The sequence below is a fragment of the Microcoleus sp. B3-D7 genome, assembly GCF_036705305.1.
Lineage (GTDB): Bacteria > Cyanobacteriota > Cyanobacteriia > Cyanobacteriales > Microcoleaceae > Microcoleus.
Genome location: NZ_JAUBUE010000003.1, coordinates 57672 through 115342 on the forward strand (window position 1 = coordinate 57672; position 57671 = coordinate 115342).

The following is a 57671-nucleotide window of genomic DNA, read 5'->3' on the forward strand; positions in this document are numbered from 1 at the left end:
TAGTCATTAGCGCACAGACCGGCTGCTGCTACAACTCCCAGTGTTAGGGTGCGCTTAGCAAGCACAGGCTGATTTTTTGTAGTGTTGGAAAAGATTTTGTGCTGAGTTTTAAATGCCCAATAATTCGGCTAGGCACTTCGGCTGCGCTCAGCACAAGCTCTGTACAAGTTCCCCATTACCAATTACCGATCGCCCATTACCCATCCAGTTATTTTATAATGCCGGAGCGGTCGCGGTCGTTCGATCGCCCAAATCCTCCAACCACACGTTAGGCAGTTGGCTCGGGCGGTTCGGTAACTGCATCAAACCCATTTCTGCCAGCCTGACGACATTGCTGAGAGTTTCCACCAAAGCCGGATCGAAGCGAGTGCCAGACAGTTCGCGGCACTGTTCCAAAGCTTCGCTCAAACTCAAAGCCGGACGATCGCCACGCGGTTGAGTCAATTCTTGAAAATCAGCGACCAACCCCAAAATCCGCGAAGCAACGGGTATTGTTTCGCCTCGCAAACCCTCTGGCCTGCCGCTGCCGTCCCAATATTCGAGTTGGTGCTTGACAATTTCCGCCACAGGTGCTAGTTCCGGCATTGCTTGCAGCAGTTGGGAACCAATGAAACTGCGATCGCGCCAAAAAGAGAAAGTTGCTGGGTCGAATTGATCGGGGGTGCGATCGAACACCTCATTCGGGGCCGAAATTAAGCCGACTCGAAATAGCAATCCAGCCAGCCGCAGCCTCCGCAACTGCAAAGCCGGCAAATCCAGCAGTTGACCCAAAGTTTCCGACAAAGCCGCCACCTGCAAAGACGCTGTAGGATTTGAGGTATCGCGTTCGTCCACGCGCTGGGCCATCCGCAGAAAAGCTTGAAGTTTGTTAGCGTTCAAATTGCGGCTGACGCGCAAAGCTTGACCTTCCAATTCCCACAACTCGCGGGTTTGGCGGTTAATTGCCACCATTTGCTGCTGAGAACTTTGCAGGTAAGTGACGATCCGCGATACTACGCCGCTAATGTCGGCCAAGGGCGGACCTTTAGTTGCCAGGATTTCGTGGTGCATTTCCCGCAAACTGTCTGCCAGAGGAGAGTTGTAATGTCGCGTCTGTTCTATAAAAATTTCCGCAGCAGCCGACACCAAAGACTGGTCGAACGACCACAAACCGTAGAACTTTCGTTCTGTATCTACTTCAGGCTTGCCCTCGGGCAAGTATTCCTGGTCTGAAAGTTCGCGACAAAGCACCATTGCTTTGTATGTCGGGGCGAGGATGATTAAATTCCATTCTTGGATTATTGGGTCGTTCTCATCGAGATTTATTAAAGATACATTTTCTAATTGCCCGGTTTTGTGGGTAGCGAAACCGCTGTCGGCTACTGCACCGATGACAACGCGCCGAGAGGCATTAGCAATATCTAGGTAGCGATCGGCTTCCTGTAAATACCATTTACCCTGCTGAAACGTCACCAAAACTAAGGGTTGGAGTTCGCTCTTGTCCCCGCCACTGGTTTGCAAAATGTGGTCTTCTAGGGCGTGACATAGGGCTACTAGGGTGTTTTTGAAGTATACCCCGTAGCTAGAAGGCAGTTTTCCGTCGGGAAGTGTAGCTTGTAGTCTAGCGAGAGTTGATTCTGAATTCATTGCAAAAAGCGGTGCCGGCTCTTACTTATTGTAGCGGGCGATCGAACTTCTCGAAAAGACTTTTGGCAAAAATCCGAGTTTTTGATTTTTCACCGCTTCGCAACCGAGTCAATGTAGAGTGCGCCGAAGAGTACCTGATTAATTTTAGTAATTTTCTGAAAACCCTCTGTCTTTGGCTGAGTTTTTTTTCAGACGATAAACCTGCCGGGAGGAAGACGGTAAATGACTTAGGTATTAACTACTATTTTTTAAACAAGATTATTAGGAATTCTGAGCGTGCTTCAACAAAATAGAAGTTTAGGGGAACAGGCGATCGACAAAGTGGCCGAGATTGCTATTGCTAGCAAATTAGACGAATCCGAAACTTTGTCTGTGACAGTTAACACCGATCCGATTCAGCTCGCGCAGGGTTCAGTAGAGGCCGTTGCCGTTGAGGGCAAAGGATTGGTAATGCAACAAGATTTGCGCGTGGAAGAATTGCAAATCCACGTCAAGGATATTGCTGTCAATCCCCTCACCGCTATGTTTGGCAAAATTGAACTGAACGGGCCTGCCTTCGGTGGGGCGCGCGCAGTTTTAACAGAAAGCGATATCAACCGCGCTTTTAATTCCGAATACATCAGCAGGAAACTGAAAAACTTAAAAGTTACTGTTGAGGGGCAACAGCAGACAATAGACGTTAACACTATTGAGTGCCAATTGCTAGCCGGAAAAATAGCTTTAAATGCTGAGGTATTGGTGCGGGAAACTGCCTCAACTGAAAAAATTTATTTTACAGCAAAACCTCAGATCGCAGCGGACGGTTGGGCAATTTCTCTTCAGGATGTCGAGTATCCTGAAAACAAGGAATTTTCGCCGGAGTTAACTGAAGCTTTGGCGGACAAAGCTGGTGAAGTTTTAAACTTGCGAAATTTTGAAATTGAGGGAATGTCCCTGCGGGTTCAGCAGCTAAATGTGGAAGCTGGTTTGCTGACTTTGCAAGCTGAAGCGAAAGTAGAACAATTCCCTAATTAGGAGGTTCTAGGGTGTGTCAGAAACAAAAAAGCTCTTCAATTCCAGCAACTATTGGAACTGAGGCACCCTACCATTATGCTTTGCTTTGGAAAAAACTCCGCCGTTTATGAAATCCCTCTAAAGTTATAAAAGAGTCGATAGCAAACCGCACCAAAATATCACCGCCGTTAGAGGCAGGCATGGGGAGTTTACTTTTACTCTTAACAAGTGGTAGTAAAAAATCGGAAAAATTTTGTGAACACTGTAACTGCTTTTTTTAAAAGACTGCGTATCGGTCAATTTTTGACTGTATTTATGGCAGGTGTGCTGCTGTTTACCAGCACCGCTTGCAATTCGGGCGATGTTCGAGGTGCTCGGCCTGACAATCCTCCCGTTCAAGCTGGAGGAATGAATAATCCTCACAAGGGTGGCGGTGATGGATACACGAATTATAAAACATCCACCGATCCTAAAGTAAATCAGTCGCCTGCTCAAGCAGAAAAGAATCGGGCTGATTTGTCGCTCGTGGGCGATCGTCTCCTGGCCTCGACTACTGCTGAATCTAATTCCTCAAAACTGCTTTATCCTGGTTCTGCACCGATGGAAACTGACAAGTTCGACCTCGAACTCGGCGGAGATAAAACTCTGTTAGACGCGCCAGACGGACAGCCGGCCAAGGCTCAACCCGTATTCGACCGCAGCGATCCCGATGCCAATATTTTAGAGAGAGTAGGCGCAGCGTTTAAGGATGCTTCTGGTTTCCTCAAAGATAGCGCTGAAGATGCCAAGGAAAGTTCCGTTACGAAACTCAATCCGCTGCAAAAATAAGCTAGCAGAACCAAAAATTATGTAGGGGCTGTATGAAACTAGCCCCTCCATAAATAATATAATTTATTGAAACCAGATAAACGCTTGTAGAGCGGCTACCTGCTCTACAAAATTTACGCTTTGTATGCTTTTTTGATATGATGCAGAGCAATATATTTTACATTTTCGGGGATTTCGGCGGCGAATTCCCAACAGTATTTCTGGTAAATTTCAATCAGGTTGAATAAATCTCAAACATATTGAGCAACATGAACTATTTTATGATAAATTAAACTGACTGGGTTGTTAATTTCGTGAGCGACTGCAGCGACTAACTGTGCCAAACTCGACATTTGTTCGGAGTGAATTAGCTGACGATGCCAACGAAAGTTCCGTTACAAAACTTAAATTTTAAAATTATTTTACAGTTCCATAAAAAACCCCAAACACTTTTAGGCGTAAAGAAGGATTGTAATCATGGATAAAATACCCGATAGCTCCCACATGATTGGAAAGCTTTTTATAAAATGACCTAGTTTTTATTACAATAGCGAGAGTTCATTGGCATCAGGGTGGTATTGAATCTTTCTATATCAGAAGTTTTGCCCTGATCTCTCCCGACAGATTGGTGTCGCTTGCGAGGGAAAACTTTTTCCTATCGCCCTCCATGATGAGATTGCTGAGTTCATCAGCCACATTTCAATTGAGCTACAGCTAGGAGATTGTATCGTACTATATACCGATGGTATTTCCGAAGCAAAAGACATTCACAAAAAACAATATGGCGTTGAGCCGATGTGTGAAGTCCTGAGCAAAAACTGGCATTTATCGGCACAAGTAATCAAGCAAGCGGTGATTGACGATGTGCGGCGACATATCGGCCATCAAAAAGTGTTTGATGACATCACATTTTTGGTTTTGAAGCGGAGGGAATTAGGTCTAGAAAAAAAGTAAAGTCACAGCCTCCAGTCACCGCATTGCTTTAGAGCCATCGCCAATACCTCGAAAAAATAAAATTAAAATTATGACATGAAACGGGAAAATGGTCGGCGGGGCGATCGCCTTAGCAATCAAATTTACGTACGAAAAAGTGGTGAAATATCTCAAACGCCGCCCCCCAAAAGAGGCTGAATCTTAAGAGAAATTCTAAGCGATAGTCACCGTCTTAATTTTTAGGAGACTAATCTATTAATGGTAGTTAAATACGAGTTGTTCTCGTCATTTTTTTCATCATTATTGCCCTTCTTGCCTCCTATACTACCTTATAATCAATCGAGATAATGACTCGATTAAATGGTAAAATATTCGCTTAGATTGGTTAATTTGTGGTTCTTTGACAATGGGAACGGGCATCTGGGCAATGCACTTGATAGGAAAGGTGGCTTATCACCTGGCAGTAGCGATCGCCTACGATTTACCCATTGTTATTTTCTCGCAGTCATTGCATCTGGTATCGCCTTCTATAGCTTGCATCCAAATTTTGCACACAGATTCTCATTGTTAATCCCCGGTATTTTCATCGGTTCTGGCATTGGAAGTATGCTTTATATTGGCATGGCGACGATGCGAGTACCTGCCGAAATGCACCATAATTACTGGATTGTGGCACTGTCTTTCTTAGTTGCCGTTATTTCCAAATCTATAAGGAAGTCCGATGTACGACTTGACGAGATTCACTTTAAGGGACATGGCCGAATGCGGGTGGGCTCTACGCCAGTTCGGCTTGGGGGTGGAAAGTATGGAAGAGGCGAGTAACAGAATTGTTAGGTATCTTTACGAAAATTTCTGTACTAAGTCAACTGGTGAGAAATCCTGCGCCCTCGTCCGTTTGTTCAAAACTCACCCTTATGAAGACTTAGAAGTTGAACTTGCCGAGTATGCCCGTAGTATGTTGAACCACTCTCCCGCTTTGCCTGCGATGAAGTGCATGACTCTACTGGCAACGGTAGGAGAACAAACGGAATGGAACTCAAGACACACATCCGTTGGACACAAAGCTATTCCACTGGCAAGCGAATCTGTAGTCGCTCAGATGCCGATGATCTCACAACTCATCAGACAGCTCGGCTTAGATATAAAAACAGTTATCAACCCTGACCCGAATCTTTTAGTAGAAATCGAGCAGAGGAAATACAACGTCTTCTATGTACCTGAAGCGATTGGCAGCCCATATATTCCCGCTCAAGACTCCTTTGTGATTCCCTTCGGAATCAAATCTGTGTTGGGGTTTGGTGGTCTATTACCTTCAGGCAATATGTTTGCAATTATCATGTTCTTGAAAGTCCAGATTCCCCATAGCACGGCTCAGATGTTCAGCACTCTGGCGCTGAACGTCAAGACAGCACTGCTGCCCTTCTATCGAGGAGCTGTCTTCGCTCAAAAAGATGAATCTGCTACAGCCTCTAGGCAAATATTCACAAGAAACACTGAGCAGGAGCTAGCGCACCTTAAATCCAAAGTAGCGACTTTGACGCAGTTGCTTGATGTTTTTGACCAATCGATCTTTGTACAATCCGATAGACTCGAACAAGCCATAGAGCAACTGGCGGACTCCGCGCAAAAGTTAGATACCCTCAACGAGAGACTCAAGGAAGAAAATCTCCGCATGGGTGCTGAATTGGATATCGTGCGTCAGATGCAGCAGATGATTCTGCCCAATGCTGAGGAACTGGAAATTGAAGGACTCGATATTGCTGCATATATGGAGGCTGCCGATGAAGTCGGCGGCGACTACTATGATGTTTTAAACACCGATGGCGTTGTCACTCTGGGCATCGGCGATGTCACTGGACATGGACTCGAAAGTGGCATCTTGATGCTGATGGCGCAAACCGCCGTTCGCACCCTCAAGGAAATCCCCGAAGTAGACCCGGTTCGGTTCCTAGATGCGCTCAACCGCACCCTCTACAAAAACGTGCAGCGCATGAAGTCCGAAAAAAGTCTCACCCTAGCAATTTTAAATTACTCCGAAGGACGGGTCAGCATAAGTGGTCAGCATGAAGAAACCATTATTGTGCGCCTTGGTGGACAGGTAGAACGTATCGACACGATGGATTTGGGCTTTCCTATTGCTCTTGACGATGACATTGTTAAGTTCATCAGTCATATTTCAATGGAGCTACACCCAGGAGATGGTATCGTGCTATATACCGATGGTATTCCCGAAGCAAAAGACATTAAGAAAAAACAATATGGCATGGAGGCGATGTGTGAAGTCATTAGCCAAAATTGGCATTTGTCGGCACAAGAAATTAAGCAAGCGGTGATTGACGATTTACGGCGACATATCGGCAATCAAAAAGTATTTGATGATATTACGCTGCTGGTTTTGAAGCGGACGGAATTAGGCGTAGCAACAGAGTCACAGCCTCAAGCAGCCCCATTGGTTTAGAGCGATCGCAAATACGTCAAAACAATAAACTGATGACAGGAAACGGGAAAATGGTTGGCGGGGCGATCGCCTTAGCAGTCAAATTTACGAAGAGGTGGTGAGATATCTCAAACGCAGCCCCCCAAAAGAGGTTTAATTTCAAGAGAACTCCAAAGCTGTAGTCAACTTCTAAATTTTTATGATTAAATATATCTAATGATATATTGCATCCATGTAAAGAAAGCGATCGATCGTGGGATGAGCGCTCCCTTTATTGACATTAGTGCTTTCGGTCAATTAAAACTATTCACTCAAAGCCTTTCTACATAGCGTAAGGCGCGCCAAGGCGCACCCTACCGGATCGATTTGCCAGGGTAATTCCTATTCCTATCAAAGCTTTTTCCGAGCTAAAACAGCTTTATTCTATTTTTTCTTTGACTCAGAAACATCAGCAATCAAATCGTCTTTATCAACTTTGGGTACAAAATCAGGGCGTTCTTTGGATTCCCAACCGGGGGGGCGCTTGGAGTTATACCAGGCGATCGAGCCGATCGTAGCTGCGGCAATAAAGCCCGCAACAAGAACTAATATTGGAGTGCTCAAGCTGACACTTGATTCCGGCACTGGCTGCTGCATGAGCAGCTCAATCATTACTCGCTTGATGGGTGCAACAACAACTGCTATGGGAGTGGTCAAGCTGATATCTATCATTAGGCTAAATCCTTATCTACTCTACTTTTACATTATTTTAAGTGCTAAGGACGTTTGGTTGATATATCTGAAGGCTGAAAAATTGGCAGAATTGCGGTCATAATGTTTAGAGCTTGAAAATAGGAGAGCTGATTTTATGCCGTTGGGGACAATAGCATTGCTGTTGGCTGCTAGTTTCAGCCTGGGTGCTTTACCGCTAACGGGATGGGCGGTGCGAGTGTTTAGCCGCCGAGATTTGAGGGCCCTGGGTACGGGAAATGTGGGCGTGTCTGCTGCTTTCATTCACGGGGGGAAATTAGCGGGAATTGCTGCGGTGTTGGCGGAAATAGCCAGGGGTATTTTGCCGGTTTTGGCGGGGCGATTTTGCTTCCCGGATGCACCTGCGATCGCGATCGCCCTGTTAATTCCTCTAGTTGCGGGCAGATATGCGATCGCCCGAGGTGGAGGCGTGACCAACGCTGTTTGGGGTCTTTTGGTATTTTCGCCGCCGATGGCTGTATCATCGGGCCTTTGGGGGCTGCTGGTGTGGGGTTTGGCACAGCGGTGGTGGGGTGAGGGCGATCGGGCGAGACTATTTGCTTCCCGTTGCGGGTGTCTGTGTACCCCAATCTGGGTTTGGGTGTGGCGACAATCAATGCCCGAATTTTTAGCAGCAGCAGGATTAGCTTTGTTGTTAGCAGCAATTAATTTCAGTCAGGGTGATGATATGGCTTTATCTAAATCTGATCAATTGTTTTCTCTTGATGACTCGTTAGATGCTGCAATCTGCGGCGATAAAGCCGCTAAATTGTCTCAACTGAAACGAGCCGGGTTTAATGTACCCTCTGGTTGGATATTATCACAAGAAGCGCGCATCGGGCATCGGGCATCGGGCATCGGGCATCGAGGAAATAGTGATGAATTGTCAATTCCGAATGCTTTCATTCACAATCTAAAATCCCACATCCCAAATCGAATGATTGTGCGTTCTTCTGCCGCGGGAGAAGATGGCGATACGAGTTCTGCCGCCGGACAATATCAAACTATTGGCCCTGTTTTCACTGAAGCAGAATTGCTCGATGCAATTAATCGCTGTCGCCAGTCTTATTGGACTTCCGAAGCTGTGGCTTACCGCCGACAGCGACAATTGCCCGACACCCAAATTGCTGTATTAATTCAGCCTTATATTGACAGCGAATTTGCGGGAGTCATGTTCAGTCGCAATCCTTTAGATGGTGGTTCCCAGGTAATTATAGAAGCTTTACCGGGAGGAGCAGAAGCGGTTGTCGGCGGACAATATACTCCGGTTCACTTAGAAATTGATTTTAGTAAACCGGAATTATTAGAAAAACAATTAAATGAACTTCAAAGTAATTCAATTATTGCTCAATCGATTATAGTAGAATTGGCGAAACAAGCGCAAGCAATTGAAGCATTTTTTCACGGAATTCCGCAGGATATTGAGTGGAGTTGGGACGGGGAAAAAGTTTGGATTTTGCAAAGCCGCCCGATTACTAATTTGCAGCCTTTTTGGACGCGCACTATTGCAGCGGAAGTGATTCCCGGTGCAATTCGCCCGCTAACTTGGTCGATTAACCGGCCCCTGACTTGCGGGGTTTGGGGAGAGATTTTTCAGGTGGTTTTGGGCGATCGCGCGAGCGGCTTAAACTTTAATGAAACGGCAACTTTGCTGGGTTCTCACGCCTATTTTAATGCGACTTTGTTGGGCGAAATTTTTCGGATGATGGGATTGCCGGAGCAGGGTTTGGAATTTTTGCTCAGAGGGCAAAAGATGGGCAAGCCGCCTTTGGGGAAGATTTTGCCGAATTTGCCTGGTTTGTGGCGTCTGGTGCAGCGAGAGAGGGCGCTCAATGCAGAATTTAAGGGCGATCGTACTTCTATTTTCCTCCCCGCACTCCAAAGTCTGGAGAAAAAAGAGGGAAGTTCGGCAACGGATTTAACGGAATTGTTGGAGAGAGCGGAGCAAATTCAGGAGTGGCTGAAACCGATTACTTACTACAATATATTAGGGCCGATCGGGCTTGCTATTCGCAAGGCAATTTTTCGCGTTTCAGATGAATGGCTCGACAATGACAGCGCTCCTGAAATTGCTTCTGTGCGAGCTTTGCAGCAGTTGGCTCATAAATTGCGGCAAGCTGCTGTTTCGCAGCATGACGAAACTGTTTCAGTTGCAAATTTAGCACAGACATTTGCGGAAAATCCGGCTTTACAAGCAGACTTTGAAAAGTGGCTTGATGTTTACGGATATTTGAGCGAGGTGGGAACGGATATTGCTGTTCCTACTTGGCGAGAACAGCCGGAAATTTACCAAAAACTGCTAATAACTATGGCTCAAAAAGCGGAAACTAATTTAGTCGAAAAGCGGAAATTAGGCTTGACTTTTGGGCAGAAGTGGCGACTAGATAAATGTCAGGCAAGAGCGATCGTCAAAAACGAAATTAGCGAAATTTACGCGCGGTTGTTGGCTCACCTGCGCTGGACTTTTTTGGAGATTGAAGCTTGCGGATTGGCAATGCAGGTGTTTCAGGAAAGCGGGGATATTTTTTATCTGGAATTTGGCGAAATTCAGCAGTGGATTCGCAGCGGCGCGAGTCTTTCTTTTCAGGAGACAATTAGGGAAAGGCGCGATCGCCTGGTAGCCGATCGCGATCGCCAGATTCCCCCTGTTGTCTACGGCAATTTGCTGCCAAATTCTCAGACAAGGGCGATCGAACTGGCAACATCGGAAGAAACTAATATCATCCAGGGAATTCCAGCAAGTATTGGTCGTGTCGAAGGCTTTGTCAAGATTTGCCGCACCGCCAGCACGGATTTAGGAGAAAATGCGATCGCAGTAGTTCCTTACACCGATGCAGGTTGGGCACCGCTGCTATTAGGAGCAACAGCAATTATCGCCGAAGTTGGCGGTCAACTATCTCACGGAGCAATAATCGCTCGCGAGTACAAAATTCCCGCAGTTATGAATATTTCTGAAGCTACAACACGCTTGCGAGACGGTCAAAAAGTCCGAGTAGATGGGTATCTCGGCACTGTAGAACTGCTCGAATAAACGGAAAGAAAAAGGTAAAAACTTGTTTGTAGGTAGGGAGACGGCACTGCCGTCTCCCTACAGCTTTATAAACGTGGAATCTGCTGTATCTCCAAGTCCTAGTTTCTTAGACTAAGAAATTCTCGACAACATAGTTCCCCACATTTCTACCCACACTTAAACCATTGACGTTAGCACTCATGAAATGAATGCCTCCGTAAAGGCGACTCATGCCCGATTCGTCGGCCGCTTCGCTGAAGTTTTGAAAGGTTCGCAAAGTGTTCACAGTCCTGTCTCCCCTATCTGCAAAGCCAAAATCTGAACCCAATACAGAGGTCATAACTGCATCTGCTGCACCGCTAAAGGTACTGTGGCCCGACGTGTACTCAGGGAACGGCGGAGTAGTGATCAGCGGAGTCCATAGGGGGTCGGCTGTCGTGTTCGGATTGTTGTCTGTGTCTGCTTGGCGAATAGCTGTCACCGGCCGCCACAAGTTGTACTCATACTTGGCATCCCAGCAGCTAATAGCTGCATCGGCGAGGGCAAAATTTAGCAGGGCGAACAAGCGGGCGCTATCTTCTAAGGATTGGCCGGTGAGAGTCGCTGTTTCTTCGGCGATTTGGTTCCAGTGGCCCGGAGGCGTAAACGTCCCAGCGCCGTTGGCCCAGAATTTGGCGATGGCTGTTTGGTCTGGGGTGCGCGTGAGGCTGTCACTTTTGCCGATTTCTTTGACGTAGTTAACTTCCTCTGCGTACTTGGCGCTGTCAAGGGCGGGCGGGCCGGGCGGGCGGAACTGAGAACCGCTAGTCATCGCAAAGGGAGTAACTTTGGCCCAGTGTGGTGCCAGCGCCGGGGCAAGGGCGGGGGGAGTCGGCGCCCAACTGCCAAGGTTAGTTGAGGGGATGTACTCCACTACTTTGGTGATGCCGTCTGTACTCCGCGAACTGATAATTTGGTCGGCAACTTGCTGTCCGAGGGCAATCCCGTCTTGTTTGGCTTTGCCATCGGTAATTTTAGCTAAAGACGATGCGTATACTTCGTTGAATGTGGCTGCTTGCGCTGGGTAGAGGCTGACTAGGGTGCGGTGGGCAGCAGCAGCGGTGGCAGCTTCTGCTGATGTGCCTGCTGGTGCATCTATGTTGACCCGGTAAGGGCTGTATTTTTTGCTGATCGAGTTAACAGCATCGTAAATGGCTGCGTGAACCATTGCCATGTTGCGGGAGGCGAGGGGAGGCGCAGTGTTGCCTGTCCGCACTGCATTCAGCATGACTCCGTTCCACTCGATGACAGGGTTTGCCGATAGCTGATTTGTGAATTGGTCACGGTTGATTGTGTTGCTGTTGACTCCCGGCAAGACTGCTAAATACTCGCCCGTGAGTTTGTCTTGAATTACGGTGCTGTTGCTGTTGACTCCGGTGCCTTGCTGGATGTTTAAAGCTTCAAAGGTGAGGCCGTCTAGCAATCGAATTTTGTCATTGCCGTTGCCGAAGTCGGCGATGTAGTCGGCGGCAGCTACAGTTGGGCCGCCGCTGCCTTTAGCAATGGCAAAGATATCATCGCCTGTGCCGCCGCTCACGGTATCGCTACCTACGCCCGCATAGATGAGATCGTTGCCGGAATCGCCACTAATTAGATCGCTGCCTTTGCCCCCCCAGAGGATGTCGTCGTCTGCACCACCAACAATCGTATCGTTGCCTTGGTCGCCGCAGATTTTGTCTTTGCCTACATCGCCTTCGAGATAGTCGTCTCCGCTGTTGGCATAAATTATGTCGTTGCCCTCCAAGGCGTTAAATCTGTCTGGTTGGGTGGTTCCTTCAAGATAGTCAAATTTAGGACTAGGGGTGAGGGATGCCATGTTTATTTATTGGATATTTTGATTAAAGCGCAAAGGTTCGTACCATCTGTAGATGCTTAGGTGTGTTTACCCCTTATTTAATAATATTAAACTTTCTGGTTGAGACGTAAACGCCACAACCAAGCTTTATTTAATATTTAACGGGCTTTTTATGAATTTTTGGGCTGTGAATATGCGTAAATATACAGACCTTAAAACTGACTAAGATACTGCAAGGTTGCTAATTTTTCACAAAAAAACAGTTTTTTTTTATATTTAGAGCAAGATACTTTTTACCAGCATAAAAGGCGCGGATTGTGTAACGGAGTAAGTATATATTTATTAAGCACTCCTCAAAGCTGCGATCGGGTCGAGTTTGGCGGCTTGGCGGGCGGGGACAACGCCGAAGAACAGGCCGACTGCACCGGATACGCTGACAGCAAGGGCGATCGCCACGGGTGATATTCCAGCTTGCAAGGGCGTGAAATTACCTACAAGCAAGATACCACCTACACCTACGCAAGTACCGACTATCCCTCCGGCAGCGGATAAAATCACAGCTTCGACAATAAATTGAAATAAGATATCTTGTTGAGATGCGCCGATCGCCTTTCTGAGTCCAATTTCCTGAGTGCGTTCGCTAACGGATACCAGCATAATGTTCATAATGCCAATGCCACCGACTAATAGGGAAATGCTGGCAACAGCAGTTAACATCAGAGTCAAAGCGCCGGAAATGGCCCCCATTCTTGCCATTAAATCCTTCTGATTTCTGACAGTAAAATCATCTTCGGTAGTAATTTTGTGCCGCAGTCTCAGCAGGTTTTCCACCTGAAATTGCGCCGCATCCATTTGCGATTCATCTTTAATCGAAATAAATATTGACGTGACAGTCAAACCGTAGGGAGATTTGCGCCCGACTATGCGATTGGCCATTGTGGCGATCGGCACAGCGGCGGAATTATCAAAATTCGTACCAAAAGATGTGCCTTTGGGCGCCAATACTCCAATTACTTTGAGGCTGACATTTTGGATTCGCACCTGTTCGCCCAAGGGATTTGTATTGCCAAAAAGTTTCTCCGCTAATTCTGAACCGAGAACTACAACTTGATTACTTTGCTTAACATCGAGTTCGGTCAAAAACCGCCCTTTTGCCATTTCAAAGCTTCTGACTTCTAGAAATTCTGGAATCGTGCCGAAAATTAGGGCCGAAACATTTTTGTTGCTGTAGCGAACAATCTCTGAACTGTTAAGTTCTGCTGACACGCCTTGAACGGATGGGACTTGAGTTGCGATCGCCTTTGCGTCTGGCAGTACGAGAGTTTGAGGCGCACTTGAGATGGTACTTCGCCTAGCGTTCGGTACTCCCGGCCTCACGATTAATACGTTTGTACCCAGGGATTGAACTTGTCCTGCTACAAATTTTTGAGCTCCTTCTCCAATTCCAATCATGGCAATTACTGAGGCGTTGCCGACAATCATGCCAATCATTGTTAAACTGCTGCGAGTTTTGTTTGCTAGCAGTGTTTGACCTGCCATTTTGACGCTTTCAATAAAATTCATATTTTCTTTAAATGAACAAGAAGGAAGAAGAAAAACAGGCCAATGTCATGGTTTACTGTGCGTCGCAATCCCAATCCCCTGGGATTTGGACGCACAGCAAACCATGACACACTTAATAATGAATTACTACAGTCAACAGTCAACAGTCAACAAACTGATTAAGCACTTCTCAAAGCCACAATCGGGTCTAATTTAGCAGCTTGTTTTGCAGGTACGATGCCGAAAAATAAGCCGATGCTGCCGGAAACACCGACTGCAAGTGCGATCGCCACTGGGGAAACGCTAGCTTGCAGGGGAGTAAAAGCAGCTACTAAAAGCACGCCGCCGATACCAAATCCAGTGCCGATCGCCCCGCCTGCCGCTGATAAAATCACAGACTCGATCATAAACTGAATTAGGATATCCTGCTGAGAAGCTCCGATCGCCTTTCTCAATCCAATTTCCTTCGTGCGTTCCGTAACAGAAACCAGCATGATATTCATAATCCCGATGCCGCCGACAAACAGCGAAATTGCCGCCACGAAAGCCAACATCAACGTCAAAGCACCAGTAATACTGCCCAAAGTATTCATCAAATCTTTCTGATTTCGGACTGTAAAATCATCTTCCTTAGTAATTTTATGCCGCAATCTCAGCAAATTTTCTATTTGAAATTGGGCTGCTTGCATCATAGTTTCATCCTTGATAGCAACCGAAATAAATGTTACTTTTGTACCGTAGGGAGACGAGCGACCCACGATTCGATTTGCCATTGTTGTCAGCGGCAAATAAACGTTCATATCTTGATTGTCGCCAAAGCTGGAACCTTTTGCCTGCATGACTCCAATCACTTGAAAGCTCGAATTTTTGATGCGAATGTATTGGCCAACTGGTTGTGTATTGCCAAACAATTGTTCTGCTGCTTCCGATCCTAAAGCAACCACATTTTCTTGTCTTTCTAAATCTAATTTGCTTAAAAATCGACCTTGACCGACATCAAAGCTTCTAACTGTCAGAAATTCTGGGGTAGTTCCGACAATGGAAGATGAAACGTTTTTATTGCGGTAAGTAACGAGTTGACTGTCATTGAGAGTTGGTGCGACTTCTTGGACAGAAGGAACTTGAGATGCGATCGCCTCTGCATCTTCCACTACTAAAGTCTGTGGCGGTATCACCGGCCGGCTTTGCGCTTCAGGACTTCCGGGAATAATAAATAGCAAGTTTGAACCCAGAGAGTTAACTTGTCCCTCGATAAATGTTTGAGCTCCTTCCCCGATACCGATCATAGAAATTACCGAAGCATTGCCGATGATAATTCCTAACATCGTCAAGGTGCTGCGAAGCTTGTTTGCCATCAAAGTTGTGACAGCCATTTTGACGCTTTCAACAATATCCATAATTCGATTTAGAATTTTAGATTTTAGATTAAGGAATTGGTAATTGGGTAAGGTGCGCATTGCGCACCCTACTAATGACTCGCGCGCGAGAGGATAGCACTCAAATGACTACTTTTGATTCTTGATGATATCCTCTAGCTTTTTACCTTGAGGAAGTTCGGTAAAAACGCGATCGCCCGCAGCAGCACCCTCTAAAATCTGAATCTTGTTGCCAATAGTCGATCCAACAGTAACAGGCTTAAACTTCGGCTGCTGTTTCTCATCGGGAACTAGGACACCCGTTTGACCTTTATTAGTCACAATTGCCACCGTCGGCACAACTAAAGCATTGCTCAGCTTTTGACCGACAAATCTCAAATCTACATTCATCCCCGATTGCAGCGACTCTTTGCCCGTATCAATGGCAACTCGCACTTGAAATAGCGTCACATCCCGTTCCTTAACAGCTTCCGGCGCAATTAATTTAACGCGGCCTTTAAACACTTTGTCTGGATAAGCATCGGCGACTATTTCAACTTCTTGACCCGGTTTAATTTGACTGATATCAGCCTCCGGGACTTTCGCCAAAACTTCCACATCTCTAGCTAAAGCGACAATCGATGTCGAAGTTGCCGAAGTAGCTTCCGAGGCAGAAGTTGCCGGAGTTACAAAAGCTCCTTGGATGGCGTATCTTTGGGTAATAATTCCAGCAAAAGGAGCGCGAACTTTCGTATCTTCTAACTGCACTTCTTGAAAGCGGACTTGAGCTTGAGCTTCGGCTAATTCAGCTTGAGCTTGAGCTATTTCTTCCGGGCGAGAACCATTTTCTTGTGCTGCCAATTGGCTTTTTGCTTCAGCAACTGCTGCTTCGGCTTTGGCGATTTCTTCTGGACGGTTGCCGTTTTCTACTTGCGCTAATTTGCTTTTAGCTTCGGCAACTTCTGCTTCGGCTTTGGCAATTTCTTCGGATCGCGTGCCGTTTTGCAATTGGTTCAATGCTTGCTGCTCGACTTGCACAGCAGCTTGCAGTTGCTGAATTTGCGACAGCCGATTTTCTTGCAGTTGTTGCAGGCGTCTTTGAGATTCTATTAATTTAGCTTGGGCTGTACGATTTTCTTTAATTAACTCATCCAGTTTATCTTTAGCCAGAGCACCTTCTTCCACTAGCGGCCGATTGCGTTCCACCCGTTGAGCGGTTAGTTCGGCTTGGGCTTTACTCGAGTCAATTTGCGTTTGTGCTTGGGCAATTTCTTGTTTGACACTGCCGGTTTGAGCGTCTGCTAAACGAGCTTGAGCTTGGGCTAAACGAGCTCGCGCTTGGCTGACTTCTTCAACGCGGCTGCCGGCTCGCAGTCGCTGCAAGCCAGCTTGAGTTTGCTGCAAGCGGGCTCTGGCTCCTGCAACTTCTTCAACGCGGCTGCCGGCTTGGGCTTGCGCGAGACTGGCCTGGGCTTGATCTAAGCGCGCTCGGGCGCTGGCGATGTCTTCCGATCGATTCCCGGCTTCGATTTTGGCGAGTTTGGCTCGCACGCTGGCTTCGCGGGCTTTAGCTTGAGCTAGTTGAGCTTCTACATCGCGGCTTTCCATGCGGGCAACGATTTGTCCTGCTTCGACTTTATCGCCCTGTTCTACAAACAATTCTGCTATGCGCCCCGAGCCTTTGGGGCTGAGATTCACGCGCTGTACCGGCTGCACCGTCCCGCTGGACGTGATCCGCACCGTGAGGTTTTGCGCTTCCACCGGCACTGTCATAGTGGCGATCGCATCTACTTTGGGCTGCGATCGACTTTTTGCTACATATATAGTGGTCGGTACAGCTAGCAACCCGGCTGCAACCAACCCAATCGCCCACCGCTGCGGTTTGCGCGCGGGTTTCTTCGGAGACTGCTTTTGGGCGGTTTTATTATCTGCAATTTTGGTCTCTGCGGCCTTGGTGTCTAGAGTCTGAGAATCTTCCACTTTGACCTGAGCAGTTTCCTTTTTAGGGCTAACGATCATACCGACTCACCTAATTTAATCTCAGGATTACCTTAAAGGTAAAATTTTTGCTGATGCTTGGCATCGTCTTTCAGACTCATCCGATCGGGTGAATTTAAAAAAGTTCCCCAACCAGCACCTGTAAACAATTATAGCTAATCTTTGCAAGTTATTAAAAAATGTTAAGTTTTTTCAGCCTAAAGAGGTGGGCTCAAACAGAATCGCTTCCGGTTGCTGCAAAAAAAAAATATATTTTAGCAAAAAATATGATTTTTGGGATCTAGGAGCGCGCTCCTCACCACCAAGAAAAGCCGATCTGGCAGCGGGCGATCGACTACAGTAGGTTATTGCGGACTCGTGATAGCGATCGCAGCGGGATCTGCCAGTGCTAAGCTCGTAACGATACAGTATGGACACACTTAATTCTCATAAACCCAGTTTCACGGGTAGCGGTGCGTAAGTCCTGAATACATATCCGCCCTGTGTCCACAACAGGTTAAAATATTTTTCAAATTCGTTAAAAATGGACAAAAAAAACAATGAATCGTCCTCAAAGCGTTACTGTTTTGGCAATATTGCAGCTAATTAGCGGCGTCTTCAGCCTCCTTGACGGCTTGTTCATCTTACTTTTTGCTGGCATTTTTGGCGGTCTTGGTGCGGCTTTCGGCGGGGCAAAAGTTGGCACGGTAATCGGTGGTTTCATTGCAATTTTTGCTGCGATAAGTTTTATTTTAGGCCTCCTCTCCTTACTCTTAACTTGGGGCTTGTTTCAACTCAAAAATTGGGCTTGGACGGGAACGTTAATTGTCCATATCCTTGCCACCCTCACGCAAATTACCAAAATGTTGGGCAGCGGCGGTACAGCAGTCAATTTTTTAACTCTGGGTTTTGCAGTGGCTAGCATTTACTACCTGCTGCGACCGGATGTTAAACAAGCATTTCGGGTCTGATTTCCTTTTCATTAACGGTACTGAATTCTCGGATCGAAAAAAGCATAGGAAATATCAACCACCAGATTAATCAGTACAAAAGTTACAGCCACAAAAATTACTCCTCCTTGGACAATTGGGTAATCCCGCGTCAGAATACCCGTATAAATCCAAGAACCAATTCCCGGCCACGAGAAAATCGTTTCAGTCAGAATAGCGCCACCTAAAAGAGTGCCGAACTGCAAACCGATAGTTGTGACGATCGGTAAAAACGCATTTTTCAAAGCGTGTTTCAAAATCACCCAATATTCCGGCAATCCCTTAGCCCTTGCAGTGCGAATGTAATCTTGAGAAAGCACTTCCAGCATCGCAGAACGAGTGATACGAGCTATAATAGCCAGAGGAATAGTTCCTAAAGTCAAAGCTGGAAGGATTAAATGGGCGATCGCATCCCGCAAAGCCGCTAAATTCCACCTCAGCAAAGAATCCAAAATATAAATACCCGTAATCGACTTAAAACCAAACCCCAAATCTACACTAATCCGCCCGCTAGGAGGCAGCCATTTCAGATAAACAGCAAACAAATAAATCAATATCAATCCCAACCAATACACTGGCAAAGATACGCCAATTAACGAACCACTCATCGCGAGATTGTCCAGCCAGCTATTTTTCCGAACAGCAGCCAAAATTCCCGCCGGAATTCCGATAACAAGTGCCACCAACATCGCCACCACAGACAGTTCAAAAGTAGCAGGCCAGCGAATTATAATTTCATCAATTATCGGAATACCGCTAATAATGCTATTTCCCAAATCAAAGCGGATCAAACTCCATAAAAAAGCAAAATATTGCAAAGGCAAAGGCTGATTCAAACCTAATCTAGCTCTCAATATTTCCACCTGTTCGGGAGTTCCCCGTTCTCCCAAAAGCACTGTAGCTGGATCTCCCGGTATCAAATGCAAAAATATAAATACTAGCAGAGTGATTCCGAAAAGGACTGGCAATAGTCCCAGCAAACGTTTAACAATATATTGAAACATCAGTTGATCTCATTCACTTTGCAAATTTGCCAAAATCCGATCGACCGTTTCTTCTACCGTTAGATTGGTTGAATCCAGCCAGTAGCCAAGGCGAGGAGTTTCGGTACGGAGAATGCGATCGAAGGCATAAACCATTGTTTCGTTGGCATATCCGGTTTTCGTTCTTGCTACATCCCGTGCCGCTACAACTTCTGCATTGGGACACAGAACGATCGCGGACAACGGCACATCGTGGAAAGTGGCAAGTACCTCAGCCAGTGCCGAACCAATGATGATGTCTTGATAAACGACCGTAAAACCAGCGTGGAGATAGTGTCGCGCTGCCATTGCTGCCAGGTGATACCGCAGTTGAAGCTGCTGATATGCCTCGGCTGACAAATTTAACGCCATTTGGGCCTGTCCATTCACAATCATGCGACGAAAGATATCGCCGCGAAGGTGGACACTTTTGGGCAAGCGTTCGGCAAGTGATTGGGCCACACTTGATTTCCCGGCAGCCATGTTCCCGGTAATCAAAATAATTTGTGGCTGATGATTTGCAGGTTGCGGATTGCTGTCCATACTGTTTGTTAAGGTAAATTCAAGTTAAGTATGAGAACCGAGGAGAGGTGTCTCGATCTAAACTATCAATTTTTGCTCACTTCCTCAAAAGACTCAGACCCCAAAGGACTCGGAATCCAACATTGAATATTCTTGCGTTTGCCTAAAAGCGGCTGCGAATGTACGATGGGCAAACGCACAGCTTCCATGCAAAATCTCGCTAACTTCCTCATTAGATGTGAGATTTGAGATGTGAGAAGAAGAATAAAAATTTAAAAGTAAATTTATGTAAAGTATGAGGAACCAAAGAGAAGATATTTTGAGCGACAGTGACATACTTACGCACATACTTACGCAGACATAGGCTGTTGTAAAATAGATTTTATTTGAGCTGAATCTTGCAGGCGATCGCACTAGCACTAGATAAAAACGAGCGATCGCACTTTTAACCGGAATATACGCATTTTGTGACATAAATGAATTTGTGAGGTGTATTATGCCTTCCTCAACAATATCAGCAAGCGCGATCGCAGATGCCGTTGCAGGTACAATCCCTGAAACCACACTGGCTATTGGAAAACTAGCGCCTAGCTTTGAATGGCTCAAGCAATTCGGCACACCCAATGACGATCGCTTCCAGAGCGCAGCACTTGACAGTGCAGGCAATGTCTATCTGACAGGAAGCACCTTTGACCCTTTGAGTGGCACCAATCCAAGTACAAATGCCTGGGTAGCCAAATATGACAGCAGTGGCAGTCAGTTGTGGCTCAAGCAGTTAGGGGGCAGTAATAACTATCCCAGTGAAGTGACTGTTAATAGTGGTGGCAATATCTACCTGACAGGAAGCACTGCTGCCGCTTCACCACTGGGATATTTTGACAAATACGACGCTTGGGTAGCTAAGTATGACGGCACAGGCAGCCAGTTATGGCTCAAGCAGTTCGCTTTAGGAAACTTTGATGACTTTCCCTCAGATCTAGCTGTGGATACTGCTGGCAATGTCTACCTGACAGGAACAAGTGGCTATACAACTTCAGGTGCAGGTGGAGGCCCCAAAAGCGCCTGGGTAGCCAAGTATGACGACAGTGGCAACCAGTTGTGGTTGAAGAATGTCAATTCTGACACCCACGACATCTCCGATGGCATAAAAGTGGACAGCAGTGGCAATGTCTATCTGACGGGCACAAACTATAACTTTTCAAAAGGCTATCCACCGGATGTTGACACCTGGGCAGCCAAGTATGACAGCAATGGCAATCAGTTGTGGTTGAAGGAATTCGGGACTGCTGACTCTGACTACGGAGAAATCACAGCCCCCTCAGATTTAGCAGTGGATAGCGCTGGCAATCTCTACCTGACTGGAGAAACCAACGGCTCTTTGGGAGGTCCCAATGCAGGCAGTGAAGATATTTGGGCAACTAAGTACGACAGCAATGGCAATCAGTTGTGGCTCAAGCAATTCGGGAGTCCTGAAGATGATTTCCGCCCAAACTTAGCACTTGATAGCGCTGGCAATCTCTACCTGACGGGAGAAACCAACGGCTCTTTGGGAGGCCCCAATGCAGGCAGTGAAAATATTTGGGCAACTAAATACGACAGCAATGGCAATCAGTTGTGGCTCAAGCAATTTGGGACTGCAAAATCTGACTCCCCCTCAGACTTAGCAGTCGATACCGCTGGCAATGTCTACCTCACAGGAGAAACCGACGGCGCTTTGGGAGGCACCAATGCAGGCGGTCAAGATATTTGGGCAACTAAGTACGACAGCAATGGCAACCAGTTGTGGCTGAAGCAATTCGGGACTGCTGAATCTGACTCCTCCTCAGAATTAGCACTCGATAGCGCTGGCCATCTCTATCTCACGGGACAAACTAACGGCGCTTTGGGAGGCCCAAATGCAGGCGGTCAAGATATTTGGATTGCTAAACTCGGCACAATCACAGAGGTAGTCACACCAACACCAGTACCAACACCGATACTAATATCGACGCCTACTCCCACAACAACGCCGACGCCTACTTTCACACCAACTCCTACGGCAACACCAACGCCCTCAATCACTCCAACGCCCAGTCCCACATCAACACCAACGCCCTCAATCACGCCAACGCCCAGTCCGACATCAACACCAACGCCATCTGTCACACCGGCACCAACGCAGAACTCTTCTCCAATTATGGGTACTGATGGCGACGATATCCTTCTAGGCGATCGCAGCAACGATACCATTAGCGGTAAACAGGGAAACGATACCCTCAGCGGTATTGATGGCAATGATTGGATGCAGGGTCATCAAGGAAATGATTTTCTCGAAGGTAGCAACGGGGATGATACGCTTTACTGTGGCAAGGGCAATGATACTTTGCTTGCGGGGAACGGTGAGAATGTTTTATTTGGCGATGGCGCTTCTGACAGTCTCATTGGCGGTGAAGGGAATGATACTCTCTACGGCGGTCAGGGAAATGATACCCTATTTGGCAGCTTGGGAAATGATTGTTTAATTGGAGGTTTGGGGAGCGATCTATTCCTCTTAGGACTTGATGTCGGAACGGATACCATTTTAGATTTTGAAGACGAGAAAGATTTGCTCACACTTGCTAGCGGTATCACCTTCTCTCAATTAGCAATCACTCAAAGTAACAGTGCAACTTTAATCCGGTTTGTGCCAACAGGACAAATCTTGGGATCTCTGATCACGATATCGGCGAGTCAAATTAATGCTGCCGACTTCACTTTCCTCTAAAACATCACTTACGCATAAACTCTATCTGTAGGGTACATCTCGCTCTAACTTCTCAATTTTTGCTCACTTCCTCAAAAGACTCAGAACCCAAAGGACTCGGAATCCAACCTTGAATATTCTTGCGTTTCCCTAAAAGCGGCTGCGAATGTACGATCGGCAAACGCACAGCTTCCTCGTGCAAAATCTCGCTAACTTGCGCATAAATTTTCGCCCTAGCTGCTTTATCGCCACTCGCCCTCCCCTGTTCCAAAAGTTCCAGAACTTTAGGATTTTTCCAATTTCCCAAATCCCCCGTGGAACCAGGCCCGAAGTGAGGATAATAAAAATTGTCTGGATCGCCGTAATCTCCAGTCCAACCCATCATAAAAGCTTGAAATCCGGGAGGTTTGAGGCGATCGGCTAAATAAGCAGACCAATCCTTTGTTAGCAATTTTACCCGAATCCCGATCGCGCTCAAATCCGCCGCCAAAGCCTCAGCAATCGGCTTCGGCGTGGGAAAATAGGGACGGCTGACGGGCATATACCACAAATCCAAATCAAAACCGTTCGGATAACCGGCTTTCGCCAGCATTGCTTTAGCTTGCTGCGGGTTAAATTCATAATCTTTAACTTTATCAGACGCAGCCCAATTCAGCGCAGGCGGGATAAATTGCGAGTCGTATTTTCCCAGTTCTCCCCAGAAAGCTTTGACTATTGCTGGCTTGTTAATTGTTTGGGCGATCGCCCGCCTGACTTCCGGTTTTGACAAAGGTTCGTAACTCGGATTTAAGGCTAAATAACCGACATTAAAAGAAGGTCGCACAACAGCTTCTAAATTAGCATCTCCCTGAACTTCTTTCAATTGATCTGGCGTTAAATCCACAGTAAAATCAAGTTGTCCTGCTCGCAACTGAGCCAGTCTCGCCGCCGGATCGTCAACAAAACGAACTACCAATTGATTGACTTTTGGTGTACCCGTTTTCCAATAATTAGGATTTTTTTCTACAACAATGCGATCGCCCGATCGCCATTCCTGAAACACAAAAGGCCCCGTACCCACCGCCAGCGACCCCGGAGTGCCGTATTTAGCACCCGCTTTTTTCACCGCCGCCGGACTCGCCATCCCGAAATAACCAGACCCTATCGCCGAGGGGAAAGCAGCAAAAGGTTGATTTAAAACAAACTTAATTGTAAACTTATCAACAACTGCCACATCTTTTACCAGGGAATTTTTATCTCCCTTAAAACCACCAAAAAAATTCTTCCAAATTGGATAAGTTTTGCCAGATTCTCGATAACCGTTAGGATTGTTGGCATCCCACCAGCGATCCACATTAAACTTTACAGCTTGCGCATCAAAATCCGTACCGTCGTGAAACTTTACCCGCGAACGCAACTTAAAAGTCCAAGTTTTACCATCTTTAGAACTTGACCATTCAGTAGCCAGACTCGGTTCAAGTTCCACAGTTCCCGGTTTGAAATCAGTCAAGCGATTGTAAATTTGGTCGATAACAATCACCGAATTGCCATCAGTAATATTTCCCGGTTCCAGATTGACCGGCGGCCCGCCCGCACCGTAAACTAAAGCCCCCGCCGGAACCGCAGCAGGAGTTGTTGGAGTTGGAGAATTATTGCTAACCGTGTTTGAGGGCGTGCCGCAATTGGATAAAATTACAGCCATCCCAAAAACTAGACTTAATAAAACTAAACGCCAGGGTTTTAACAATCTCATTTCAATCGCTCCGGTTTAATAGAAAATTGTACTCATATCAATAAATTTCTAATTTGCTCTTTCTCTCACCTCTGTAGTTTCTGCCTTATCGGCACTTCATTTAGTAAATTCTCTATTAAAATCTAATCTCAACTAACAAACCAAATATAGCAGCCTGATGATATCATGCCGGAGGGGAAAATCTCAACCCACACCTTTACATTAGGCGACGCAACCAGCATGAAAGCTAACGTTGGCGCCCCAGCTAGAAGGGTCATTCGATTTGAGGTTTTAGATTTTAGATTTTAGATTTTAGATTTACTCCATGAATCTGGGGGGAACATCTCATATTTGTAAAAACACTTCTTATGGCTCCTTTCTTCTTCCTCTTTCCTTCTGCCTCCTGCCTCAAAAGTCCAATTTCTAGCTTAGCTGCTTTCCTTTAGATGCTTCCGATCTGGGAGCTTGAACTAATAAATCGCAGAGTGCGTAAGCACCCTGCGATTCACTCAAAACTACTCGTCAATTACTGCGGTTTTTGACCGTTTTGCATCCGGTTTTTAGCATTTTGCCGGCGCTGCTGCATCATTTGAGCTAATTGGCTGCGCTGTTCGGCAGTGAGCACTTCTCGCATTGCGAGTGTAATTTCAAATTGGACCTCTTCAAACTGCTGTCTCAATCCCATTATTTGACGGTGTTTTTCACGGATTTCGCTGGCATTTGCCGTGCCGGACATCATCGTGTCCAATTCTTGTCTGGCTTGGCGGACTGCTTGCATCCGCTGGGAAACTTGGTCTTTGTAGCGATCGCGAACTGCCTGCATTTGCTGCTTTTGGTCTGCGCTTAAATTAAGTTTCTCGAACATCCCACCTTCCCTGCCACCTGGTCGATTGGGACGCTGGTTTTGTGCAATTGTTTCCGGTTCTATGGGATTGGGAACTGCTATTGCTGCGGCTGTGCTGCCGAGAGTCAGCATTAAAACGGCTAGGGCAGAAATACGACGAATTGACATGAAAATTGCCTCTTTGATATTACTTATTTGTTGGCGGTTCACTGTCAGCACCCTGGCTGAAAGTCAACCAGTCTGTTTGTGAGCGATCGGTCATATTTTCTTGGGGAGAATCATGCAGTACGCCCTCCCAGTTAGTAACTAAAAATGCTTCTAACTGAGCTGTTTCCTTATCTGGCAATTGTGCAGTCTCAAACGGACGGTAGCCCGACCAAAAAACTAGCAGGCTAGCAGCAATCGCAGACGAGAAAGCCCACTTAGAAACAGAGGATATTTTTAACCGGTCATCAGACTTAGCTGAGGCACTGGCTCGCGTTTTTTGGGGGTGGGTTTCATGGAACACACTCGCCTGATTACTTTCGATGGCTGCTAGAATTTTTTGCTCTAAATCTGGTACAGCTTCAGGAATATTGGGGCGATGTCGCTTCAAGAAATTAACTAACTCTTGGTCGCTGCTTGGGTTATTCATAGCTCGCTGACACCTTCTTTTTGCAAAAATTGCCGCACAGCATTTCGGGCATAAAACACGCGAGATTTGACAGTTCCTGCTGGCAGTCCCAAAATTTGGGCTACTTCTTTTTGCGGGATGTCTTCTAGGTCGTGCAGCACCAAAACGCTGCGGTGTTCAAAGCTCAGTTGATCCAGTCCCCGCTGCACTAAATCTTCATAGTGCAACTGCATCAAGTCGGATGTATTATCTTTGAGAATAACCCCATCCATTACTTCTTGATTTTTAAGTTGGGAGTCAAAAGAATGCTGTTTAGCAAATGCTTGTCTTTGGTCGGAAGCCACATTCCAAGTGATTCGATAAAGCCAAGTAGAAAAGTTTTCCTGGTGCTTGAGTTTGGGCAATCCTTTCCACACTCGCAGAAATACTTCTTGTGCTAAATCGTCAAGAAGTGACGGGCCGCAGAGTTGGTACAGGGTTGACCTGACTTTGTGTTGGTAGCGTTTGTAAAGGTAGCGAAAGCAAGTGCGATCGCCCTTTAAACATTGAGCAACTAAGTCCGAGTCGGAACAGTCATCGGTTAAAACATTGGCTGACACAGCTAACACCTGTGAAGTCTCCCCCACCAGTTCGTTATCTGAAGTGTTTAGACAGGGCGATCGCAAAAAAGGTTCAAAGGATTTAAAATTTTTTTTCGACGAGGCGGCAGGTAGGGAAACGCCACTGCCGTGTCCTGATTTTTCCTGTAATTAACGGGTTCCGAGGTGTAAACCTGGGAACCCAGATCCAGAGTCCCAGCCTTGGTTGAGAAAATGGACGCTCTGACTCGCCCCAGAAGCGTTACTTTTACAAGTGATTTAGAAAAGCTATGTATAGCGGTTATCAATTAAGGGAGGTACAAGTTTAGATTAAATAATTGAATAATTGGGGAATTTACGAATCAATTAAAAACTCCTCAATCCCCCTATTTAAAATCTCAATCTGTACATCATCTACCTGAGAAAAGCTATAGTAGACTTACCGCTTTTATTAATCTGAGAGTTTGAGGCGATCGCCTGTCTGCGATATTGCTCGATCCAGGATTGAATTGCCAATTTAAATTCAGCTTTTTGTGCGTCTTGAATTCCTTCTGGATCGAAGCGAGCGCAATAATGAATCTCTATCAACAATGCTAACTCTTCGAGACCATATAATTCCGGTTTTTCTTTTTTTAACCTCTCGATCCAATTTTTTAAAGACTCGGAAGGAGGGCGAATCAATCCCGACTCATTTAATGCCTGTTCGATTAAATAAAATTCCGATTTCGGACTCAAAGAATCTTTGTTATAAATAGCTTTTAGCCATCTTTGCTTGTTAGATAAAAGGCGTACATTTTTCTTAAAATTAGGATTACACCTCCAAAAAAATATTAATGCCAGCAGGATGACTCCCCCATACTTCAATCCATTGCTACCTGATAAATACCGCAACCCCAGCAAAAATTTGTAACTCAATAGCGACCATAAATCAGAGATAAATGCCCATCGGGGAGCAGCAGCATCCTCCATGCTTTCCCAATCAGAAGGCGTAGGATCGAAAGCTTGCCATTTTCCCGCGATATAAGCCAAAGTCCAAGCATGAGCATGGCGACTTCTTACAATATATTGGTTCTCCAAAGAACTAAATTCGTGAACAGAATATCCAACAGCATAACGGGCTGGAATACCGAGTTTTCTCAGGAGAAGTGTCGCAGCGGTAGCAAAATATTCACAATGTCCAGAGCGAGTGTCCAGTAAAAATGTTGATAGAGGCGTAGCATCATTATCTTGGCCCCTCAGCTTCAGTGAATAAACGAAATTTTTCATGAAAAACCACTCTATTTTATCTAATATTTCTGGTGGCGACTTTCCTTGAGTATTCACTTGACTGAGGATTTTATTCAGTGCAGCTATTTCGGATTTGGGTATTTGCAGGTCGTCTTCTGTAGGCGGGCTATCTACAGAATAATTATTATTAAAGTAGCTTCTATAAGCCAGCATATCAACTTTCCCCACCACTTTTATTGTGCCATATTTATTCTTTTCCATCTGACTGACAGGCAATGCGTCAATTTTAAAAGTTCCATCTGGCAGCTTTAATAAACCTTGGTTGCCTTGGAGTGTAGCCGAAATAGTAATCGTTGATGGATTGGGTAGTTGGTCGCCTAAATCCCAAGTTGTGCCATTAATCTTTGGTTGTACGGGAACAAAGTTAGGATTTAAGGCCAGCCAAAGTGAAGAGTTGTAGCGATTATAAGTGGCTTCTCTTAGCAGTCGGGGAGGAGTCTGTTTAGCTTCAGGAGCAACTCTAAAAATAATTTCATTTGACTGTTTTAATAATCCCACTGACCCGATGTTCGTTTGTTTTTTCAAAAAATCTGTTTCTTGAGAGTTCCCCTGACTAAGCCATGAGATTGCTTGCTGTTCTACTGCTAGGTGAAGTTGGTGCAGGCCCATCTGTCCTATAAATCCTATACTGCCAGCAATTAACATCAGACCCAGCCAGAGAATAGATGAAAATCTTTTCGGTCTCACAGACCACAAAGCAATAGCAGTTAAGGCAAATATCCCAGCATAAAAAGAGATCTCTCTACTGTTCGTCGCACTAGCGGATAGCAGACAACAGATAAAATATGGATAACTTAGATTCACCATCAAGGGGTTAAGTGGTGCTTTTTTTGTGGCTTTGTTTAGCCACAAAAACATTAGGCGTATATCCAGACTTTCCTTAACAGAATATATCTGAGCAGCTACCAGTGGAAAAAATACACCAGGAAGCCACTGCAACAAATTATATATCAAGTAAATAGAGCGGTTGGCGACCAGGAGATAAACCAGCAAACAGCACAAAAAAATCAGGCTGAAATTAGCAATGCGCCTAAAATCACTAGCTGAAAAATCCCACCGATAAGGCAACCAGTTAGCTGCCTCTAAAATCAGAGCAATTGGCAAAGCAAAAAACCATAGTCCCGTCTGCCAGCCCCAAAAAATTACACTAGCACCCAAAAGAAAAACTGGCATTTTCATAATTTCATTAACTCCTCTTGTATTTGACCTAGCTTTAAGATATGGCAGCGTGTTAAGTCATCTTTAATCAACTCTAAATTTAAGCTATCTAATTGAGCGTCTGGCTCTGTTAAAATTAAAACTAATGTATGGATACCGCGACTTCTCAGATAATTTACTAATGTTTTTCTAGGTTCGTCCCAACACAAGAATATACAAATACAACCACTTAGGAGAGAGACTTTCTCCATCAAAACTGAGGTGAGCGAGTCAAAAGCTTTATCCTGACAGGCCGCAACAGAGGCGAGAATTTCTAGCATTTTTTCAGTAGAGTTCAGCCCTCTGCCAAAGGTAAAACAATAAGCTTCTTGAACTACAAACATCAAATCCAATAATGATTCTTGAGTCTGAACTTCATAGGATAATGACGCAGCAATTGAGATAGCCTCTTCTAAAATTTCACTATATTTTACACTTTGAAATGTATCCAAAATTAAGGCGTGCCTCACAAAAAATTCATCCTGTTCTTCTTTGACCATTGGCTTACCTGCTTTTGCCCAACTTTTCCAGTGAATTTTGCGTAGCGGATCTCCCGGTCGATAATCCCGCAGAGACCTAAATTCCTCGGAATCTCCTACGGATGAAGCTAATGTTACGCCACCTGATTGATATCTTCTTGAGCCAGGAAGCTGAATTGGTGGTAAATGATATAGTTTTGGTAAAATTAAGATAGACTGGGGCAAGGAAATTGTTTTACAAGCATTCCAAATCCCAAAAGGATCTGACCTAGTAACTGTTAGACCTGTCAGGCGGATAACACCTCTGTATGACGGCGTAATTTCACATACCACTTCTGTTTTGCTATTGGGTAGGAGAGGAGGCAATTCTATGGCTTTAGCTGTGGCGCATTGTTTTCTATAACTCAGCCACAGCCAACGATAATAGCCCAAGTATTTATCCAATGAATTGCGCTGTTCTTCACCTGGTTCAGGTGTTTCTGTAAATTCTTGAAAACTTGGCCAGGTGTCGGCAAAATTTTCCCCCATTTTCAGATTGTTTTGACTCTGGCTAGTTTTGTTATGAATGATAATACGGTATTTTAAAGTAACTCCAACAGTTGCAAACTTTGGCAAGAACCGTACTGCGTTGAAGCGGAAGCGAAAAAATCTACTGAAAATTATGGCTATTCCTATAATTGACAACAGGAAAGTAAAGATTTGATAAGTCACAGTCTGATTAGTATCTAATCCTAAAATTCCCGCTAAAAGCGTGCAGCTAAGCACTGCTAACCCATTGTTAGTCAATCGCTTCTTTCGCGATCGATTTACGCGCGCACCGAAGCGAAAAATAGCGTAGAAAACACGTTTCATTTTTTAGGCTGGTACAGGAATAGATTTGATAATTTCTTCAACAACACCTGTGGCCATTCTACCCGAAAAACGCGCTTGAGGTTCCATTACTAGGCGATGAGCGATTACTGATACCGCTTGTTCTTGAATGTGTTCTGGGGTAACAAACTCATAGCCATCGAACAAAGCTAATGCTTGAGCAACTTTCATTAAAGCTAGGGAAGCTCTGGGACTCGCCCCTAGTTGTACGCCTTCGGCTGAGCGAGTTGCATTCACGATATCTACGAGGTAACGTTTCAATTCTTCACTAATTCTAACTTGCTTTACCTGCTGTTTTAAGCTAATTAAATCCTCTAAATTAACGCAGGTTTGAAGTGTATCAATAGGATGTTGATGGATTTGATCTCCGAGCAGGTTAACTTCGTCTTCTGGCGAGATGTATCCTAGACTAAATTGAACTGCAAAGCGATCCATTTGGGCTTCAGGAAGTGGATAAGTGCCACGAGATTCTACTGGATTTTGAGTAGCAATGACAAAAAATGGGTCTTTAAGTTTGTGCAAATTTCCGTCAATGCTGACTTGAAATTCTGCCATTGCTTCTAGGAGGGCGGATTGGGTTCGCGGTGATGAGCGATTGATTTCGTCAGCCAAGATAATATTAGCAAAAATTGGACCTTCGTGGAAATGGAACGTGCGTTGATTGGGGTCGAGCATGGATATGCCCAAGATATCGGATGGCAAAAGGTCAGGTGTAAATTGAATGCGTTTAAAGCTGACATCGACAGATAAGGCTAGGGCTTTAGCTAGGGTAGTTTTACCTGTACCGGGATAATCTTCTAGGAGGACGTGCCCGCCACTCACAAAGGCTGACAGCAATTTCCTGATTGCTGCTGATTGCCCTTTCACCACTTTTTGAATGTTGTTGGAAATCCTTTGATAAATTTCTCTGCCCGACTGAGCATGATTTTCTGTAATTGCTTTATCCATTATTTATTCTGTTCGTAGCGTTCGGTTACTGTCCCGCTGATTGGCTTGTTCCGATTTAACTATTTACAGCATTTTTCCAATATGTATAAGTTTTTAAACCAATAATTTCTTTATTTTCATTATATATCTCGTCCAAACACCTGAAAAGAGCCAAAGCATAATTCTTCAATCCCAAATTTGTCAAACTTGTGAGAATCCTAGTCAGCCGCAGATAGTTGTGATTAAATGGTTCAATCCACTCTCTTTTTCTTGACAAATATTCCTCGGATTTGGCAATTACAATTTCTGCGTTTTCCCCTTCGCGGCATTCCAGCCCGTAAAATGCCAGCATGACTTTTAGAGATTTGACTAAGCGACTTCTCAACTCTTCAGTTGTTCTAAAAGCTTGAATCACCTCATCATTTAAAGTCGGAGCACTGGAATTAAAGCGGCTCTTTTCTCTCAGCGGAAACAGCCATTGAATGTAATTGTGCACCGATTCCAGCTTCTGGTAATCCCACGACCACATATCCTCGATCGCCCGACCTTGTGAATCAGGCTGCTGACCGAGATAGAATGCTAAAATTTTGTTTTGTTTGGTTGAATCACTCATTGATAAGCTGTTTTGTATCTAAATTGTATTTTTGGGCGGGCGGGACGCCCACCCCACAACCAGAAAATTAATTTTTTGTGTGGAACAGGCATCCTGCCTCTTCTTCAAAATAGTTTTCTTGAGTCGGTTTTAACTGAGTTTAGCTATTAGCCAGGGGTTTAAACCCCTGGCTGCTTCCCCCGCTTTAGCGCAGAGTTACAAACTCTTCAGCAGTCGATGGGTGAATGCCAATAGTCGCGTCGAAGTCTTTCTTCGTAGCTCCCATATTAACAGCGATCGCCATTCCTTGAATAATCTCGCCCGCGTCTTTCCCAACCATGTGTACGCCCAAAACTCTGTCAGTATTAGTTTCAACGATTAACTTGACAAAAGTTTTCTCGTCTGCACCTGTCAAAGCGTGAAACATCGGTCGAAACTTGGCTGTGTAGCACTTAATTGAGTCGGGAAACTTTGCTCTAGCCTGCACTTCGTTTAAGCCGACTGTACCTGCTTCCGGCTGCGAAAATACCGCCGACGGGACATTTTCGTAACTGATTGCTCTGGGATTGTTGCCAAATTCAGTATCTGCAAAAGCGCGTCCTTCGGCGATCGCAATTGGCGTTAAATTGATGCGGTTGGTGCAATCTCCGACAGCAAAAATGTGCGGCTGACTGGTGCGGCTGTTTTTGGTAACTGCGATCGCACCTTTATCTGTTTCTACTCCCGCATTTTCTAAACCCAATTTTTCTAAATTAGGCTGACGCCCGGTAGCGCACAACAGCGCGTCTACTATTAGCGTTTCTTCGGATTTTCCCGACAGAGTTAATTTTAAGCCTTCTGGGGTTTTCTCAATGTGGTTGATCGAGCTTTCTGTCAAAATGTTTATTCCGTGCTTAATCATTCCTTCTTGCACGTTGGTGCGAATTTCTGTGTCAAATTCGTTCAAAATTAAATCGCGGCGGATGATTTGAGTTACTTGGCTTCCCAATCCGTTCATAATGCAAGCAAATTCGACGCCGATGTAGCCGCCGCCCCAAATTGCCAACCGTTTTGGCTGCTCTTTTAGGAGGAATATTTCGCGAGAGGTAATCGCGTGTTCGATGCCGACAATTGGGACTCTTTGCGCTTCTCCGCCGACTGCAATTAAGATTTTGGCTGCGGTAAATTTCTTGTCACCAACTTCGACGGTGTGGGGATCAATAAATTTGGCGTATCCTGAGATTAATTCGACTCCGGCTTTTTCGAGAAAGCTGATGTGCAGTTTGCTCAGCCGCCGCACTTCTGCGTCTACGGTGGTGATGAGTTTTTCCCAATCAAAGCTGCTTTCTACTGGACTCCAACCGTAGCCCACCGCATCTTCGTAAAGGTGCGAAAATGTTGAGGCGTACACCATGAGTTTTTTGGGGACACAGCCGCGAATTACGCAGGTTCCGCCTACCAAGTCATTTTCGGCGATCGCCACTTTTGCGCCGTAGGATGCTGCTCGCTTGGAACTCGCCAATCCGCCGGAACCCGCACCTATCACAAACAAGTCGTAGTCGTATGTCATAATTGTCTGTACCTTTTTATCGCCAACTTACCAATTTTACGCTTTACTTTTCTTAATGATATCTCAAAAATTTTTTGTTTTTTTTGGGGTCTACTACTTTACTTTTTGCCCTTAACCAGGTATTATTAAAAAATAGAAATCTATGCTTTAATATAAAATTGCTCACACTCCCATTATTAGAGTATAACACAAGCGAACGACAAAAAAAATATAAAAATTTCTATCTTTTGAGAGCGCTACCAAGAAGGCAAGACCGAATTGTCGATCGCTCGTTATAGCCAAGTCGAACTCCCGTAAATCCCTGTAAAAAAGCGCAACTTTGATGCTATTCCCGATTTTCAAGGGGTTGTAGGGGCAACAATCAGGGGGGAGCAGGGCTAATCGCAGCGCACCGATAGAAAACTGATACTACCCTAACCTATCGGGGCAATCACGGGAGATTACCCTACAGTTTTTGATAATTTCCTCACTCCTTGATAATTGCTATATTATAAACATAAATTAATTCTCGGGCTAGCTTTATGATCGAGTGGCTGGTACTTTGGGGAGCAACGGAAGCAGTAGGCATTCTCGTTAAACCCATCTTAGAAGATTTAGTCAAAGACGGCGCGAAGGATTTTGCTAAAGATTTTTTTAAAGATTCCCTGAAAAACGTCTTAGTCGAAAAAGACCCCCGACAAGTCGCAGCGGGCAAAGCAATCAAAAAGTTTTTGGAGTTGGTGCAACAGCAGTTAAAAATCGCCGGACTTCCACCCGAGGAAATTAAGCGGTATATTAAAGATGTTAAACAGTTTATCAATAACAAGTCTGTTAAGGAAATTTTGAGCAAGGCTTTTGAGAGCGATCGCGAATCTCTCGATGCCGAACTTCTCGAACAAACCTGGAGTCAGCTAGATTTAACTCCTTTGCCGCCAAGATTTAAGTGGCAAACCATCGCCAATCAGTATCTCGCAGAAGTTCAAGAAATTCTCTTTGACTCAAAAGACTTGCGCGATATCTTGAATGCTCAAAATCTGGATAGCATTCAGAAAAATACTCAAGAAATGGCGGGGATTATTCCCGATTTTGACTTGAGGCAATATCAAGAAGCTCTGTGCGAGCGTTACAGCAATCTCAATTTAAGCAGCGTCGATCCCAATACCTACGATTATCGGGAAAAGCTGAAAGTTTGGCAAATCTTTATTTTCCAAGATGTGCGATCGATTTACGAATCATTCCTGCCCCAAGCTTACGAAATTCCTAAAGAACATCAACGGCGGTTGCAAGACTGCAATCAATTAGACGCGATCGAACTAGAAAATTTAGAGAAATATCGGCGCGGTTATTTTTCTCAGCCGATCGTATCCGTGTTAGATGTTATTAATGACAAGCAAAAGTATCCCTACATTGTTATTTTAGGCGACCCGGGTTCTGGCAAGTCTACTCTGTTACAATATTTAGCATTAAACTGGGCGAGATCGCCCTTAAATAGCGTGACATCTCTGCTGATTCCGCTGCTAATAGAATTGCGGACTTACATTCGCAGCGGGGAATCAGGACATTGCAAGAACTTCCTCGAATTTTTCCATCAAAGTCCGGGTTCAATTTGTCACTTGAATCAGCATCAATTGCAGGAACAGCTTAAAGCAGGCGACGCTGTGGTGATGTTCGACGGGTTAGATGAAATTTTCGATCCCGGGAAACGAGATGATGTAATTACCGCGATTCATCGGTTTACCAATGAGTATCCCCGCGTGCGAGTGATTGTCACTTCTCGGATTATTGGTTACAAACCTCAACGGTTGCAAGATGCAGAGTTTCATCACTTTATTCTCCAAGATTTGAACGCGGAACAAATTCAGGATTTTGTTCGCCGCTGGCACGACTTAACTTTTACTGATGCAGGGGAAAAAGCGCGGATTCGCGATCGCATGGAAAGAGCATTAGCGTATTCATCTACGATTAGAGATTTAGCGGGTAATCCGTTATTGTTGACGATTATGGCGATTTTAAATCGCAGTCAAGAATTGCCGAGAGACAGGGCGGAACTTTACAATCAAGCTTCGCGGGTATTGCTGTATCAATGGGATGTGGAAAGGTCTTTAGTAGAGGATAGCAGGCTCGATCCGAAAACTATTGATGCTAAAGATAAGCAAGAAATGCTGCGGCGAGTCGCTTACAAAATGCAAGCAGCACCTGAAGGGTTGGCTGGCAATATTATTAGTGCGGAAGATTTGGAGAATACCCTCACAGCATATCTGAAGAGTAAAGATTTCGATCGACCGAAAGAGCGGGCAAAGTTGATAATTAACCAACTGCGAACTCGCAACTTTATTTTATGTTATTTGGGTGCGGATACTTATGGGTTTGTGCATCGAACTTTTTTGGAATATTTCTGTGCGTCGGAGGTTGTATATCGATTTGAAAAAACCCGCAAACTTTCTTTAGAAAAGTTAAAAACAGAGGTTTTTGGTACGCACTGGGATGATGAATCTTGGCAGGAAGTTTTGTGCTTGATTGCGGGATTGATTGATGGACGGTTTACAGGGAAATTGATTGAGTTTTTGATTGAACAGTCTGAGGAATTTGAAAATTGCCAGAGCCTGTTTTTGGCTGCAAAGTGTTTGAACGAGGTCAGAGATAGAAAAGTTATTGCTGGGATTGATAGTGAATTGCTTGAACGTTTAAAAGAGTTAACGAAGTGTGCTCTCAGCGAGCAGAGCATAGGTCTTCATGTAAATGGCAAAGAAATTGAACTGGTTAGAGAAATTCATACTCAAGCAGTAAGTGCGATCGCCTTTACTTGGAAAGATGACCCTAAAACCTTACTTTGGCTCAAACAACTGGCTGAATCTGATGATGATAATTGGGGTGTGCGATATTCCGCGATCCAAGAATTAGCATGGGGATGGAAAGATGATTCCGAAACCTTACCTCTCCTCAAACAACTGGCTCAATCTGAAGATGACAATTGGGCCGTGCGACACGCAGCAGTCCAAGAATTAGTACGGGGCTGGAAAAATGACCCGGAAACTTTACCCATTCTCAAACAAATAGCTCAATCTTATGATGATTCCCTTGTGCAACGTTTAGCCGTCCAAGAATTAGCATACGGATGGAAAGATGACCCTGAAATCTTACCTATTATCAAACAAGTAGCTCAATCCAGTGGTTGTAGGGTTGTGCAAAGTGCCGCTCTTCAAGAATTAGTACGGTGGTGGAAAAAAGACTCTGAAACCTTACCTATTCTCAAACGACTCGCTCAATATGATGATAGTTCATATGTGCGAGAAACAGCACTTCAAGAATTAGCCCGCGAGTGGCAAGATGACCAGGAAATCTTAGATATTCTCAAACAACGCGCTCAATATGATGATGAGTCGGATGTCCGAGAAGTAGCAGTCCAAAAATTAGCACGTGGGTGGAAAGATGACCAGGAAATCTTACCTATCCTCAAACAATGCGTTCAATATGATGATGATTCAGATGTACGAATTGCCGCATTCCTAGAATTAGCACGTGGGTGGAAAGATGACCAGGAAATCTTACCTATCCTCAAACAATGCGCTCAATATGATGATAATTCAGATGTACGAATTGCCGCATTCCTAGAATTAGCACGTGGGTGGAAAAATGACCCAGAAACCTTATCTATCCTTAAACAACGCGCTCAATATGATGATGATTTTAGGGTGCGATTTTTAGCACTTACAGAACTAGCATATGGGTGGAAAGATGAACCAGAGATACTTGAAGGGTTGTGCGATCTAGCTATCAATCATCCTTTTGAACGTCAGTATAGCTTCCAATATAACCCCAGACAAACAGCAATTGAAATCATGGTCAAGCAATACCCCGATCGCCCAAAAACTTTAGAAATACTTCGCGATCGATTTGCCAACGATCCAGATCAACAAGTCCGCCAGTTTGCCCAGAAAAAGTTGACCCAATTAGAGAAGCTGTGATAGAAACACAAAAAGCAGAAAAAAAATCTAACTGTAGCCACTAATCTACCCAAAGCTTATGCAGAAATAGTTGAATTTTTGGCGACGGCCACACTTCCCACAGCATTATAAACTTTCCACTCTCGGAGGAAGCAAAAGAGCATATCCTAGACCTAATTTATGCCCACAATAATCAAGGCTTGACCCGCGCTGGAAAAAGCAAATTACATAACTATCTAGTGCTAGAACATCAGATGACTCTCATCAAAGAGCTCACAAACACGTCCTTAAAGATTTAGTTTTTTTATATCTCGTAAATTAGCGTCCAAACGATCGCCCTTCCACCCGCCAAAACCGATAAGAAGTGTTAAGTTAGTAGTTAGTTGTGTCGATCGCACAGAAAAAAAATGCCTGAACTACAAACCGATACATACCAAGACCTCGACCCGCAAGTCCTCTCAAAGCCCGTTGTTGTCGGTCTGGAAGACGTAACAAAAGTTTACGGGATTGGCGACCTGGAAGTTCGCGCCTTAAACGGCGTCAGCTTGACCGTAAGAGAAGGAGAATATTGCTCGATTATGGGCGCATCGGGTTCCGGCAAATCTACAGCTATGAATATTATCGGCTGTCTCGATCGACCTACGAGCGGCAGTTACTACTTAGACGGCGTAGATGTCGCCCAAATGCCCGAAGGAGAATTAGCCGGAATTCGCAATTTAAAATTAGGTTTTGTCTTCCAACAATTTCACCTGTTGCCTCAACTGACAGCATTAGAAAATGTCATGTTACCCATGGTTTATGCCGGCATTCCCGCAGCAGAAAGGCGCGAACGGGGAGTAGAGGCTTTAACAAAAGTAGGCCTGGAAAGTCGCCTGCAAAATAGACCGAATCAACTATCAGGAGGACAGCAGCAGCGCGTAGCCATCGCCAGGGCTATCGTCAACCGTCCCGTGTTGCTGCTGGCTGACGAACCTACAGGTGCATTGGATACAAAAACTACTCAAGAAGTAATGGATATTTTTACCGAATTCAACGAAAGCGGCATGACAGTTGTTATGGTAACGCACGAACCCGAAGTGGCGCGTCAAACTCGCCGCGTTGTCTGGTTCCGCGACGGTAAAGTTATTCACAACAATCTCAACCCCGAAGAGCTTTCACACGCTGTATTTTAGTATAAGAGTCCGCCAAAAGCGAAAAGAAAATTGGGCGATTCAAACCGCTTCTAGACAAACGAAGTCCGCCTACGCGGACTGAAGAATTAAGAGGGTATCAGTCCTATGCAAGAAGACTTTAGCTATTAGACAGGGGTTTTCAACCCCTGGCGGACTAATAGACAAAACACCCGATATTTGCTTAATGAAAAGCACTCGGAAAAGCTTCCCAAACTCGATCGACAAAATCTCTAAGTTGCCGAGATGCGATCGCACCATCCTTTTTTTCAGCATCCAGAGAGTGCAACTCGGTCAATAGTGAAATTACCTCAGTATCTAAAGCCGCCCGAAACAAGCTAAGCGGCCAAAGCAAATCAGCACCATCTCGCAAATCCGATAAAGTGTATTCTGTCGGTGAATCCTTCCCCGACACCGATACAACTAACATCAAAGGGCGCACCCAACAAACTTGACGTGCCTCAACCACTTGGATTACCTCGGAATGCAGGCACGCATCTCCACATTCTAAACTAACAATTTGACCAGGCTTAAAGTTCAAAGCACAACCCATTAATGCTCACACTTAATACAGACATAACAAAGCAGGCAAATAAGTGCTGCATCTCTCCACAGCACCCGAAAACATTATATCATAATTCCTTCTTCCTTCTTCCGACTGCCATCGGACTGACATCCGTTACATCCCGTACATTGCTCGTTGCCGGACTTCCTTCTTCCTTCTTCCTGAAATCCGTTACATCCGTTACAGAATCCGTTGCCGAACTTCCTTCTTCTCCTCAACTTTCATCAAGCTTTTTAAGATCCATTTCGAGCTGGGCACTCAACAATCGTGCTTCTTTTTTACCACCGCCACCATTGGCATAATCCGCCACGGAAATCGGAGCACCGATCGCAATTTTTACCTGAGCACCCCATTGAGGAATGCGCGGGCGATAGCGGATACTCATCGGTACAATTTTCACCCCCAAACCCGGTTTGCTCAACTCTGCTTGCATTGCCAAACGCGCCAATCCCGGCTTAATCGGATGAACTTCGCCATCCTGAAAAATACCGCCTTCGGGAAAAATCACCAACATTTCCTTGTCGAGGAGTAGTTCCACCCCATAGCGGAGACTGCCAATTGCCGGATGCTTGAGATCCACAGGAAACCCTCCCAAATTTCTGATGAACCAACCTTGCAGTCCTTTCACTTCATCAGCAGTTACCATAAACCGCAAATCGCGTCCAGTCACCTTCTGTCCCGTTGAATAGGGCATCATCAGGGCATCCCACCGGGAGCGGTGCGTAGGGGCTAAGATGACAGGCCCGTCTTTCGGCAAGTGCTCCTGTCCGGTTATCTCAATCTTGCCAAAATGAAACGGTAGGACAACATAGTGACCTAGCGGATAGAGCAAGGAGGTTAACCAAGGAGAAACGCGAGAGGTATTAGATGCTACCTTGGCAGGCATTGGCTTCACTAGAGATGATTTACTGGACTCAACGGCGATCGTGGCGGTGTGGGGCATAGCAATTAAGCTGCTGTCTCGAGATCTAAAGTCTAAAGTAAGTGATTGGACAAATCTTTAGTTTTTGGGTCGGGACACTTTTGCTATTGGCCTTGTACCGATCGAGCGATCGCGCCCGCAAGAGATAATCTCTAACAGGTAAAACCTCAGCCAACCGGACAGCACTAATACGTAGTCGGCCGCCTGGAAAGCTCGATCGGGCAATTACGGATCTATTATTCCAGCTAAAGGGTCAAGTTCGATTAAACATCGCCTAGAAGAGAGTAAAAAATTTTACCTGTTAATTTTTCCGGCGTGCTTCAAACCAGGAAATCAACTGATCGCGGCAAACAGACTCCATAATACCGCCGAGTACCTCCAAGCGGTGACACGAATGCGCGCTATCTGGAATATTAGCCGCAGTCCGAATCGTGCCAGTTTTCGGGTCATCGGCTCCGTATACCAGCAGACGAATCCGAGCTTGGACGATCGCACCAGCGCACATCGGGCAAGGTTCCAGCGTTACGTAGAGCGTGCATTGGTTAAGATGCCAGTCTTGCAAAACTTGGCCGGCAGCCCGCAAAGCCAAGATTTCAGCGTGAGCAGTCGGATCGCAGTCTCGCTCTCGCCGATTTTGCGCTTCGGCAATCAATTTGCCTGTACCGTCAACAATGGCAGCACCCACAGGTACTTCACCGGCATCACCGGCTGCTTGTGCCAGTTCCACAGCCCTAGTCATCCAGCGTTTGTGAATAAAATAAGTAGTATCACTAATAGACAATGGCTCAGTTTTAGAATTCACCTCATACCTACGTAACAGAAAAACTTAAGATCGAGAAAGAAAGTTACATTACAGCTTAATAGAAAGCCATTTTTAATTATGGACACCACCAGGATAAATACTGAAATTGTTGAGCTGTTGTGCCGCATTAGCCGGCAAAAGCTGCGCGAACAAGATATCACTCCTTTGGTAGTGTTTGTGACTGCTTTGATTTCCATCCTGCGCGGAGTGATGATTATTGACAGGACGATCGCAGTTGAAGAAGAAGAACGGCTGCAAAAGACTCTCAAAGCCTTTGCCAGCGGCGACCGCGATCGGGTAGAACTAATTCAGCGCCTTGTCAAAGGAGTCTCCAAACAGCAGGTTTACTTCAACCCCACGGAATTGCTAACCCTGACAGCTTTGTTCTCAGAATCAGAAAAACTGTTGCTTATCGGTTCCGGCTACGAAATGTCAGCGGCCGACGGACACATCGATATGCGGGAGCAAATGTACTTACAGTCGATCGCAAATCGGCTCGGCCTCGACTCCAGACACATTGCAGTCCTAGACACTTTATTTACTAAAGAAGGAACCCTCGACTCACAAGCTTTTGCCGAAGTTCAAGCTTTACTCGATCCCAGCGAATTCGAGTCCCGCGATCCGGTATTTGGCAAAGCAGCAAAGCACTTGCTGAGTATTTTACTCCGCAATTGACATCCTCACCGCCCTAAAGGGAGGGTGATTCCCAAGAATCACTTCTTGAGTTTTCTGCTTCGTCCCGTGCCAGCTAGACTGACTTTACCACCAGTCCCCGCCGCATCCAGTCCACAGACAGTTTGTTTTACTTCCAGGCTATGCCCTAGCCCAGAAATTAGTTCCAACCCACGATTTCTAACCACCTGTGCCGCTGCCACATCACGCGATGCAGTAAAGAAACACACTGGACAAGAATGAATTCTTTCGTCTAGGCGCTTTTTGCCCGTATGCGTCCCACACTCAGGACATTGTTGTGATGTGTAGTCCTTGTCTACCTTGGCAAAGAAAACACCTCGTTTAAAGCACACCCATTGTAGTATGTTGACGAATTGACCGAATCCAGCATCGGCACTATGTTTACTCAACATTCCTCTGGCCCAAGAGCGAAAGTCGATGTCTTCAACAAATATCATCCCTACGCCGTCACTCATACGGTGGGCTAACTTAAAGTGCCAGTCTTTCCTGGTGTCAGTAATCTGTTGATGAATTCTGGCTATTTTTTGATTGAGCTTATGTCTGTTATTCGACCCTTTCTTCTTATGCTTTAATCTACGTTGCAGTAATTTCAACTCGCGTTGTAGAGTTTGCAGGAAGCGAGGTCTAGCAATTTGCTCGTTATCGCTAGTAGCTACAAATTTATCAAACCCTAAATCCAAACCTCGCGGATGACCGGATATGGGTGTATCTGGGACTGATACATTTAACTGTAATGACAACATGACAAAATATCCCGATGCCCGTCGTACAACCCTGGCTTGTTTAATTTCAAATCCCCCTGGGATTTGGCGTGACAAGCGCAAACGAATCCACCCTAGTTGAGGCAATTTCAGCAAACTTCCATTGATGGGATTTTTGCCCAATTGAGGAAACACAAACGATCGCATTCGGTATTTGTTCTTGAAGCGAGGAAAGCCTAGTTTCTTCGCTCTCATGTCCTCAAATGCCCTGTCCAGCGTTCTTAAGGCTTGTTGCAATACTTGCGAATGTACGCTCGTGAGGAGGGGAAATTGCTCTTTGGCAAGAGTCAATCGTTTAGCCTGAGTGTGGTAACTAGGGTATGGCTCGTCAGCCCTGAGTATGTACTCCTGTTCGATGGAACAAGCATTTACAGGCGACTTGCGGGAATTCAACCAGTCTTTGCGCTCCCGCAAAGCAAAGTTCCATACAGAACGACACACAGCGAATATCCGCTCGATAGTATCGACCTGTTCTGGAGTTGGTTCTAGTTTGAATTCCCACGTCATGTTTAGCATGAAATTATTTTACACGCTTACTTAGTATGTGTAAAGCCGTCCTCCACTTCGTTAAAGGACGGGGTTTTAGACCCAAATTTTCGATAAATTTTGGATCAGTAAAAGTCGTGAGAAGAGTTTGAGGATTTGACGCTGTGTCCATTTGAGATGGGACTTAGGCGCTCTTACCCTCAAAAACCGGGTTGTTTAACCCCTACCAAGAGCGCTGTACGGCGTATGTTGGTGAAAAACCAGGTTTCTGCCTCAGTCCCGCTTTATTTTTTTTGCAAGAGTCGATCGACCCTTGTATCCCATTGAACCGAATACCTCTAAAATCTAAAAGCGACTTGTCGCTGCCTTGATTGACTCAGCTCAATCTCAAATCTCAAATTGATTGATTATGCAAATTGAATGGCAAACCGCCAAAACCTACGAAGACATTCTCTATCACAAAAGCGGCGGCACCGCCAAAATTACCATCAATCGACCTCACAAACGGAATGCTTTCCGTCCCAAAACCGTGCAGGAACTGTGCGATGCCTTTACTGATGCCCGCGAAGACACCAAAATCGGCGTTGTCCTGTTCACAGGTGCGGGGCCTCATACAGACGGCAAATACGCCTTTTGCGCCGGTGGCGACCAAAGCGTGCGGGGTGCTGCGGGATATGTAGACGAAGGTGGCATACCCCGGTTGAACGTGCTCGACTTGCAGAAGTTGATTCGCTCTATGCCCAAAGTAGTAATTGCTTTAGTTGCAGGCTACGCAATTGGAGGGGGTCACGTTCTCCACTTAATTTGCGACTTGACGATCGCTGCTGACAATGCTATTTTCGGACAGACCGGCCCCAAAGTCGGCAGTTTCGACGGTGGTTTCGGAGCTAGCTATCTTGCCAGAGTCGTCGGCCAGAAAAAAGCCAGAGAAATTTGGTTTTTGTGTCGCCAGTACAGCGCACAGCAAGCCCTAGAAATGGGTTTAGTCAACTGCGTCGTGCCCGTCGAACAACTCGAACTAGAAGGGATTCAGTGGGCTGCGGAAATTCTAGAAAAAAGTCCGATCGCGATTCGCTGTTTGAAATCTGCTTTTAATGCCGACTGCGACGGTCAAGCCGGTTTGCAAGAACTGGCGGGAAATGCCACTTTGCTGTACTATATGACGCAGGAAGGCGCCGAAGGCAAACAAGCCTTTTTGGAAAAACGGCAACCTGATTTTAGTCAATATCCTTGGCTGCCATAGCGGGATAGAAAAATCAGTTTTTTTTATGCGCTCATATTAAAGTAGATACTGCTGATTTTTATGAGTTAGTAAAGCCAAATGCACCCGATCGTCCAAAAGTGTCAGTAGTGATACCAGTTCCCAAAAAGAATGAAACTGCTTTGCCAGATCCAAACCATGATAATGATCAGTGATTCCCCAATCGAAAATGGTATGACCTATCCTGCTGCCGACTAACTAAACCGAGACTGCTGCTGCCGATTTTTCGGTTAACGTTGTGCCTGTAAGCTGGCAGGCATGGCGATCGGAAAAAGTGACGGTGGCATCCTGCAGCGTCAGAGTCGATTCTTGCCACATTCCAATTTCTTCTATGTTTTCCCAAGATGACCTAAAAGGCGAAACCGCTAAAGCACAAGCTTTCCAGTGACTTTGAACCGGGCCGCCTAGTAAAGCGCAAACACCTCCGCGTCTGCCTTCAGGGGTATAGTGACGGCAGTGACCACAAGCTGAAGTTAAAGGTGAAGTTAAGGAGGTTTGCATAAAAGTTCTTAGGGAAATCATTTTCATCTCTAATTCTCCTTTGTAGAGCTAGCAGGTTTTAGAGCATCCCAACCTTTATGCTGTCTGGGTTGTAGCGATCCCCGAAGTATAATTAAATTTTATAATTTATTTATAATCTCGTTATATATAGAAACAATTAGCTCCGTGCTTGCTCATTGTATAGGTCAAAACACAGGTTAAAAGTTTATAAAGCCGTTAGGGATCAAGACAAAGTACAAATGCCCAACGAGTATGAGAGGTTACAAATAAGCGGTAGCTTAGAATACAAAAATTGGCTGAGAGTGTCGGTAAGCAGCCTCTGGGAAGTAGGAACAATTCAGTTTTCCAATGAAAATGAAAAATAGCTGCCGGCGATCGACAGCAGGCGATCGGGCCCCTGTTGCATTGACGCCAAAAGTAGCTAATCATAAAATAGGCAAGTTTTCAAGCTTCTTGTTTATATCTACAATCAAAACATTAAAATTAATTCAGAGGCGGTAGGAGTTTTGCTAATGAGTAAGCGTTCTTCGGTTGAATCCCCAAATCATCAATCCTCTTCAACCCCAATCAACCCTGCTTTGCAAGCAGTCCTGGGGAGTCTAGATGTAAACCTAGAAGCAGAACTGACCACATACAGAAGGCACAGGCGGCGGGCCGAACAGTGGGTGTCGCCCTCAGTTCGTACCGGCAAGCAAACAGCCACAACCGAGCAACAGCTAGCCCAAAATTTGGCGCCGGAGACTGCGGAAGAAACCCAGCAGCCGCTATCGCTGCCCCTATCCCTTGCCGGCACTCAGGGCGATGCCCCGCTAGCAACTACCAGGGGTGGCACAAAATTATCTAGCAGTGCTTTCGCACCCAACAATTATCTCGAATCAAGCGAAAAACTGATCGAAAGTTTGGACGAGTCAAAAGCTGAGCCTACGGTAGAACGCAGTTTAGCCGCCAGTTTGTTAACTCCCTTGGGACTGAGTTCGATGCTGCTGTTTTTGCTGTCGTGCACAGCTTTGGGCTACGCAGTCATGTACCCGTCAAATTTGGTTAAGATGGCAGGCCTGAACCGTTTCCTCGATCGCAATGCACCCTCTTCAAGCGACAGTCCCGCCTCTACTGCCATCTCAGATACCAGCACCAAGGAACTGCCGAAAGCTCCAAATCTGGTATCCAAGGAATTTGTCGAGCTAGATTTGAGCACTCTCAGCAATGTTAAGCCGACAGTCAGCCCGATTCCTTCCCCCTCACCAAAAGCATCAATTCCGCCAACCCCTCCAGCGCCTCCGGGCCCCAGCGGGGTTGTGCCGATTCCTACAGAAGACGGCAACCCCCCCAGAGGCAGGGAACAAGGACTCAACAATCTGAGTACGGCTTTGCTTCCCACTCCCAGCCGTAGCGCTGCCCAGCCTGTGCCGACACTGCCAACACTGCCTACAACACCATCCCCAGCCCAGCCTGCCGCCACATCCCCGGCGACAGCATCCCCAGCCCAGCCTGCCGCCACATCCCCAGCCCAGCCTGCCGCCACATCCCCGGCGACAGCATCCCCAGCCGCCGCATCCCCGCTGGGAAGGCCTGCACGGGCGGCAGACGGTTTCTATTACGTTGTCACCGATTACACCGACGAAAAATCACTGCAGCAAGCCAGAACCGCAGTTCCCGATGCCTACGTGCGGAACTTCTCAAAGGGTGTCAAGATCCAAATGGGGGCTTTGAACGATGCTGCCTCAGCAGAACGTTTGGTTAAAGAACTCCAAGAAAAAGGGGTGAAGCCACAATACTATCAACCATAAATTAGGCAAAGACAATTAAACTAATGATCGGGGAGTAGGTTGGGCCGAGGCACGAACCCTCGGTTTCGCTTAACCCAACATTTGCTCAGTTTTGATGGGTAATGCTCGCGCCCTACCCATCTTAAAAATAATCATGACGACCTAACTTAGAGGGAATTAAAATTTCAAAATTAAAAATTAAAAAGACGATTGAGGAGTTTTCATTTTTAGTTTTTAATTCTGATTTCTCTGTCTTAATTCTAAAGTTGAAAATCGGGAGACTGGCAAAATGGGATTATTCGATCGCCTATGGCGAGTGATTCGAGCCAATATTAACAGTTTGGTCGGGGCAGCAGAAGACCCAGAAAAAATTCTGGAACAGGCTGTAATGGATATGCAGGAAGATTTAGTGCAGCTCAGACAAGCTGTGGCAGGAGCGATTGCAGCTCAAAAACGCACTGAACGCCAGTGCTCTCAAGCTGAGTCTACAGCAGCAGAATGGCATCAGCGGGCGCAGCTAGCTTTGCAAAAAGGCGAGGAAAATTTGGCGCGGGAAGCTCTGACCCGCAAGAAATCTTATCAAGAAACGGCAACGGCGATGAAAGCCAGTCTCGGGCAACAGAACGCTGTTGTGACTAAACTAAAAGAAAATATGCGGGCGCTCGAAAGTAAAATTTCCGAGGCCAAATCTAAAAAAGATATGTACATTGCCCGAGCTCGATCGGCCGCATCCTCGGAAAGACTTCAAGAAATGATGGGCAATCTCAGTACCGGCAGTGCTTTGAGCGCGTTTGAACGGATGGAAGAGAAAGTCATGCAGCTAGAAGCTCGCTCCGAAGCAATCGCAGAACTCGGAACTAATGATTTAGAAAAGAAGTTTCTCTCTCTCGAAGGTGCCGACGATGTGGATACCGAGTTGGCGACCATGAAAGCACAAATGCTTCCGGGCAACAATACACCCAAATTGCCGTCGAGCGAGCCACCCGCATCCTGAACCCCAGGCAACAGAACAAGAGTCAGCACGAGCAAAAACTTCTCAACAGCCTAGCTAGAGATGGCTCGAAGCCTGTTGGGGAATTCCCGGATCGACGTTAAACTCAATAGATATGTGCATGAATAAGCTTGCCTGCATCACATTACTCGATCGCTTTAAACTGGATTTATCTGTCTGCAAAAATTGCCAAAAACTAAATCGCACTAAAAATCTGACAAGAGTGAATTTCACAACTGCGGGCTAGGGCTATCAAGCCTGCTTTCCGCCTACTTCGTACACCTCACCCAGGAAAAATAGCATTATGGGATTATTTGACCGCATTAGCCGAGTCGTCAAAGCCAATCTTAACGATCTGGTCAATAAAGCTGAAGACCCGGAAAAGATTTTAGAACAGTCTGTTACGGATATGCAGGAAGACTTGGTGCAGTTGCGTCAGGCCGTTGCCAGCGCGATCGCCACTCAAAAGCGCACCCAGACTCAGTACAATCAAGCTGAATCTCAGTCTAACCAGTGGCAGCAGCGCGCTCAGCTAGCCCTGCAAAAAGGAGACGAGACTTTGGCCCGGGAAGCGCTGGTTCGCAAAAAGTCTCACGCTGAAACGGCGGCTACGCTCAAAGCCAGTCTGGATCAGCAATCGGCTCAGGTGGAAAGTCTCAAGCGCAACTTGATCGGTTTGGAGAGCAAAATTTCTGAAGCTAAGACTAAGAAGGATATGCTCAAAGCGAGGATATCCGCTGCTAAAGCTCAGGAACAGCTCAACAATACCATTGGCACCTTGAATACTGGTAGTTCAATGGCAGCTTTCGATCGCATGGAAGAAAAAGTTTTGCAGATTGAAGCTCGCGCGGGAGCTTCGGCAGAATTGGCCGCCGGCGGCAGCAATTTAGAGGAACAGTTCCGCTTGCTCGAAAGCGGCGGTGATGTTGACGACGAGTTGGCTCAGATGAAAGCTCAACTGACCGGGGGTTCTGTGTCTCAAGGTCAATTGCCGGCAGCGGGTAAAACGGCAGCAGCTAGTAGCTCGGAGTCGAGCCCGGTGATTGACGCTGAGTTGGAAGAATTGCGATCGCAGCTCAATAAAATGTAGTAATCTGTATCAAAATTTACCTATTTCTCAAATCGCAGGTTTGATAGAATGCTCCGCCGACCTACAGGGCTAGCTTGGGAGGTCGGAGTTTTTTTTCGTCATTATTTTTGAACACACAAAACATGATTATTGTCAACCATCTTTATATTGACTTAAGGAATTAAGTGTTTAAAAAGTGATAGAGTAATTTTATTCCTTGCAAGACGGCTAGCTTGGGAGGTCGGAGTGTTGTTAGTTATAAACACAAAATAGGACTGCTGTCAACTATCTTTATATTGACTTAATAAATAAACTTTTTCTAAAGTGATATAGTAATTTTATTCCTTGCAATTGCGCCGGCCGCGCCCGAGCGTAAGTGTAAATAACTATCAAATATGGCTAATCTGTCATGCCCGTGCAATTTTCTAGAGGCTTTTGTAAAATCAAGTTTTTCAAGGCATTAGCACTTGGTTTCTCAATTGCAGCTATTTGCCCCGCACTGCTATCAGCTCTAAGTGTTAGCGAGTCGATGGTTGCTACCGACTCAGGGGTGCAAGCGCCAATTTTGCAGGATAATTTACTGTCTCAATTAAAACTAAATAAACAAACAGCAGACGATCACGATCGGCTTCGTGATTTATACTCGGGTTCAGAATTAGATAGAGGCAGTAAAGAGCAAGAAAATAGCATCCCGGAGTTCGATCAATTGACCCAAAGCGAGGCCCCAGAAACTCTCCCTCAATTGCCGAATCGAGGAGAAAACAGACACGAATTTCCAATTCCCAACCCGCGGCTGTCAAATCCGGCTCCCCTCCCGTAACCCGCGCCACCACCGCTCTTGCTTTCAGCCGCACAGCTTTTGCGGTTTGCTATTCCCGCGCCGGCACAGCCTGCAGAATTCCTAAGATTCCGGGTACGATAAAAGTCGCTGGATTTGAAGTAGTTGGCAGTTGACTTACCGCGAGCCGATCGGGCAAAATCCGAGAATAGAAATCGCGATCGGTATCAGTAGCTGCAGGCGAGAAAGCGATACATCTTTGCTGGGCAAAGATTTTCCACTGTCGCCGGCAGCAGATAATCGGGGTAGAACTCGGGTTGCGGCGCTGAGGCTGTTTCAGGATTTTACTCAGAGGGGAGAGAGAGATGTCTTGGCGGCGCGATCGCAGTTCTGTCTGGCAGTGGCAGCAGTTGGCGCTACGGTGAGCAGCAGCAGCCCTGACAGTCGATTTTTGACTTGCCGGGTCAATTGCAGTACGTGCGGTTGTTGGCTCCTGAGACGCTGCTGCGGGTGCATCGGACTCATAAAATTGAGTCAACAGTCAACAGTCAACAGTCAACAGTCATTCCGGTCCAACTGGAATTGATATGAGAGGCTGCAGGTGGTGCGATCGGATGTGAAATTGGCTGGGCCAGAGCTTTTGCCGAGCGAACAATGCGGTATAGGAGACTCAGATATATTGCGGGGTTAGCGTCAGGATGCAATGCTTGCCGATAGCGGGATTTTTGATTCAGGCGAGTTGCGGTATCCGATGCCAGCGCACCCGCGACAACCAAGGAGTTTTGCAGGTGACGCCGTTTGTAGATTTTGGCAATGTTTGGAATCCCAGGCAAAGCGCGGTTTTGGAAGCGAATACTTTGCTGTCAGCGGGATTGCGGCTGCGGTGACTATATGGCGAAAGGTGGAATGCTCGCGGAGGCGGGGGAATTACTTTGATTGATATTAAGTCGAGCAACAGGAGTTTACAAGAGCGCGGGCTGTATTTTTCTGTATAATTCAAACCTTTTTAGGAAAGCAGTCGTGTTGCCCTTGGCGGAACTGAGCAATTCCGCTATATAGTAATAAGTATAATTTGGCACTCCTCTGTAGCTGCCAAGAGTGCATTTTAGTGATAATCTTTAAATTAAACTATGTCTAAGGTGCGGTTGCTGCTTTTAAGTTCTTTTGCTGCCGGTTTTGGGCTTTGCTCAATCATTTTGGCGATGTTTACGATGACTTCTCGGCTGTCGTTTACGTCTTTTTTTACATTTGTTTTAACTTTGGTGTTTTTTGGAATTAATCTGCTTTTTGCTTTGCATTATTATACATCACTTACTAAGCAATTGAGTGCTAAAAATAAAAGGAAAGCGAGAATTTAGCGGTTGTGAAGCACAAGCGGAAAAAGGCATGGAGACTTCTTTCTGGAATGGGAATGGAATCAAGGAAAACGCCTCTGCGTTAGGAAAAATATCTAGCTGTAACCCATAATTATTTAAAGTCTAATTATTTAGGAGGTCTGTCTGGAAACAAAACTAAAATGGTATGAATTTGCTAAGAAGCCGATCGCACTAAAATGACTGTACAGTCGCACCCGCGCGCCACAGCTTCCGGGATGTTCCCCTGAATCACCTGCTTCAGCAGCCCTTCGCGGCTCGCTCCCAGGACGATCGCATCGCACTGATCGTTCTGAGCCAAATCAATTAAAGCATCAGAAACCGATTTAGCGCAAACCGAAGTCGCTATTATCGAACAGCTAACCCTGCGCTTAATAAACTCCGCCGCTTGCTTTAATTCGCCGCGATCGGGTTCTGCAACAGAAGGCTGATGAACCTGACACAATTTAATCTCCGGTACAGCACTCGCAGCCACCAAAGCAGGTAGCAGCCGCAAAGCCGCAGCTTGCTGGTAACTGCCCCGAATAGGCACCAACCAGCGCTGCAAACCCATCAGCGTGTGCAGGCCCAATTCTGGCCCGGGAATGTCTGAATTCGGCGGGGAAAGTTCAGTCTCAGGAGTGGCTGATGAATCTGAGGAGAGCGCCAATGTGGGATTATCTGCACCATCAACTCCTTCGGTATTGAATTCCCATTCTATAGACGTATATTTCCGCCCGCTAAAAGCGACGGGAAACTCATTTTTCTTACGTGTGGCTAATAGTTTTTCGCTCCATTTCACCAAAATTACCTCGCAGCCTGCTTGCCGAATTACGGTATCGACCACATCGCCAAAAATGCGTCCTTTTGTGGAAAATTCGCCTTGCCAGCCCATCAAAATTAAATCGATATGGCCCTCCTTAATTGTCTCCAAAATCGCGTTAGGCACGTCATGAGCTACCCGTATTTGGGTGTGTACGGGCAAGTTCCAATTGCGAACAATTCGCTCGGCTTGTTGCAGCAGACGGCGGCTTTTGGTTGTCCGCACAGCGGTTTCAGAAGGGGAACTGTTGCGCGGTACTAAGATGATTTGCAGGCATTCTAATTCGTAATTGCGATCGCGCGCAATCGCCGCGGCCAGCCGCAGCAAAGCGGGCGCTGTTTGAGGGTTGGAAAGGGGCACTAATAATCGGCCGTTTCCGACTTGCGGAGCCCTGGTTTGATAGACAATACAAGAAGGTTCTGGATGCGGGCCCTGGGTTGTTTCTCCGCTGAGGCGATCGGATTCAACTCGGATAATGTCGCTGCGGGTAATAATTCCCACCAAACGGCGGCCTTCTATGACTGGCAAACGGCTGATATTGTAGTTGTTGAGCCTGTACAATACCTCGCTTAAAGTATCCTTTGCTTTGACTGCGATCGGCTGTACAGTCATAAATTCTTTGAGCAGCGAGTTGCCGGGTAAATTGCGCTCGCTGGCATTTGCCAAATCGGTTTGACTGACAATTCCGACTAATTTGCCATCTTCAACGACTGGAAATCCTCGGTGGTGCGATCGCGAAAAAGCTTGCATCACTTCATCGAGAGTCAGCAGACTCGAGAGAGTTTCAACTCGACGCTGCATCACGTCATCTGCGTGCAAGTCGCTCAAAGTATTGCTCGCAGCTTTTGCCTTTGTCAGTTGAATGCCGTTAAACTCCAAAAGGCGAGTATACAGCGAGCCGCTCTCTACCTTTTCTGCCATTAAATAAGCAACTACAGAACAGATCATCAAAGGCAGCACTAATTTGAAATCCGCCGTAATTTCAAACACAATTACTACCGAAGTAATCGGAGCTCTAGTAACCGCGCAAAAAAACGCTCCCATTCCCGCCAAAGCGTAAGTTACCGGCGAACCAACGCCCAGGAAATCTGCCTGCACAATGCCCACCATGTGACCGAGTGCAGAACCCATAACTAGGGAAGGAGAGAACAATCCTCCCGGAGCGCCAGAAGCAGCGGAAATAATTGTTAGAAAAAAGTGAGCTATAAAAGCAATTAAACTCGTTATGCCACTTGCTTCCCCGGTCAGCAGAAACTCCCGCAAACCCGTATTGTTGCGGAAAGTTTCTGGGAGAAAAGCTATTACTGAACCGCAGATTATGCCAGCTAGAGCAACTCGCGCGGGCAAAGCTAATTTGAGAGAGCGCCTGTTAAATTGCAAGCTAGCAATAATCCCTTTCGTGAACAAAGCTCCCAGCAATCCTGCTAAAATTCCTAGCAGTATGTAGAAGGGAATTTCCTGAGCTTCAAAACTGCTTCGGTACTCACGAAGGTTCAAATTTAAACTATCGCCGCCCAAAAGCTGCGAGACAACTGCACCGATAAATGAAGCGATAATTGCAGTCCCTAAAGTCAATCCCGAAACATCGTGCAGCAGTTCTTCAACTACAAATAAAACTCCTGCAATGGGAGTATTGAAACCAGCAGCCAATCCCGCAGCAGCACCGCAAGCAATCAATTGTCGGCGGTAGTCTGGGGAAGTTGGCATCAAGTGACCGATCCAGCCAGCCAAAGATGCTCCTATTTGCACAGTTGGGCCTTGCCTGCCTAAAGTTAAACCGGAACCAACTGCTAAAATAGTCGTCAGAAGTTTGGCTACAGCTACTCGCAAATCTAAGGCAAGATTCACTCCGCCGAGAGCAGCTTTGACGTGAGGAATGCCACTGCCTGCAGTTTCGGGAGCAAAACGCTCAACCAAGAAACCTGTCAGCAACCCGCCGCATAAACCGACGCTGGGCAGTAATATCCAAGCTGGGATTAATGTCGAGGTAGCAACTCGCCAACTGCCGAGCCATCCGACTCCCGACTTTAGCAAAACACCAGCCAGTCCTGCCACCAAGCCGATCAGACAAGCTTCAAAAATGGCTAGGCGTTTCGGCCGTAAAAAAAGTTGAGATTTGATGACCCTGGAAGGTTCCCTAAATTGTTTAGGGATAGTTATGTACGGCATAAATAGCGTAGATGACCTGAGAATTGTCTGCTCGATCGCACTTTAGCGAAAAATCCTTCGACTTAGCAAAATATAACTAATTTTTAACCGGAGGTTCACGCAGAGTAACGTAGATGAACTTTACTAATCTGCGTTAGTCTGGGATTATTTACCTGATCACCTCTACCAATGTTTTTTTTTAATCCGGCACTTCCAAGTCGGGCTGGCCGGTGGCCGGCAGTGTCGCCCCAAATCCTGTTTTGTCGTGTCTGCGGTTTACCCAAACCGTTGAGATTCCCATGGATGCGGCGGGTATAATGTCGTGATATACACTCTGATCAACGTGCAGCAGTTTTTCGCAAGGAATTCCCATTGTTTCTAGGGCTATTTCAAAGTTGCGAGTTGACGGTTTGTACGATCGCACTTGTTCCGCAGCAATCAACCAGTCGAATTCGACTTTTAAATATTTGGCTGTAACAGCAAACAAACCATCGTCAATAGTGGAAATTACTGCTAGTTTGTATTTATGCTTTATTGCTTCCCAGGCTGCAACTGTATCTGAAAATGGTTGCCAATTTTTGATGGAATCAACCACAGAGTTTATTTCTGTGCCTGCGGCTGTTTCTGTGGGTTAAAAATTAAATAAATTTTTGACCATTTTTTTTGACTATTTCTTGCACTATCTCCTGCTATTTTATATAATGATTATTCGGGTTTTATAGGTCGGATTCAAGGTCAGTAAAAAGCTCTAAAATTCCGTCATCGCTGAAATGAATTTCCCTATTGAACAGCAAGTTTTTCAACGCGGGTAATATCTCCTTTTCCCAAACTATAAAAGTGCCGTAGCCGTCAAAACTCACTATTTAAAATTGATTAAATTATAGCATGGTTCGCTACGAATTTAGGGTTGATATTCCGCAAAAATTTCAATTTTTCCCACAATATTTTGATTAAATTGAGCCAATTGTTCTGCAGGAATCCAATATTCTTGGTGAATCGAACTGCCCACATTTTGAACTGGATATTTTTTTAATAATTCTGCCGCCACCCGAAAGCGCGTGACATAGCCGAAATATCCCGATGCTGCATCTCTTGTATTCCAATCTCGCGCTATTTGTATGGCATAGGCTTTGTGAACTACGGGATAAAAAGTAGGCTGAAAGGATAAGCGTGGCGGAAATGCCAGAAAATCGCTTTCTTTAATTAGTTCCATTTCTTTTTTGCCTACGGCTCGGAACAGCGTTACTGTTTCTTGATCTGAGATATTGATATTTTTAAACCAAGCTTTCCAACCATCCCAATTGTGAACTATTTTCGCCAATTCAGCGTAACCGGCGGCGCCGGGATGGGAGCCATCGTTTTCGGTAAGTTCTTTGTGCCAAATTTCCGATTTTTGCAGCGGGGTACAAACATCTAGATAAAGCACGTTTAACTCGCTGCAAACTTGAGAAAACTGTTCGGATAAGTGGGCAATCCGCCTTGTATGATCGGCATCGATAACTGGCGGGGGTCCTACCATTAATACTGGAAATATTTCTTTGGCTGACGTGAGAATAGAGCGAGCATTTTCAATTGATTTTGCAACTTCTATGCGATTTTTTTCGTTTTCTAGGTGAGTGTCGTTGACGCCAAAGGAAAATACTATTCTGCCGTCGCCATAGTGAGGTAAGCGGCGAGAAACTTCGTTGAACCAACGAGTTTCTATATCGGCACTGGTTTCTCCCCTTATTCCTAAATTGTAGTAGGTAATATCGTGTCCTTGTCCGCAAGCGGCCGCGCAAATCCGTCCTGTCCAACCGAGACATTTTGGATCGCAAGTACCGTTTACAAAAGAATCACCGATAAAACAAATACGCATATTATGTGTGGGAATTGGGAATAGTTGACTGTTGACTGTTGACTGTTGACTGTTGACTGTTGACTGTTGACTGATGACTGTTGACTGATGACTGATGACTGTTGACTGTTGATTGTTGACTGGTGATTGATGACTACTAACAACTAATAACTGACAACTGACTACTAACAACTAACAACTGCCAACTGCCAACTGCCAACTGACTTTAGTTTTTGCCGATGACGGACAATCCTTCTACAATTACAGATGGTGTGTGGCAAGAACCGTTCCACTCGGAGTCTCCTCCCAATTCTACCAATTGTTTGAGGACGCTGTAGACGTTGCCAGCTACCATTGTGTCTTTGATTCTGCCGACTATTTCACCTTTTTTGACTCGGTAGCCGAGATCGACGTTAATCGAAAAATCGCCGGAAATTCCGGCACTGCCGCCAAGCATTTGATCGACTACAATTCCGTCGTCTAATTTAGCGATTAAATCGATTAGCGAAAGCGAACCTGGTTTAATCAAAACATTGAACAAACTCGGCGTCGGATAGCTGCCTAAACCTGGGCGAAATCCGTTGCCGGTGGTGCCACTGCCCAAGGCTCGACCGGTGGTGCGATCGGTATAAAATAGCTGCAACACTCCGCTGTTGATAAAGACGATCGCCCGAGTGGGAGTACCTTCGTCGTCAAACGGACAGCTATAGGGCCCGATATCCGGCTGCTGCGAGAGGGTGACAAGCGGCGATGTCACTTGTTGGCCTAATCGATCGTTCCAAGGCGAAGCGCCTTCGAGTACCTGTTTGCCGTTCAACGCGGCACACACAGTCCCCCACAGTAAATCGGCTGCTTTGGCTGTAAATAGCACCGGCACGCGGCCTGTGGCGGGGGCTACATTGTCTTTCGCCCATTCTAAACGCTGCAAAACCCGCTTGGCGCTGGTGTTTAAGTCGAGAGTACCGCGTTCGGTTTCGCCTTCCCAAATGTTGAGGAAATCTTCGCCCCGCACTAATTCTGCTGATAAGTAACCGCTGAGGGTGGTGTCGGTGTGACTCGAATCCAAGCCTTTGGTGTTCACCAAGCGGGTGCTCTCGATTTCGCAGTCGAGTTCGGCGGTGCAGAGGCTTTCGGGATAGGCTTCGCGGACGATCGCGATCGCTTCTTTGCCCCAGTTTACTAGCTGTTCGGCCGACACTGACACTCCGAGATCGGGATAAACAACTTTCTCACCGGTGCCGAGTTCGATGGTTTCCGGTTCGTTAAGTTGCGAAAGCGCGATCGCCCTGTCCACCAAAATTTGTAGTTCCACAGGCCCGTAGGCCACCGCCAAACCCGGCCGCCCATCCCGCCACAGCCGCAATGCAATGCCTTCTGCTTGGGCGGTTTCTAGCTGTTTGAGGCGGTTTGCTTCAAAAAAGACCGGCCGTGAGAGCGATTGCGATTCCAATACCTCAGCAGCTTCTGCACCTGCTTTGGTGGCTAGTTCTAACAGTTGTTCTGCTGATTGCTGATTGGTCATTGTTCTCGGTGGTTGGTAATGGGCGATGGTAATACCATTTTCGATTTTCGATTTTCGATTTTCGATTTTCGATTAAAGAATTGGCAAGGACTTACTGGATATGGGTTTGGAGTACGAGCCTACATTTAGATTCTTTGGGGAAACTGGTAGAATGCGCGATCGCAATATTGTACGCATTTGTGATTGTTTGCATCTTGCCAACCGCTTAGCGTCGATTTTAGCTTTTAGATTTTAGGTTTTAGATTTACTCAACAGGTGAATCTGAGAACTTGAACTAGAATCTAAAATCTTGATATCTCCACGACAGGAGTACGTGGGAAGGTATCTGTTTTTGGCTGCGGTTAGAAACCGACTTTTTTGCTGCGGTTCAGATCTCAAAGCCGAGATTTTTCCTGAAAAAACCCGGTTGCTTAAATCTGATTGGGAATGCTGCCCGATATCAGTTATTGCCAAGCGATCTACTAAATAGTTAGTTCGTGCAGCAGCCAAAATCCTGCAAAAGATTCCGATTCGGGATTCGACTGAATTGCTAAGAAATGTACTTTTTTTGCTTGCTTTTTAGCGGCTTCAAATCCTTTCGCTTCTCTCTCAGTTGCTGCGTCTCTGAGATTAGCTAAAATCCAGCGATCGTTAGCTCCCGTATCTAATACCAGCCTAGCGGGTGGGCCGCTCTCAAATTTCAGAAAAGCCAACTCCAAACCCGACATCCAACCTGCCAAGGCTGCTGCTCTCGACGAGTAGATAATTAGTCCCGGAATTTGCGTTTCTGGGGCGAGGCGTGTCATCGGTAGTCCGAAAGCTTCGCCAAATCCGATATCCCACTCGGACATTTCGTCAAAAGCTGCGATCGGCAAACTCACAAACGCCCATTTTTCGCCGATTAAAGCATCCGGCAGCGCAACTGGCGTTTCGGGTATAAATTGAACACTTGGGTTCACAACCGGTTGATAGCCCGGTTCTGCGGGATAAACGTCTTGCATCCGTTCTTCCAGCCACAGGCTGAGGGCGAGGGTGCGGCGGCTGCAGGCTGCGGGAATGTCCAAATCCTCGCAGGCTTTGGTAATCATGTTCGCCATTTGGCGGCGGAAAAAGCGGATTTTTTCGGGTCGTTTCGGTGCTGCGGCGATCGCCTCTTTAATTGCACCCGCCAGCCACAG

47 protein-coding genes (1 of these 47 only partly in view) are annotated in these 57671 nt (G+C 46.0%); 18 read left to right on the top strand and 29 right to left on the bottom strand.

Features of this window, described 5'->3' with window-relative positions; translation table 11 throughout:
• Positions 1 to 213: 213 nt before the first annotated feature.
• Complete coding sequence (locus tag QUB25_RS03405) at positions 214 to 1626, bottom strand: HD domain-containing phosphohydrolase (RefSeq protein WP_333063430.1); 1413 nt, start codon at positions 1624 to 1626, stop codon at positions 214 to 216.
• Positions 1627 to 1902: 276 nt separating this feature from the next.
• Here QUB25_RS03405 and QUB25_RS03410 point away from each other — a divergent pair, with 276 nt between their 5' ends.
• The 6 genes from QUB25_RS03410 (at position 1903) to QUB25_RS03425 (ending at position 6817) form a co-directional block, all read left to right on the top strand.
• A complete protein-coding gene (locus QUB25_RS03410; RefSeq protein ID WP_333182003.1) occupies positions 1903 to 2640 on the top strand; it encodes a DUF2993 domain-containing protein in 738 nt (245 codons plus the stop codon).
• 234 nt (positions 2641 to 2874) lie between these two features.
• A complete protein-coding gene (locus QUB25_RS03415; RefSeq protein ID WP_333182004.1) occupies positions 2875 to 3447 on the top strand; it encodes a DUF6658 family protein in 573 nt (190 codons plus the stop codon).
• A gap of 681 nt (positions 3448 to 4128) precedes the next feature.
• Entirely contained in the window at positions 4129 to 4380 is a 252-nt protein-coding gene (locus QUB25_RS03420; RefSeq protein ID WP_333182159.1) for a SpoIIE family protein phosphatase, read from the top strand.
• Positions 4381 to 4765: 385 nt separating this feature from the next.
• The gene (locus QUB25_RS29725) at positions 4766 to 4930 is read left to right on the top strand and encodes an MHYT domain-containing protein (protein ID WP_445251927.1); all 165 of its coding nucleotides are present in this window, start codon (positions 4766 to 4768) and stop codon (positions 4928 to 4930) included.
• Positions 4924 to 5181 (top strand): MHYT domain-containing protein, encoded by a 258-nt coding sequence (locus tag QUB25_RS29730; RefSeq protein ID WP_445251928.1) that lies wholly within the window; start codon positions 4924 to 4926, stop codon positions 5179 to 5181. Before QUB25_RS29725 ends, QUB25_RS29730 begins: the two co-directional genes overlap by 7 nt.
• Complete coding sequence (locus QUB25_RS03425; protein ID WP_333182005.1) at positions 5081 to 6817, top strand: PP2C family protein-serine/threonine phosphatase; 1737 nt, start codon at positions 5081 to 5083, stop codon at positions 6815 to 6817. Before QUB25_RS29730 ends, QUB25_RS03425 begins: the two co-directional genes overlap by 101 nt.
• Positions 6818 to 7219: 402 nt before the next feature.
• Here the strand turns inward: QUB25_RS03425 and psb35 are convergent, their stop codons facing one another.
• Positions 7220 to 7432 (bottom strand): photosystem II assembly protein Psb35, encoded by a 213-nt coding sequence (gene psb35 / locus QUB25_RS03430; protein ID WP_190745419.1) that lies wholly within the window; start codon positions 7430 to 7432, stop codon positions 7220 to 7222.
• 211 nt (positions 7433 to 7643) lie between these two features.
• Between psb35 and QUB25_RS03435 the strand changes: the two genes are divergently transcribed.
• On the top strand, positions 7644 to 10556 hold the full coding sequence (locus tag QUB25_RS03435) for a glycerol-3-phosphate acyltransferase (RefSeq protein WP_333182006.1): 2913 nt from the start codon (positions 7644 to 7646) through the stop codon (positions 10554 to 10556).
• A 106-nt stretch (positions 10557 to 10662) separates the two neighbouring features.
• Here QUB25_RS03435 and QUB25_RS03440 read toward each other — a convergent pair whose 3' ends face one another.
• From QUB25_RS03440 to QUB25_RS03455, 4 genes are all read right to left on the bottom strand, one after another.
• Positions 10663 to 12390 carry a phosphatase PAP2 family protein gene (locus QUB25_RS03440; protein WP_333182007.1) on the bottom strand — a complete coding sequence of 576 codons (1728 nt, stop codon included), beginning with the start codon at positions 12388 to 12390 and terminating at the stop codon, positions 10663 to 10665.
• 321 nt (positions 12391 to 12711) lie between these two features.
• Positions 12712 to 13932 carry an ABC transporter permease gene (locus QUB25_RS03445; protein WP_333182008.1) on the bottom strand — a complete coding sequence of 407 codons (1221 nt, stop codon included), beginning with the start codon at positions 13930 to 13932 and terminating at the stop codon, positions 12712 to 12714.
• A gap of 158 nt (positions 13933 to 14090) precedes the next feature.
• Positions 14091 to 15308, bottom strand: a complete 1218-nt coding sequence (locus tag QUB25_RS03450; protein WP_333182009.1) for an ABC transporter permease — start codon at positions 15306 to 15308, stop codon at positions 14091 to 14093.
• 108 nt (positions 15309 to 15416) lie between these two features.
• Positions 15417 to 17285, bottom strand: coding sequence for an efflux RND transporter periplasmic adaptor subunit (locus QUB25_RS03455; protein WP_333182010.1), 1869 nt, complete (start codon positions 17283 to 17285; stop codon positions 15417 to 15419).
• A 518-nt stretch (positions 17286 to 17803) separates the two neighbouring features.
• On the opposite strand from QUB25_RS03455, the gene QUB25_RS03460 reads away from it, so the two are divergent.
• On the top strand, positions 17804 to 18214 hold the full coding sequence (locus QUB25_RS03460) for a hypothetical protein (RefSeq protein ID WP_333182011.1): 411 nt from the start codon (positions 17804 to 17806) through the stop codon (positions 18212 to 18214).
• An 11-nt stretch (positions 18215 to 18225) separates the two neighbouring features.
• Here the strand turns inward: QUB25_RS03460 and QUB25_RS03465 are convergent, their stop codons facing one another.
• Entirely contained in the window at positions 18226 to 19236 is a 1011-nt protein-coding gene (locus QUB25_RS03465; protein WP_333182012.1) for an ABC transporter permease, read from the bottom strand.
• 9 nt (positions 19237 to 19245) lie between these two features.
• The gene (locus QUB25_RS03470; protein WP_333182013.1) at positions 19246 to 19797 is read right to left on the bottom strand and encodes an AAA family ATPase; all 552 of its coding nucleotides are present in this window, start codon (positions 19795 to 19797) and stop codon (positions 19246 to 19248) included.
• Positions 19798 to 20272: 475 nt separating this feature from the next.
• On the opposite strand from QUB25_RS03470, the gene QUB25_RS03475 reads away from it, so the two are divergent.
• On the top strand, positions 20273 to 22519 hold the full coding sequence (locus QUB25_RS03475; RefSeq protein ID WP_333182014.1) for an SBBP repeat-containing protein: 2247 nt from the start codon (positions 20273 to 20275) through the stop codon (positions 22517 to 22519).
• Between the two features lie 52 nt (positions 22520 to 22571).
• Here QUB25_RS03475 and QUB25_RS03480 read toward each other — a convergent pair whose 3' ends face one another.
• The 9 genes from QUB25_RS03480 to gor all read right to left on the bottom strand — a co-directional run bounded on the left by QUB25_RS03480 (position 22572) and on the right by gor (position 33145).
• Positions 22572 to 24230 carry an ABC transporter substrate-binding protein gene (locus QUB25_RS03480; RefSeq protein WP_333182015.1) on the bottom strand — a complete coding sequence of 553 codons (1659 nt, stop codon included), beginning with the start codon at positions 24228 to 24230 and terminating at the stop codon, positions 22572 to 22574.
• 505 nt (positions 24231 to 24735) lie between these two features.
• Positions 24736 to 25221 (bottom strand): Spy/CpxP family protein refolding chaperone, encoded by a 486-nt coding sequence (locus tag QUB25_RS03485; protein ID WP_333059259.1) that lies wholly within the window; start codon positions 25219 to 25221, stop codon positions 24736 to 24738.
• A gap of 19 nt (positions 25222 to 25240) precedes the next feature.
• Complete coding sequence (locus QUB25_RS03490) at positions 25241 to 25687, bottom strand: hypothetical protein (RefSeq protein ID WP_333182016.1); 447 nt, start codon at positions 25685 to 25687, stop codon at positions 25241 to 25243.
• Positions 25684 to 26274: a sigma-70 family RNA polymerase sigma factor gene (locus tag QUB25_RS03495; protein ID WP_333182160.1), complete on the bottom strand. Its 591-nt coding sequence runs from the start codon at positions 26272 to 26274 to the stop codon at positions 25684 to 25686. Before QUB25_RS03495 ends, QUB25_RS03490 begins: the two co-directional genes overlap by 4 nt.
• Positions 26275 to 26658: 384 nt before the next feature.
• Complete coding sequence (locus QUB25_RS03500) at positions 26659 to 28704, bottom strand: transglutaminase-like domain-containing protein (RefSeq protein ID WP_333182017.1); 2046 nt, start codon at positions 28702 to 28704, stop codon at positions 26659 to 26661.
• A 2-nt stretch (positions 28705 to 28706) separates the two neighbouring features.
• On the bottom strand, positions 28707 to 30059 hold the full coding sequence (locus tag QUB25_RS03505) for a DUF58 domain-containing protein (RefSeq protein ID WP_333182018.1): 1353 nt from the start codon (positions 30057 to 30059) through the stop codon (positions 28707 to 28709).
• Positions 30060 to 30062: 3 nt separating this feature from the next.
• A complete protein-coding gene (locus QUB25_RS03510; protein WP_333182019.1) occupies positions 30063 to 31025 on the bottom strand; it encodes a MoxR family ATPase in 963 nt (320 codons plus the stop codon).
• 55 nt (positions 31026 to 31080) lie between these two features.
• Complete coding sequence (locus tag QUB25_RS03515) at positions 31081 to 31617, bottom strand: opioid growth factor receptor-related protein (RefSeq protein WP_333182020.1); 537 nt, start codon at positions 31615 to 31617, stop codon at positions 31081 to 31083.
• Positions 31618 to 31801: 184 nt separating this feature from the next.
• Positions 31802 to 33145, bottom strand: coding sequence for a glutathione-disulfide reductase (gene gor / locus QUB25_RS03520; RefSeq protein ID WP_333182021.1), 1344 nt, complete (start codon positions 33143 to 33145; stop codon positions 31802 to 31804).
• A 521-nt stretch (positions 33146 to 33666) separates the two neighbouring features.
• On the opposite strand from gor, the gene QUB25_RS03525 reads away from it, so the two are divergent.
• Both QUB25_RS03525 and QUB25_RS03530 read left to right on the top strand, forming a co-directional pair.
• Entirely contained in the window at positions 33667 to 37089 is a 3423-nt protein-coding gene (locus QUB25_RS03525) for a HEAT repeat domain-containing protein (RefSeq protein WP_333182022.1), read from the top strand.
• A gap of 386 nt (positions 37090 to 37475) precedes the next feature.
• The gene (locus tag QUB25_RS03530; RefSeq protein ID WP_333182023.1) at positions 37476 to 38240 is read left to right on the top strand and encodes an ABC transporter ATP-binding protein; all 765 of its coding nucleotides are present in this window, start codon (positions 37476 to 37478) and stop codon (positions 38238 to 38240) included.
• 181 nt (positions 38241 to 38421) lie between these two features.
• Here QUB25_RS03530 and QUB25_RS03535 read toward each other — a convergent pair whose 3' ends face one another.
• From QUB25_RS03535 to tadA, 3 genes are all read right to left on the bottom strand, one after another.
• Positions 38422 to 38778: a hypothetical protein gene (locus QUB25_RS03535; protein ID WP_333076501.1), complete on the bottom strand. Its 357-nt coding sequence runs from the start codon at positions 38776 to 38778 to the stop codon at positions 38422 to 38424.
• A gap of 238 nt (positions 38779 to 39016) precedes the next feature.
• Positions 39017 to 39745, bottom strand: a complete 729-nt coding sequence (locus QUB25_RS03540) for a lysophospholipid acyltransferase family protein (RefSeq protein ID WP_333182024.1) — start codon at positions 39743 to 39745, stop codon at positions 39017 to 39019.
• A 280-nt stretch (positions 39746 to 40025) separates the two neighbouring features.
• The gene (tadA, locus tag QUB25_RS03545; protein WP_333182025.1) at positions 40026 to 40526 is read right to left on the bottom strand and encodes a tRNA adenosine(34) deaminase TadA; all 501 of its coding nucleotides are present in this window, start codon (positions 40524 to 40526) and stop codon (positions 40026 to 40028) included.
• 78 nt (positions 40527 to 40604) lie between these two features.
• Here tadA and QUB25_RS03550 point away from each other — a divergent pair, with 78 nt between their 5' ends.
• On the top strand, positions 40605 to 41201 hold the full coding sequence (locus QUB25_RS03550; protein ID WP_333182026.1) for a TerB family tellurite resistance protein: 597 nt from the start codon (positions 40605 to 40607) through the stop codon (positions 41199 to 41201).
• A 38-nt stretch (positions 41202 to 41239) separates the two neighbouring features.
• Here QUB25_RS03550 and QUB25_RS03555 read toward each other — a convergent pair whose 3' ends face one another.
• Entirely contained in the window at positions 41240 to 42496 is a 1257-nt protein-coding gene (locus QUB25_RS03555) for a transposase (RefSeq protein WP_333182027.1), read from the bottom strand.
• A 379-nt stretch (positions 42497 to 42875) separates the two neighbouring features.
• Between QUB25_RS03555 and menB the strand changes: the two genes are divergently transcribed.
• Positions 42876 to 43709: a 1,4-dihydroxy-2-naphthoyl-CoA synthase gene (menB, locus tag QUB25_RS03560; protein WP_006635932.1), complete on the top strand. Its 834-nt coding sequence runs from the start codon at positions 42876 to 42878 to the stop codon at positions 43707 to 43709.
• Positions 43710 to 43925: 216 nt separating this feature from the next.
• Here menB and QUB25_RS03565 read toward each other — a convergent pair whose 3' ends face one another.
• On the bottom strand, positions 43926 to 44228 hold the full coding sequence (locus QUB25_RS03565) for a hypothetical protein (RefSeq protein ID WP_333035696.1): 303 nt from the start codon (positions 44226 to 44228) through the stop codon (positions 43926 to 43928).
• Positions 44229 to 44740: 512 nt separating this feature from the next.
• Here QUB25_RS03565 and QUB25_RS03570 point away from each other — a divergent pair.
• The gene (locus QUB25_RS03570; RefSeq protein ID WP_333182028.1) at positions 44741 to 46015 is read left to right on the top strand and encodes a hypothetical protein; all 1275 of its coding nucleotides are present in this window, start codon (positions 44741 to 44743) and stop codon (positions 46013 to 46015) included.
• A 268-nt stretch (positions 46016 to 46283) separates the two neighbouring features.
• On the top strand, positions 46284 to 46988 hold the full coding sequence (locus tag QUB25_RS03575) for a PspA/IM30 family protein (RefSeq protein ID WP_333182029.1): 705 nt from the start codon (positions 46284 to 46286) through the stop codon (positions 46986 to 46988).
• A 54-nt stretch (positions 46989 to 47042) separates the two neighbouring features.
• On the opposite strand, the gene QUB25_RS03580 is transcribed toward QUB25_RS03575, so the two are convergent.
• Positions 47043 to 47219, bottom strand: a complete 177-nt coding sequence (locus tag QUB25_RS03580) for a hypothetical protein (RefSeq protein ID WP_333035693.1) — start codon at positions 47217 to 47219, stop codon at positions 47043 to 47045.
• 70 nt (positions 47220 to 47289) lie between these two features.
• Here QUB25_RS03580 and QUB25_RS03585 point away from each other — a divergent pair, with 70 nt between their 5' ends.
• Together QUB25_RS03585 and QUB25_RS03590 are read left to right on the top strand one after the other, a co-directional pair.
• Positions 47290 to 48075, top strand: coding sequence for a PspA/IM30 family protein (locus tag QUB25_RS03585; RefSeq protein WP_006635936.1), 786 nt, complete (start codon positions 47290 to 47292; stop codon positions 48073 to 48075).
• A gap of 508 nt (positions 48076 to 48583) precedes the next feature.
• Entirely contained in the window at positions 48584 to 48874 is a 291-nt protein-coding gene (locus tag QUB25_RS03590) for a hypothetical protein (RefSeq protein WP_333182030.1), read from the top strand.
• 49 nt (positions 48875 to 48923) lie between these two features.
• Here the strand turns inward: QUB25_RS03590 and QUB25_RS03595 are convergent, their stop codons facing one another.
• Complete coding sequence (locus QUB25_RS03595; RefSeq protein ID WP_333182031.1) at positions 48924 to 49370, bottom strand: hypothetical protein; 447 nt, start codon at positions 49368 to 49370, stop codon at positions 48924 to 48926.
• Positions 49371 to 49530: 160 nt separating this feature from the next.
• Here QUB25_RS03595 and QUB25_RS03600 point away from each other — a divergent pair, with 160 nt between their 5' ends.
• On the top strand, positions 49531 to 49719 hold the full coding sequence (locus tag QUB25_RS03600; protein WP_333059280.1) for a hypothetical protein: 189 nt from the start codon (positions 49531 to 49533) through the stop codon (positions 49717 to 49719).
• 643 nt (positions 49720 to 50362) lie between these two features.
• On the opposite strand, the gene QUB25_RS03605 is transcribed toward QUB25_RS03600, so the two are convergent.
• The 5 genes from QUB25_RS03605 to QUB25_RS03625 all read right to left on the bottom strand — a co-directional run.
• The gene (locus QUB25_RS03605; protein ID WP_333182032.1) at positions 50363 to 53176 is read right to left on the bottom strand and encodes a chloride channel protein; all 2814 of its coding nucleotides are present in this window, start codon (positions 53174 to 53176) and stop codon (positions 50363 to 50365) included.
• Between the two features lie 178 nt (positions 53177 to 53354).
• On the bottom strand, positions 53355 to 53750 hold the full coding sequence (locus QUB25_RS03610) for an HAD hydrolase-like protein (RefSeq protein WP_333182033.1): 396 nt from the start codon (positions 53748 to 53750) through the stop codon (positions 53355 to 53357).
• A gap of 306 nt (positions 53751 to 54056) precedes the next feature.
• Entirely contained in the window at positions 54057 to 55184 is a 1128-nt protein-coding gene (locus QUB25_RS03615; RefSeq protein WP_333182034.1) for a GDSL-type esterase/lipase family protein, read from the bottom strand.
• 34 nt (positions 55185 to 55218) lie between these two features.
• Positions 55219 to 56514, bottom strand: coding sequence for a TldD/PmbA family protein (locus tag QUB25_RS03620; protein WP_333182035.1), 1296 nt, complete (start codon positions 56512 to 56514; stop codon positions 55219 to 55221).
• Between the two features lie 461 nt (positions 56515 to 56975).
• Positions 56976 to 57671 carry the 3' portion of a Tab2/Atab2 family RNA-binding protein gene (locus tag QUB25_RS03625; protein WP_333182036.1) on the bottom strand. It continues 165 nt past the right edge of the window, so 696 of the gene's 861 nt are visible here — the last part of the coding sequence; its start codon lies off the right edge, out of view; the stop codon is at positions 56976 to 56978.

Excerpts from the sequence above, each read along its gene's own strand:
- QUB25_RS03405 (WP_333063430.1), bottom strand. The coding sequence starts at position 1,626 with ATGAATTCAGAATCAACTCTCGCTAGACTACAAGCTACACTTCCCGAC.
- QUB25_RS29725 (WP_445251927.1), top strand. The coding sequence starts at position 4,766 with ATGGGAACGGGCATCTGGGCAATGCACTTGATAGGAAAGGTGGCTTAT.
- QUB25_RS03425 (WP_333182005.1), top strand. The coding sequence starts at position 5,081 with ATGTACGACTTGACGAGATTCACTTTAAGGGACATGGCCGAATGCGGG.
- psb35 (WP_190745419.1), bottom strand. The coding sequence starts at position 7,432 with ATGCAGCAGCCAGTGCCGGAATCAAGTGTCAGCTTGAGCACTCCAATA.
- QUB25_RS03435 (WP_333182006.1), top strand. The coding sequence starts at position 7,644 with ATGCCGTTGGGGACAATAGCATTGCTGTTGGCTGCTAGTTTCAGCCTG.
- QUB25_RS03440 (WP_333182007.1), bottom strand. The coding sequence starts at position 12,390 with ATGGCATCCCTCACCCCTAGTCCTAAATTTGACTATCTTGAAGGAACC.
- QUB25_RS03445 (WP_333182008.1), bottom strand. The coding sequence starts at position 13,932 with ATGAATTTTATTGAAAGCGTCAAAATGGCAGGTCAAACACTGCTAGCA.
- QUB25_RS03450 (WP_333182009.1), bottom strand. The coding sequence starts at position 15,308 with ATGGATATTGTTGAAAGCGTCAAAATGGCTGTCACAACTTTGATGGCA.
- QUB25_RS03455 (WP_333182010.1), bottom strand. The coding sequence starts at position 17,285 with ATGATCGTTAGCCCTAAAAAGGAAACTGCTCAGGTCAAAGTGGAAGAT.
- QUB25_RS03460 (WP_333182011.1), top strand. The coding sequence starts at position 17,804 with ATGAATCGTCCTCAAAGCGTTACTGTTTTGGCAATATTGCAGCTAATT.
- QUB25_RS03465 (WP_333182012.1), bottom strand. The coding sequence starts at position 19,236 with ATGTTTCAATATATTGTTAAACGTTTGCTGGGACTATTGCCAGTCCTT.
- QUB25_RS03470 (WP_333182013.1), bottom strand. The coding sequence starts at position 19,797 with ATGGACAGCAATCCGCAACCTGCAAATCATCAGCCACAAATTATTTTG.
- QUB25_RS03475 (WP_333182014.1), top strand. The coding sequence starts at position 20,273 with ATGCCTTCCTCAACAATATCAGCAAGCGCGATCGCAGATGCCGTTGCA.
- QUB25_RS03480 (WP_333182015.1), bottom strand. The coding sequence starts at position 24,230 with ATGAGATTGTTAAAACCCTGGCGTTTAGTTTTATTAAGTCTAGTTTTT.
- QUB25_RS03485 (WP_333059259.1), bottom strand. The coding sequence starts at position 25,221 with ATGTCAATTCGTCGTATTTCTGCCCTAGCCGTTTTAATGCTGACTCTC.
- QUB25_RS03490 (WP_333182016.1), bottom strand. The coding sequence starts at position 25,687 with ATGAATAACCCAAGCAGCGACCAAGAGTTAGTTAATTTCTTGAAGCGA.
- QUB25_RS03500 (WP_333182017.1), bottom strand. The coding sequence starts at position 28,704 with ATGCCAGTTTTTCTTTTGGGTGCTAGTGTAATTTTTTGGGGCTGGCAG.
- QUB25_RS03505 (WP_333182018.1), bottom strand. The coding sequence starts at position 30,059 with ATGAAACGTGTTTTCTACGCTATTTTTCGCTTCGGTGCGCGCGTAAAT.
- QUB25_RS03510 (WP_333182019.1), bottom strand. The coding sequence starts at position 31,025 with ATGGATAAAGCAATTACAGAAAATCATGCTCAGTCGGGCAGAGAAATT.
- QUB25_RS03515 (WP_333182020.1), bottom strand. The coding sequence starts at position 31,617 with ATGAGTGATTCAACCAAACAAAACAAAATTTTAGCATTCTATCTCGGT.
- gor (WP_333182021.1), bottom strand. The coding sequence starts at position 33,145 with ATGACATACGACTACGACTTGTTTGTGATAGGTGCGGGTTCCGGCGGA.
- QUB25_RS03525 (WP_333182022.1), top strand. The coding sequence starts at position 33,667 with ATGATCGAGTGGCTGGTACTTTGGGGAGCAACGGAAGCAGTAGGCATT.
- QUB25_RS03530 (WP_333182023.1), top strand. The coding sequence starts at position 37,476 with ATGCCTGAACTACAAACCGATACATACCAAGACCTCGACCCGCAAGTC.
- QUB25_RS03540 (WP_333182024.1), bottom strand. The coding sequence starts at position 39,745 with ATGCCCCACACCGCCACGATCGCCGTTGAGTCCAGTAAATCATCTCTA.
- QUB25_RS03550 (WP_333182026.1), top strand. The coding sequence starts at position 40,605 with ATGGACACCACCAGGATAAATACTGAAATTGTTGAGCTGTTGTGCCGC.
- QUB25_RS03555 (WP_333182027.1), bottom strand. The coding sequence starts at position 42,496 with ATGCTAAACATGACGTGGGAATTCAAACTAGAACCAACTCCAGAACAG.
- menB (WP_006635932.1), top strand. The coding sequence starts at position 42,876 with ATGCAAATTGAATGGCAAACCGCCAAAACCTACGAAGACATTCTCTAT.
- QUB25_RS03565 (WP_333035696.1), bottom strand. The coding sequence starts at position 44,228 with ATGCAAACCTCCTTAACTTCACCTTTAACTTCAGCTTGTGGTCACTGC.
- QUB25_RS03570 (WP_333182028.1), top strand. The coding sequence starts at position 44,741 with ATGAGTAAGCGTTCTTCGGTTGAATCCCCAAATCATCAATCCTCTTCA.
- QUB25_RS03575 (WP_333182029.1), top strand. The coding sequence starts at position 46,284 with ATGGGATTATTCGATCGCCTATGGCGAGTGATTCGAGCCAATATTAAC.
- QUB25_RS03585 (WP_006635936.1), top strand. The coding sequence starts at position 47,290 with ATGGGATTATTTGACCGCATTAGCCGAGTCGTCAAAGCCAATCTTAAC.
- QUB25_RS03590 (WP_333182030.1), top strand. The coding sequence starts at position 48,584 with ATGGTTGCTACCGACTCAGGGGTGCAAGCGCCAATTTTGCAGGATAAT.
- QUB25_RS03600 (WP_333059280.1), top strand. The coding sequence starts at position 49,531 with ATGCAATGCTTGCCGATAGCGGGATTTTTGATTCAGGCGAGTTGCGGT.
- QUB25_RS03605 (WP_333182032.1), bottom strand. The coding sequence starts at position 53,176 with ATGCCGTACATAACTATCCCTAAACAATTTAGGGAACCTTCCAGGGTC.
- QUB25_RS03620 (WP_333182035.1), bottom strand. The coding sequence starts at position 56,514 with ATGACCAATCAGCAATCAGCAGAACAACTGTTAGAACTAGCCACCAAA.